General features: G+C 68.9%; 47 protein-coding genes and 2 pseudogenes (1 of these 49 running past the window's edge). 30 read left to right on the top strand and 19 right to left on the bottom strand.

Annotation, left to right across the window (positions count from 1 at the left end; all coding sequences use genetic code 11):
• The 9 genes from ACWEOI_RS16890 to ACWEOI_RS16850 all read left to right on the top strand — a co-directional run.
• Nucleotides 1-574, top strand: partial view of an FAD binding domain-containing protein gene (locus tag ACWEOI_RS16890; RefSeq protein WP_452360196.1) — the 3' portion only. 299 nt of this gene lie to the left of the window's left edge; only the last 574 of its 873 coding nucleotides appear in the window; the start codon falls outside the window, past its left edge; it ends in the stop codon at nt 572-574.
• On the top strand, nt 574-1,047 hold the full coding sequence (locus ACWEOI_RS16885; RefSeq protein WP_452360195.1) for a (2Fe-2S)-binding protein: 474 nt from the start codon (nt 574-576) through the stop codon (nt 1,045-1,047). The genes ACWEOI_RS16890 and ACWEOI_RS16885 overlap by 1 nt, the downstream gene beginning before the upstream one ends.
• The gene (locus ACWEOI_RS16880) at nt 1,044-2,396 is read left to right on the top strand and encodes an 8-oxoguanine deaminase (protein ID WP_452360194.1); all 1,353 of its coding nucleotides are present in this window, start codon (nt 1,044-1,046) and stop codon (nt 2,394-2,396) included. Before ACWEOI_RS16885 ends, ACWEOI_RS16880 begins: the two co-directional genes overlap by 4 nt.
• Nucleotides 2,393-4,726 carry a xanthine dehydrogenase family protein molybdopterin-binding subunit gene (locus tag ACWEOI_RS16875; RefSeq protein WP_452360193.1) on the top strand — a complete coding sequence of 778 codons (2,334 nt, stop codon included), beginning with the start codon at nt 2,393-2,395 and terminating at the stop codon, nt 4,724-4,726. The genes ACWEOI_RS16880 and ACWEOI_RS16875 overlap by 4 nt, the downstream gene beginning before the upstream one ends.
• Nucleotides 4,727-4,855: 129 nt before the next feature.
• The gene (locus tag ACWEOI_RS16870) at nt 4,856-6,292 is read left to right on the top strand and encodes an NCS2 family permease (protein WP_452360192.1); all 1,437 of its coding nucleotides are present in this window, start codon (nt 4,856-4,858) and stop codon (nt 6,290-6,292) included.
• Between the two features lie 2 nt (nt 6,293-6,294).
• On the top strand, nt 6,295-7,410 hold the full coding sequence (locus ACWEOI_RS16865; protein WP_452360191.1) for an XdhC family protein: 1,116 nt from the start codon (nt 6,295-6,297) through the stop codon (nt 7,408-7,410).
• Between the two features lie 34 nt (nt 7,411-7,444).
• Nucleotides 7,445-7,828 carry an allophanate hydrolase-related protein gene (locus ACWEOI_RS16860; RefSeq protein ID WP_452360190.1) on the top strand — a complete coding sequence of 128 codons (384 nt, stop codon included), beginning with the start codon at nt 7,445-7,447 and terminating at the stop codon, nt 7,826-7,828.
• Complete coding sequence (locus ACWEOI_RS16855) at nt 7,816-8,622, top strand: hydroxypyruvate isomerase family protein (protein ID WP_452360640.1); 807 nt, start codon at nt 7,816-7,818, stop codon at nt 8,620-8,622. The genes ACWEOI_RS16860 and ACWEOI_RS16855 overlap by 13 nt, the downstream gene beginning before the upstream one ends.
• Nucleotides 8,619-8,765: a hypothetical protein gene (locus ACWEOI_RS16850; RefSeq protein ID WP_452360189.1), complete on the top strand. Its 147-nt coding sequence runs from the start codon at nt 8,619-8,621 to the stop codon at nt 8,763-8,765. Before ACWEOI_RS16855 ends, ACWEOI_RS16850 begins: the two co-directional genes overlap by 4 nt.
• Nucleotides 8,766-9,052: 287 nt before the next feature.
• Here the strand turns inward: ACWEOI_RS16850 and ACWEOI_RS16845 are convergent, their stop codons facing one another.
• Together ACWEOI_RS16845 and ACWEOI_RS16840 are read right to left on the bottom strand one after the other, a co-directional pair.
• Nucleotides 9,053-9,472: a nuclear transport factor 2 family protein gene (locus ACWEOI_RS16845; RefSeq protein WP_433672923.1), complete on the bottom strand. Its 420-nt coding sequence runs from the start codon at nt 9,470-9,472 to the stop codon at nt 9,053-9,055.
• Nucleotides 9,473-9,495: 23 nt separating this feature from the next.
• Entirely contained in the window at nt 9,496-10,266 is a 771-nt protein-coding gene (locus ACWEOI_RS16840; RefSeq protein WP_433672924.1) for an SDR family oxidoreductase, read from the bottom strand.
• A 99-nt stretch (nt 10,267-10,365) separates the two neighbouring features.
• Between ACWEOI_RS16840 and ACWEOI_RS16835 the strand changes: the two genes are divergently transcribed.
• Nucleotides 10,366-11,118 (top strand): DUF1295 domain-containing protein, encoded by a 753-nt coding sequence (locus ACWEOI_RS16835; RefSeq protein ID WP_433672925.1) that lies wholly within the window; start codon nt 10,366-10,368, stop codon nt 11,116-11,118.
• Nucleotide 11,119: 1 nt separating this feature from the next.
• Here ACWEOI_RS16835 and ACWEOI_RS16830 read toward each other — a convergent pair whose 3' ends face one another.
• Entirely contained in the window at nt 11,120-12,226 is a 1,107-nt protein-coding gene (locus tag ACWEOI_RS16830; protein ID WP_452360188.1) for a lycopene cyclase family protein, read from the bottom strand.
• 93 nt (nt 12,227-12,319) lie between these two features.
• On the opposite strand from ACWEOI_RS16830, the gene ACWEOI_RS16825 reads away from it, so the two are divergent.
• Nucleotides 12,320-13,330, top strand: a complete 1,011-nt coding sequence (locus tag ACWEOI_RS16825; RefSeq protein WP_433672927.1) for a hypothetical protein — start codon at nt 12,320-12,322, stop codon at nt 13,328-13,330.
• Between the two features lie 75 nt (nt 13,331-13,405).
• Here ACWEOI_RS16825 and ACWEOI_RS16820 read toward each other — a convergent pair whose 3' ends face one another.
• On the bottom strand, nt 13,406-14,170 hold the full coding sequence (locus tag ACWEOI_RS16820) for an SDR family oxidoreductase (RefSeq protein WP_433672928.1): 765 nt from the start codon (nt 14,168-14,170) through the stop codon (nt 13,406-13,408).
• Nucleotides 14,171-14,331: 161 nt separating this feature from the next.
• Between ACWEOI_RS16820 and ACWEOI_RS16815 the strand changes: the two genes are divergently transcribed.
• The 4 genes from ACWEOI_RS16815 to ACWEOI_RS16800 all read left to right on the top strand — a co-directional run bounded on the left by ACWEOI_RS16815 (nt 14,332) and on the right by ACWEOI_RS16800 (nt 19,179).
• A complete protein-coding gene (locus ACWEOI_RS16815; RefSeq protein ID WP_452360187.1) occupies nt 14,332-15,441 on the top strand; it encodes a baeRF11 domain-containing protein in 1,110 nt (369 codons plus the stop codon).
• A 48-nt stretch (nt 15,442-15,489) separates the two neighbouring features.
• Nucleotides 15,490-16,740 (top strand): PucR family transcriptional regulator, encoded by a 1,251-nt coding sequence (locus ACWEOI_RS16810; RefSeq protein WP_452360186.1) that lies wholly within the window; start codon nt 15,490-15,492, stop codon nt 16,738-16,740.
• A 161-nt stretch (nt 16,741-16,901) separates the two neighbouring features.
• Nucleotides 16,902-17,762 carry an alpha/beta hydrolase family protein gene (locus ACWEOI_RS16805; RefSeq protein ID WP_452360185.1) on the top strand — a complete coding sequence of 287 codons (861 nt, stop codon included), beginning with the start codon at nt 16,902-16,904 and terminating at the stop codon, nt 17,760-17,762.
• Nucleotides 17,763-17,973: 211 nt separating this feature from the next.
• Nucleotides 17,974-19,179: a cytochrome P450 gene (locus ACWEOI_RS16800; protein ID WP_452360184.1), complete on the top strand. Its 1,206-nt coding sequence runs from the start codon at nt 17,974-17,976 to the stop codon at nt 19,177-19,179.
• Between the two features lie 66 nt (nt 19,180-19,245).
• Here the strand turns inward: ACWEOI_RS16800 and ACWEOI_RS16795 are convergent, their stop codons facing one another.
• Entirely contained in the window at nt 19,246-21,060 is a 1,815-nt protein-coding gene (locus ACWEOI_RS16795) for an acyl-CoA dehydrogenase family protein (protein WP_452360183.1), read from the bottom strand.
• A gap of 785 nt (nt 21,061-21,845) precedes the next feature.
• On the opposite strand from ACWEOI_RS16795, the gene ACWEOI_RS16790 reads away from it, so the two are divergent.
• Nucleotides 21,846-23,024 carry a cytochrome P450 gene (locus ACWEOI_RS16790; protein ID WP_452360182.1) on the top strand — a complete coding sequence of 393 codons (1,179 nt, stop codon included), beginning with the start codon at nt 21,846-21,848 and terminating at the stop codon, nt 23,022-23,024.
• Between the two features lie 21 nt (nt 23,025-23,045).
• Here the strand turns inward: ACWEOI_RS16790 and ahpF are convergent, their stop codons facing one another.
• Both ahpF and ahpC read right to left on the bottom strand, forming a co-directional pair.
• Nucleotides 23,046-24,626: an alkyl hydroperoxide reductase subunit F gene (gene ahpF / locus ACWEOI_RS16785; protein ID WP_452360181.1), complete on the bottom strand. Its 1,581-nt coding sequence runs from the start codon at nt 24,624-24,626 to the stop codon at nt 23,046-23,048.
• 50 nt (nt 24,627-24,676) lie between these two features.
• The gene (ahpC, locus tag ACWEOI_RS16780; RefSeq protein ID WP_433672936.1) at nt 24,677-25,240 is read right to left on the bottom strand and encodes an alkyl hydroperoxide reductase subunit C; all 564 of its coding nucleotides are present in this window, start codon (nt 25,238-25,240) and stop codon (nt 24,677-24,679) included.
• A 500-nt stretch (nt 25,241-25,740) separates the two neighbouring features.
• Here ahpC and ACWEOI_RS16775 point away from each other — a divergent pair, with 500 nt between their 5' ends.
• The 4 genes and pseudogenes from ACWEOI_RS16775 to ACWEOI_RS16760 all read left to right on the top strand — a co-directional run bounded on the left by ACWEOI_RS16775 (nt 25,741) and on the right by ACWEOI_RS16760 (nt 30,417).
• Nucleotides 25,741-27,336 carry an amidohydrolase gene (locus ACWEOI_RS16775; protein WP_452360639.1) on the top strand — a complete coding sequence of 532 codons (1,596 nt, stop codon included), beginning with the start codon at nt 25,741-25,743 and terminating at the stop codon, nt 27,334-27,336.
• Nucleotides 27,337-27,486: 150 nt separating this feature from the next.
• Entirely contained in the window at nt 27,487-28,590 is a 1,104-nt protein-coding gene (locus tag ACWEOI_RS16770) for an agmatine deiminase family protein (protein ID WP_452360180.1), read from the top strand.
• Between the two features lie 72 nt (nt 28,591-28,662).
• Nucleotides 28,663-29,767, top strand: a pseudogene (locus tag ACWEOI_RS16765) (agmatine deiminase family protein); the annotation flags it as partial.
• 77 nt (nt 29,768-29,844) lie between these two features.
• A complete protein-coding gene (locus ACWEOI_RS16760) occupies nt 29,845-30,417 on the top strand; it encodes a TetR/AcrR family transcriptional regulator (protein ID WP_452360179.1) in 573 nt (190 codons plus the stop codon).
• Nucleotides 30,418-30,423: 6 nt separating this feature from the next.
• On the opposite strand, the gene ACWEOI_RS16755 is transcribed toward ACWEOI_RS16760, so the two are convergent.
• Entirely contained in the window at nt 30,424-30,999 is a 576-nt protein-coding gene (locus ACWEOI_RS16755; protein ID WP_433672939.1) for a TetR family transcriptional regulator, read from the bottom strand.
• A 4-nt stretch (nt 31,000-31,003) separates the two neighbouring features.
• The gene (locus ACWEOI_RS16750) at nt 31,004-32,134 is read right to left on the bottom strand and encodes an agmatine deiminase family protein (RefSeq protein ID WP_452360178.1); all 1,131 of its coding nucleotides are present in this window, start codon (nt 32,132-32,134) and stop codon (nt 31,004-31,006) included.
• Nucleotides 32,135-32,398: 264 nt separating this feature from the next.
• Here ACWEOI_RS16750 and ACWEOI_RS16745 point away from each other — a divergent pair, with 264 nt between their 5' ends.
• The 9 genes and pseudogenes from ACWEOI_RS16745 to ACWEOI_RS16705 all read left to right on the top strand — a co-directional run.
• A complete protein-coding gene (locus ACWEOI_RS16745) occupies nt 32,399-33,109 on the top strand; it encodes a hypothetical protein (RefSeq protein ID WP_452360177.1) in 711 nt (236 codons plus the stop codon).
• A 122-nt stretch (nt 33,110-33,231) separates the two neighbouring features.
• On the top strand, nt 33,232-34,272 hold the full coding sequence (locus ACWEOI_RS16740) for an agmatine deiminase family protein (RefSeq protein ID WP_452360176.1): 1,041 nt from the start codon (nt 33,232-33,234) through the stop codon (nt 34,270-34,272).
• A complete protein-coding gene (locus ACWEOI_RS16735) occupies nt 34,269-35,246 on the top strand; it encodes a nitrilase-related carbon-nitrogen hydrolase (protein WP_433672943.1) in 978 nt (325 codons plus the stop codon). Before ACWEOI_RS16740 ends, ACWEOI_RS16735 begins: the two co-directional genes overlap by 4 nt.
• 75 nt (nt 35,247-35,321) lie before the next feature.
• Nucleotides 35,322-36,962 (top strand): ABC transporter substrate-binding protein, encoded by a 1,641-nt coding sequence (locus tag ACWEOI_RS16730; protein ID WP_452360175.1) that lies wholly within the window; start codon nt 35,322-35,324, stop codon nt 36,960-36,962.
• A gap of 1 nt (nt 36,963) precedes the next feature.
• The gene (locus tag ACWEOI_RS16725; RefSeq protein ID WP_433672945.1) at nt 36,964-37,911 is read left to right on the top strand and encodes an ABC transporter permease subunit; all 948 of its coding nucleotides are present in this window, start codon (nt 36,964-36,966) and stop codon (nt 37,909-37,911) included.
• Nucleotides 37,908-38,795 carry an ABC transporter permease subunit gene (locus ACWEOI_RS16720; protein WP_433672946.1) on the top strand — a complete coding sequence of 296 codons (888 nt, stop codon included), beginning with the start codon at nt 37,908-37,910 and terminating at the stop codon, nt 38,793-38,795. The genes ACWEOI_RS16725 and ACWEOI_RS16720 overlap by 4 nt, the downstream gene beginning before the upstream one ends.
• Entirely contained in the window at nt 38,792-39,835 is a 1,044-nt protein-coding gene (locus ACWEOI_RS16715; RefSeq protein WP_433672947.1) for an oligopeptide/dipeptide ABC transporter ATP-binding protein, read from the top strand. Before ACWEOI_RS16720 ends, ACWEOI_RS16715 begins: the two co-directional genes overlap by 4 nt.
• Complete coding sequence (locus tag ACWEOI_RS16710) at nt 39,832-40,632, top strand: ATP-binding cassette domain-containing protein (RefSeq protein WP_433672948.1); 801 nt, start codon at nt 39,832-39,834, stop codon at nt 40,630-40,632. Before ACWEOI_RS16715 ends, ACWEOI_RS16710 begins: the two co-directional genes overlap by 4 nt.
• Before the next feature lie 86 nt (nt 40,633-40,718).
• Nucleotides 40,719-41,018: pseudogene (locus ACWEOI_RS16705) on the top strand (pyruvate kinase alpha/beta domain-containing protein); the annotation flags it as partial.
• Between the two features lie 4 nt (nt 41,019-41,022).
• Here ACWEOI_RS16705 and ACWEOI_RS16700 read toward each other — a convergent pair.
• The 8 genes from ACWEOI_RS16700 to ACWEOI_RS16665 all read right to left on the bottom strand — a co-directional run bounded on the left by ACWEOI_RS16700 (nt 41,023) and on the right by ACWEOI_RS16665 (nt 51,833).
• Nucleotides 41,023-42,150, bottom strand: a complete 1,128-nt coding sequence (locus ACWEOI_RS16700; protein ID WP_452360174.1) for a serine/threonine-protein kinase — start codon at nt 42,148-42,150, stop codon at nt 41,023-41,025.
• A 95-nt stretch (nt 42,151-42,245) separates the two neighbouring features.
• Complete coding sequence (locus ACWEOI_RS16695; protein ID WP_452360173.1) at nt 42,246-43,610, bottom strand: flavin monoamine oxidase family protein; 1,365 nt, start codon at nt 43,608-43,610, stop codon at nt 42,246-42,248.
• A gap of 166 nt (nt 43,611-43,776) precedes the next feature.
• Nucleotides 43,777-44,811 (bottom strand): agmatine deiminase family protein, encoded by a 1,035-nt coding sequence (locus tag ACWEOI_RS16690; RefSeq protein WP_433672951.1) that lies wholly within the window; start codon nt 44,809-44,811, stop codon nt 43,777-43,779.
• The gene (locus ACWEOI_RS16685; protein ID WP_433594279.1) at nt 44,811-45,776 is read right to left on the bottom strand and encodes a nitrilase-related carbon-nitrogen hydrolase; all 966 of its coding nucleotides are present in this window, start codon (nt 45,774-45,776) and stop codon (nt 44,811-44,813) included. The genes ACWEOI_RS16690 and ACWEOI_RS16685 overlap by 1 nt, the downstream gene beginning before the upstream one ends.
• A gap of 33 nt (nt 45,777-45,809) precedes the next feature.
• Nucleotides 45,810-47,387 (bottom strand): APC family permease, encoded by a 1,578-nt coding sequence (locus ACWEOI_RS16680; protein WP_452360172.1) that lies wholly within the window; start codon nt 47,385-47,387, stop codon nt 45,810-45,812.
• Nucleotides 47,388-47,535: 148 nt separating this feature from the next.
• A complete protein-coding gene (locus ACWEOI_RS16675) occupies nt 47,536-48,993 on the bottom strand; it encodes an NAD-dependent succinate-semialdehyde dehydrogenase (RefSeq protein ID WP_452360171.1) in 1,458 nt (485 codons plus the stop codon).
• A gap of 15 nt (nt 48,994-49,008) precedes the next feature.
• Nucleotides 49,009-50,352, bottom strand: a complete 1,344-nt coding sequence (gabT, locus tag ACWEOI_RS16670; protein WP_433672955.1) for a 4-aminobutyrate--2-oxoglutarate transaminase — start codon at nt 50,350-50,352, stop codon at nt 49,009-49,011.
• Between the two features lie 50 nt (nt 50,353-50,402).
• Nucleotides 50,403-51,833, bottom strand: coding sequence for an aminobutyraldehyde dehydrogenase (locus ACWEOI_RS16665; RefSeq protein ID WP_433672956.1), 1,431 nt, complete (start codon nt 51,831-51,833; stop codon nt 50,403-50,405).
• 143 nt (nt 51,834-51,976) lie between these two features.
• On the opposite strand from ACWEOI_RS16665, the gene ACWEOI_RS16660 reads away from it, so the two are divergent.
• Nucleotides 51,977-53,503, top strand: a complete 1,527-nt coding sequence (locus tag ACWEOI_RS16660; protein ID WP_452360170.1) for a PucR family transcriptional regulator — start codon at nt 51,977-51,979, stop codon at nt 53,501-53,503.
• A gap of 95 nt (nt 53,504-53,598) precedes the next feature.
• On the opposite strand, the gene ACWEOI_RS16655 is transcribed toward ACWEOI_RS16660, so the two are convergent.
• Together ACWEOI_RS16655 and ACWEOI_RS16650 are read right to left on the bottom strand one after the other, a co-directional pair.
• Nucleotides 53,599-56,691 carry an NAD-glutamate dehydrogenase domain-containing protein gene (locus ACWEOI_RS16655; protein ID WP_452360169.1) on the bottom strand — a complete coding sequence of 1,031 codons (3,093 nt, stop codon included), beginning with the start codon at nt 56,689-56,691 and terminating at the stop codon, nt 53,599-53,601.
• A 659-nt stretch (nt 56,692-57,350) separates the two neighbouring features.
• Nucleotides 57,351-57,671 (bottom strand): AMP-binding enzyme (locus ACWEOI_RS16650; RefSeq protein ID WP_452360168.1); only part of this gene is annotated, 321 nt, incomplete at its 5' end.

Here is a 57,671-nt window from a genome sequence, read left to right as displayed (position 1 = left end):
CAATCGCGGCACCGTGGGCGGGAATCTGGGCGGCGCGTCGCCCGCCGGTGACGCCCATCCGGCGCTGCTGGCCGCGAACGCCGTGGTCGAGGTCGAGTCGGCCGCCCGCGGCACCCGCATGATCGACATCGACGACTTCTACGTCTGGGTCAAGAAGAACTCCCTCGAGCCCGACGAGCTGATCCGCGCGGTGTGGCTGCGGCCCGCCTCCGGTCCGCAGTACTTCTCGAAGGTCGGCACCCGCAACGCGATGGTGATCGCGGTCTGCTCGTTCTCGGTTGCCCTGCACGCGGATTCGCGTACCGCCGGTGCGGGCATCGGTTCGGCCGGTCCGACCCCGATCCGCCCGACCGAGGCGCAGGACTTCCTGGCCGCGAACCTGGACTGGGACAACGGCGGCGCGTTGAGCGATGAGCTGGCCCACGAATTCGGCCGCCTGGTCGGTGCGGCCGCCAAGCCCATCGACGATGTGCGCGGCACCGCCGACTACCGCCGGCACGCGCTGTCGGTGATGGCCCGCCGGACCCTCGGCTGGGCCTGGAACGACTACACCGTGGAGAGGAGGGCGGCCTGATGCGTATCGACTTCACCGTCAATGGATCCCAGGAAACCGCCGACGACGTCTGGGAAGGCGAGAGCCTGCTGTACGTGCTGCGGGAGCGGGTCGGCCTGCCCGGCGCGAAGAACGCCTGCGAGCAGGGCGAATGTGGTTCCTGCACCGTCTATCTGGATGGCACCCCGGTGTGCTCGTGCCTGGTGGCCGCCGGTCAGGTGCAGGGCCGTTCGGTCCGCACCGTCGAAGGGCTGGCCGAGGGCGACAAGCTCGACCCGATGCAGCAGGCGTTCGTCGAGGCGGGCGCGGTGCAGTGCGGTTTCTGCACGCCGGGTCTGATCGTGCAGGCGCACGACCTGATCGAGCGCGTCCCCAACCCGTCCGATGTCGAGATCCGTGAGGCTCTCGCCGGAAACCTGTGCCGCTGTACGGGTTACGAGAAGATTCTGGATGCCGTGCGCATGGCGGCCGAGCGGAAGGCGGCGGCGAAATGACCAAGCTCGTCATCGAGAACGCCTATATCGCGCCGGTCGTCGGTGCGGAGATCCCCAATGGCTATCTGATCGTCGGCGACGACGGCCGGATCGAAGCTCTCGGCGCAGGACCTGCGCCGATGGTGGTGGGTGCTGAACGCCTCTCCGGCACCGGCTGCCTGGTGACCCCGGGCCTGGTGAATACCCACCACCACCTCTACCAGTGGGCCACCCAGGGCCTGTTCCAGGACGCGACGCTCTTCGAGTGGCTGACCGGCCTGTACCGCCTGTGGGCCACCATGGACGCCGAGATCGTCTATGGCGCGGCCTCGGCCGGTCTGGGCTGGCTCGCGCTGACCGGCACCACCACCTCCACCGATCACCACTACGTGTTCCCCCAGGGCCGTGGCGATCTGTTCGACGCCGAGGTGCGCGCCGCCCGCGAGCTGGGCATCCGCTTCCACCCGTGCCGCGGTTCCATGGACCGCGGCCAGTCGCACGGCGGTCTGCCGCCGGACGAGGTGGTCGAGAACCGCGAGGAGATCCTCCTCAACACCGAGGAGATCATCAACAAGTACCACGACGCGTCGTTCGACTCGATGCTGCGCGTGGCCGTCGCCCCCTGCTCGCCGTTCTCGGTGTCCGAGGGCCTGATGGTGGAATCCGCCGCCCTGGCCCGTCAGCACGGCGTCCGCCTGCACACCCACCTCGCCGAGACCCTCGACGAGGAGGAGCACTGCATCGAGCAGATGGGTTGCACCCCGGTCGAATACATGGAGAAGCTGGGCTGGCTCGGCGACGACGTGTGGTTCGCGCACGCGGTGCACCTGCACGACAAGGACATCGCGGCCTTCGCGAAGACCGGCACCGGTTCCGCGCACTGCCCGACCTCCAACGCGCGTCTGGGCGCGGGCATCGCGCGAGTGATGGACCTGCTCGCCGCCGGCGCACCGGTCGGTCTGGGCGTGGACGGCGCGGCCTCCTCCGAACTCACCTCGATGGCGGGGGAGATGCGGCAGGCCATGCTGTTCCAGCGCGCCGTGCACGGCCCCCGCGCCATGACCGCCCGCCAGGCCCTCGAGGTCGGCACCCTCGGCGGTGCGCGGAACCTGGGCCGGCAGAACGAGATCGGCTCCCTCGAGGTCGGCAAGCTCGCCGATATCGCGGTCTGGAAGGTGGATGGCTTCCGCGCCGCCATCGAGGACCCGGTGTGCTCGCTGGTGTTCGGCCCGCAGCCGCCGCTGGCGCGTCTGCTCGTGGGCGGCCACACCGTCGTCGAGAACGACGAGCTCAAGACCATGCCGCACGATCAGGTCGGGCAGAACGGCGTGGCGGCGCGCAAGCGAATCATGAAGCAGGAGAACCGATGACCATCGCACGCACCACTCGGTTCCCCGAGGATGTCGCGATCCCGGGCGCCGGCGGCATCGGTGAGAGCCCGCTGCGTCCCGACGGCGCCCTCAAGGTGAAGGGCGAGTTCGCCTACTCCTCGGACCTGTGGATCGACGGCATGCTGTGGGGCGCGACCCTGCGCAGTCCGCACGCCCGCGCCAAGCTGATCGGCATCGACACCGCCAAGGCGCTGGCCATGCCCGGCGTCCACGCCGTGCTCACCCACGAGGACGTGCCCGGCCGCAAGGTCTACGGCCTCGACCACACCTGGGACCAGCCGGTGCTGGCCTTCGGCGAGGTGCGCCACCACGGTGAGGCGATCGCCCTGGTCGCCGCCGACCACCCCGAGATCGCGCGCCGCGCCGTGGCCGCCATCGAGGTGGAATACGAAGTGCTGGAACCGATCACCGACCCGATGGCCGTGATCGAGGACCCGGTCGGGCTGGCCGTGCAGGAGCGCGGCGGCATCGCCCGCTACCAGCCGGTGCGCGCCGGCGACATCGAGATCGGCAAGACCCTGGCCGCCGTCGTGGTGAGCGAGGATTTCGAGGTCGGCATGCAGGACCAGGCCTTCCTGGGGCCGGAGTCCGGCATGGTCATCCCCAACGAGGACGGCTCCCTCGACTTCTACGTCGCGACCCAGTGGCTGCATTGGGATCTCACCCAGATCGGCCCCTGCCTCGGGTTGAACGAGGACCAGATCCGGATGACCATGTCCGGCGTCGGCGGCGCGTTCGGCGGCCGCGAGGACCTGTCCATGCAGATCCACGCGGGCATGCTGGCCATGCGCACCGGCAAGCCGGTCAAGATGATGTACAACCGCCAGGAGTCGTTCTTCGGCCACGTGCACCGGCATCCGGCGCGCATGCGCTACGAGTACGGCGCCACCGCGACCGGAAAGATCACCTACGCCAAGGTTCTCATCGTCCTCGACGGCGGCGCGTACACCTCGGCCACCCAGAACGTGATCGGCAACGCCGCCTCCCTGGCGCTGGGCCCTTACGAGGTCCCGCACCTGGAGATCGACGCCTACGGCGTGTACACCAACAACCCGGTGTGCGGCGCGATGCGCGGATTCGGCGTCGTGCAGGCGTGTTTCGCACACGAGTCGATGATGGACAAGCTCGCCGAGGCCCTCGACATGGACCCGGTGACCGTTCGCCAGGTGAACGTCGTATCCCAGGGCTCGAAGCTGGCCACCGGTCAGATCGTGCACGCGCCGACTCCGCTGGTGGAGATGCTCGACAGCCTGCGCGAGATGGAACTGCCGGAATCCGTGGATACCTCGGATATCCGCAACCTGCCCGGCGGCGCGTCCCAGACCACCCACGGCGAGGGCGTGTACCGCGGCGTCGGCTACGGCGTCGGCATCAAGAACATCTGCTTCTCCGAGGGTTTCGACGACTACTCGACCGCCCGCGTGCGCCTGGAAGTGATCGGCGGCGAGCCGGTCGCGCTCGTGCACACCGCCGGCGCGGAGGTCGGTCAGGGTCTGATCACCCTCGAGGCGCAGATCGCGCGCACCGAACTGACCGTCGACCGCGTGGTCAGCCACCCGTCGGACAACAATGTCGGCAGCTCCGGTTCGTCGTCCGCCTCGCGCCAGTCGTACATGACCGGCGGCGCGGTGATGACCGCCTGCCGCGCGGTCGCCGACGAACTGTTCGTGCTGGCGCGCAAGAAGTTCGACGTCCACGGCTTCATGCACCTCGACGGCGGCAAGGTCGTCAAGAACAACGGAGAGGTGGTCGCGTCGATCGAGGACGTCCTCGGCGACGACGTGATCGACCTGACCCGCGAATACCACCACCAGCCCACCACCGGTATGGACAAGATCACCGGTCAGGGCTCGAGCCACACCCAGCTCGCGGTCTGCGTGCACCGGGCAGTGGTCGATGTGGACACCGAACTCGGGCTCGTGAAAGTCGTTGCCCTGGACGCCGTCCAGGACGTCGGCAAGATCATGAACCGGCTCTCGCTGGAAGGCCAGATCCACGGCGGCTCCATTCAGGGCCTCGGTCTGGCGGTTATGGAGGAAATTCAGGTCACCAACGGCAAGGTGCGGAACCCGTCCTTCACGGACTACTTGATTCCCACCATTCTCGATACACCTCCGCAGAAGCTGGAGATTCTGGAGAACCCGGACCCGCACGCCCCCTACGGCTTGCGCGGCGCGGGCGAACCGCCGACTCTCTCCTCCACGCCCGCGATCGCCGCAGCGATTCGCGACGCCTGCCGCAAGCGGGGCGGCACCGGAAACATCAACCGCGTGCCCGTGCGTCCGGAAGACATCATCCGGAACAGTTGACTAACAGGGGCAGACCGCGCCTCCCACAACAGTGGAGCGCGGTAGGGACCCCACAACACCGAATCCGCGGCCCGGGGATTACCCAGCACCCCCGGGCCGTTGGTCGGCTACGCCCATAGGAGGGCAGCCATGACCCAGACTCAATCACCGATCACCACCCCGGAAACCGGGGGGTCCGCGCTCGAAAAGTTCTTCAGGCTATCGGAGCGCAAGACCACCATAACCCGTGAAATCCGTGGCGGCATCACCACATTCGTCGCTATGGCGTATGTCATATTGCTGGTCCCGCTAATTCTCGGCAGCGTCGCCGACTCGCACGGGGACAAGCTGAGTATCGCTCAGCTGACCACCACGACCGCCTTCTCGGCCGGTCTGACCACCGTCCTCATGGGCCTGGTCGGCAATGTGCCCCTCGCGCTCGCCGCCGGTCTCGGACTGGTCCCCGTCGTCGCCTATCAGGCCGCGCCGCACATGACCTGGCCGCAGGCCATGGGCCTGGTGGTGCTGATGGGCATCGTCATCGTCATCCTGGCCGCGACCGGCCTGCGGACGATGATCATCAACGCCATTCCGCTGGCCATGAAGAACGCCATCGGCGTCGGCATCGGCATGTTCATCGCCATGATCGGCCTGGTCTCCTCCGGGGTCGTCGGGCACGGCGCGCCGGGCGGTCCGCCGGTGACGCTCGGCGTGGACGGGCATCTGGCGGGTTGGCCCACCGTGATCTTCGCGGTTGGCCTGCTGGTGATGCTCGCGCTGTTCATCCGCAAGGTGCCCGGCGCGATCCTGATCAGCATCGCCATCTCGACGCTGCTGGCCATCGCGGTCAACGCCATGGCGAAGATCGACCCGAAGGCGTGGGGGACCGTGGTCCCCGAGAAGCCGAAATCGCTGTTCGCCACCCCGGATTTCGGTCTGATCGGCCACATCGACCTGTTCGGCGGCTTCGCCACCGCGGGCGCGGTGACCGCCACCGTGGTGCTGTTCACACTGGTGCTGACCGGCTTCTTCGACGCCATGGGAACGGTTTTCGGCGTCTGCGATGAGGCCGGTCTGACCGATGAGAAGGGTGAGGTGCCCGGTATGGGCAAGATCCTCACCACCGACGGTGTCGCCCAGATCGTGGGCGGGCTGTCCGGCGGCGCCGGATCCACGGTGTACGTCGAGTCCGCGACGGGTGTCGGTGAGGGCGCTCGTACCGGTCTGGCGAGCGTGATCACCGGCGGATTGTTCTGCGCCGCCATCTTCTTCACGCCGATCGCGGCCGTGGTGCCGATCCAGGCCGCGGCTCCGGCCCTGGTGCTGGTGGGCGCGCTCATGATGACGCAGGCCCGCAAGATCGACTGGAACGATCTCGAGGTCGCGGTGCCGGCCTTCATCACGATCGTGCTCATGCCGTTCACCTACTCGATCACCAACGGTGTCGGCGCGGGCCTGATCGCTTACACCGTGATCAAGCTCGCTCGCGGGAAGTACCGCGAAATCCATTGGCTGGTGGCCGTGGTCAGCGTCGTCTTCGTCGCCTACTTCGGTATCAACGGCATCGAATTGGCCCTGGGAGGCTAGCCATGCGCGACATCGCGGCACAACTACTGGAATGGCATGCGGCGGGCAAGGACTACGCCGTGGCCTCCATCATCGGGATCGGCGGCTCCGCGCCGCGGCCGATCGGTGCGGCCCTGGCCGTGGACGCCGACGGCACCGTCGTCGGGAGCATTTCCGGCGGCTGCGTCGAGGGCGCGGTCTACGAGTTGTGCCGCGAGTCGCTGGCCACCGGCGCCACCATCCGGGAGACCTTCGGCTACAGCGACACCGACGCCTTCGCCGTCGGATTGACCTGTGGCGGAACGATTCAGGTGTTCGTCCAGTCGGTGACCGACGCCAACCGCGACGCGGTGGAACAGGTCCTGCGAGCTGAGGGGGAGGCCGTGGCCATGGTCCGCGACCTCGACAGCGGCGCCGTGATGGCGCTGGGCACCTGGTGGAGTTCCGGCCACGAGTTCGACGATCGAGTGATCGCCGAAGCCCAGGCCATGCTCGACGCCGGCGCGACCGCGGTGCGAACCATCGGTTGCGGCGACGAGGAGATCACGGTCTTCGTGGAATCGCATGTGCCGCCGCCGCGGATGATCGTCTTCGGGGCGATCGACTTCGCGGCCGCGGTGGCCCGGATCGGCAAATTCCTCGGCTACCACGTCACGGTGTGTGACGCACGGGCGGTCTTCGCGACCCCCGCGCGCTTCCCCGACGCCGACGAGGTGGTCGTGGAATGGCCGGACAAATATCTGGCCCGGACCCGGGTGGACGCCCGGACCGTGGTCTGTGTACTCACCCACGACGCCAAATTCGATGTGCCGCTGTTGCGAGTGGCGCTTCGCCTGCCGGTGGCGTTCGTGGGTGCGATGGGATCCCGGCGCACGCACGAGGACCGCCTCCAGCGGCTGCTCGCGGTCGGGATGACGAATGCCGAACTGGCGCGGCTGAAGTCGCCCATCGGGCTGGATCTCGGCGGCCGCACTCCCGAGGAGACGGCCGTCTCCATCGCCGCCGAGATCGTGGCGGTCCGCCGTGGGGGCACCGGGATATCCCTGGGCGCCTACGGCGGACCGATCCACCGCGACGCGGTCGCGGTGCCGGAGGTGATCGTGCCGGACTCCCCGGACGCCCTGCGGCTCTCCGTCTGACCCGCCCTGCCGACCCGATGAGGAGCCCACGGCCATGCCTTTGATCTTCCTGAACGGCGGTGCCATGCGCGGCGAACCCCTGCACTACCTGCTCGAGGGCGCGCCCTGCGCCGGGGAGGTCACCACCGCGCCGCAGTACCGGTTCTATTCGGTCGGCGACCGCTTCCCCGGCCTGCACCCCGTCGCCTACGGCGGCGCGCCGATCACGGGTGAACTGTTCGACGTGCCGATGGAGGTGCTGCGCAACCGCCTGCTCCCGGCCGAGCCCCCGGAACTGGAACTCGGTGTGATTGCCTTGGACGACAACCGCTCGGTGCTGTCCATGCTGCTGCGGCGACCGGTCATCTCCGACCCGCGGCTCATCGACATCACCGATTACGGCAGCTGGCACACCTACCGGGAGGAATCGACACGATGAAATACACCGCCGACGGAGCTCTCCGGAAATTCGACGCGCACTGCTCGATCCTGTTCGCCGATCTGCCGTTGCTGGAACGTCCGGCCGCGGCGAAGGCGGCTGGGTTCGACGCCGTCGAATTCTGGTGGCCGTTCGGCGAGAACCCGGTGCCGGGGGACAAGGACGTCGACGCGTTCGTCTCCGCTGTCTCCGACGCCGGTGTGCAGCTCATCGGTCTCAACTTCATCGACCTGGTGCCCGTGGGCCGCGGCCTGGTCTCGGTGCCCGGGCGGGAATCCGAGTTCCGGGACAATATCGACGTCACCGTCGGCATCGCCGAACAGCTGGGCTGCCGGTCCCTGAACGCCCTGTACGGCAACCGGATTGCGGGTGTGGATCCGCGAGTGCAGGACGAGCTGGCTCTCGAGAACCTTCGCCTCGCCGCCGAGGCCGCAGCGCGCATCGACGCTCAGGTTGTGCTCGAGGCGCTGAATTCGATCGAGTCGCCCGACTATCCGATCGTCTCCGCCGCCCACGCGATCCGGGTCATCGACGAGGTCGGCGCGCCGAACCTCCGATTCCTCTGCGACCTCTACCATCTCGCCCGCATGGGTCAGGACCTGTTCGCCGTGATCGCCACCCACGCCGATCGTTTCGGGCACGTCCAGATCGCGGACGCTCCCGCGCGTAGCCGCCCCGGCACCGGGACCCTCGACTTCGAAGCCCTCTTCGCCGCCCTCGACACCGCGGGCTACGACGGCTGGATCGGCCTGGAATACCGAGACCCCGACCATGATTGGAGCTGGATCGCATGACCACCGCCCTGCCGTGGACCCCGCACGGGCACCGCGGCTCCGCGCTGCCCGCCGGATGGGTGATCGAGCGCTTCACCGTCCAGCTCCCGGTCCTGGACCCCACCGTGACCATCCACCCCGCGCGGGGAGCCGCTGACCGATGAGGGGTCAGCGGTTCCCGCGCTCAATCTCGAGGCAGTCGCCGCGGTGGTCTGCCCATCCGCACCAGAAACGTCTTGGCCTGTAACTTGGCCGGGCACACGGTGATCGGGCAATCCGCATGCTCCCGTAACGCCCGATTCGCCGCATCCTCACTTATTACCGCCAGGGCACTGTGCCCGGTCGCTGGAAGTCCGAACATCGGTGGAACCTCCCGTCATACGGGGTACTGGACTGGATCCAGGAAACCACTGGCGAACGCGCGGAACATGCGATTTGGACGGTTTGGGTGTCAGCCGTTGGTGATCGAGCGGACCGAGACGCGCCAGCGGCCGTCGACCAGGACCAGGGTGTCGTGGTATCTGCCCATGCCGACCAGGCGGGGCGCGGTCGTGGTGTCGGCGAAGAACTGCCAAACGGACTCCGCCCGTGCGGAATCCGGTCCCAGCAGCGTGATGGCCGTGCAGCTCGTCACGTGCCGGGTCCTGGTTCCCGGACCGGCGATGCCCGCGTCGCGCCGGGCCTGCGCGCTGGCGGCGATCTCCGTTGCGCCACGGAAGATCTGCGGTGCGATGCCGGACTGCGGGTCGCCCGCGCGCTCCCAGACGGCGTCCGGCGTGTAGTGCTCGAAATAGTCGGCGATGGGCCCTTCGTCGGCGAGATGGGACAGGTGGGCGAGCAGTGATCGGATCTGCTCGGCGTGATCGGTCATGGGGTTGTCCTCGTCCTGGGCGGCTAGACGCCGTATCCGCCGTCGATGTCCAGCTTCTGGCCGCTGATGAAGTCGGCGCGGTCCGAGGCGAGGAAGCAGACCGCCTCGGCGATGTCCTGGGCGTCGCCGAAGCGGCGCAGCGGGATGTTGTTCCTGGTGACTTCGAGAGCGTGGTCGTCCAGGTCGCCGGAGGCGATGAGGCGGTCGGCCATGCCGTCGGTGGTCATGCCCGGGCCGACACAGTTGGCGCGCACACCGAATCTGCCCTCCTCGGCGGCGATTCCACGCACCAGAGCCTCGACCGCGCCCTTGGGGGCGATGGACATGCCGTCCCGCACAGGGAATCGCGCGGTTCCGGCGGTGGTGATGGCGACGATGCTGCCCTTGCTCGCTCGCAGGTGGGGGAGGACCGCGTGGACGGCGTTGAAGAAGCCGGACACGTCGTCGAGGATCTGGCTGCGGAAGTCGGCCGGTTCGATCCTGCTGAGGTGGCGCATCGGCACGTGCGGGCCCGCGGCGTAGATCAGCGTGTGGATGCCGCCGAGTTGCTCGGCCGCCTGCGCGACCACCTCTCCGGTGCGGGTGGAGTCGGCGAGGTCGAGTTGCCAGGTGGCGGCGCGGCGTCCGCCGGCTTCCGCGGCGGACCGGAGTCCGTCGAGTGCGCCGGGGGACCGGTAGTAGGTCAGGGCGAGGTCGCTGCCGCGTTCGAGGAGCATCCGCGCGCACGCTCCACCGAGCCCGCCGCTAGCGCCGAGCACCAGCGCGGCGCCCGCCCGATGACTGAAGTCGTCCACGATTCCTCCTCGGTTGCTTCTCACTGTTCATAGCGAACGAGCTCATACCAAGCAAGTGCTTGATTGTTTACCGGGACGAAGGAGGGTATGCACTACGTCATGCGGGATGCTCTTCACTTCGTGCTCGGGTTTCTGATCGTCCTCACGGTGATCACGTTCGCGAGCGGGTTCGGCTACACCAACCCTTACGGGCGGTTCGCCAAGGACGGTGAGCGATTCGCGGTGCGGGGGCCGTGGGCGTGGCTGTTGTTCGAGAATCCGCAATGGTGGGCCTTCACCGTCACGTTCTGGTTGGTCGTGAAGGATCCGCAGCCCCCGGCGGTGGTGCTCTACGTGCTGTGGCAGGTGCACTACCTCTATCGCGGGCTGATCTATCCGCTGCTGCGAGCGTCCAGCAAGGGATTCCCCGTGTACGGGATCGCGTTCGGAATGGTGTTCAACGCGGCCAATGGATTCGTCAACGGATACGCCGTCGCCGACGCGCAGCATCTGCGGGACTCCGGATGGTTCACCGACCCGCGCTTCCTCGTCGGGCTGGTCGTGGCCGTGGCGGGGTGGGCGATCAACTTCCATGCCGACCGCGCGCTGATCGCCTTGCGTAGTGACGGATTCACCGGCTACCGCATCCCCTACGGCGGCGCGTTCCGCTGGGTGTCGAGCGCGAACTACTTCGGCGAGCTGGTGCTGTGGGTGGGGTGGGCGCTCATGTCGTGGACGTGGGCGGGACTGGTGTTCGTGTTGTTCACCGTGGCCAACCTGCTGCCGCGGGCGGTGTCCACACATCGGTGGTACCGCGAGCGGTTCGAGGACTATCCGAGCGACCGCAAGGCGATGATTCCCTACCTGATCTGAGCTATCGGGTCGGGAGAGCTACCCCTGCCGCGAGGACGCGGCGCAGCCGCCAGGGCAGCGCCGCGAACAGTGCCGCCATGGCCGCCGCGGTGCCGCGAAGATCGTCGCGGCCGGACAGATAGGCCCGCTGGGCGGGGACCGGCAGTGCGAAGAAGGCGTCGAAGAAGAGTGGCAGCTCGGCGGGCGGAAGCGCCAGCAGGGCGTGTAATCCCGCCTGGCGCAACAGGTGTACGGCTCGGGCCGAGGCGGGCCAGGCTGATTCGCCGATGAGGACGGTGTCGGCCAGGCGCAGTGACGTGGCGACGCTGTATCCGGTCGCGGGGTGGGTGAAGGCTCCCGCCGCGCCGAACGTGGACCGATGCGGCTTGCCGCCCTGGACGGGGAAACGGACGCGTTCGACGGGTTCGGCGCCGGTGAGAGTGATTCCGCGGGAACGCAATCGATGGGTCAGGCGGGCCTCGAGCGTGTGCTGGTCGAGGGCCGGGCGTCCGGCGAGGCAGGTCTCTTCCAGGAGGATGCGGTCGTCGTCCAGGGGAACCGCGTAGAGAAACGAGCGCGGGTCGGTCGGGGCCGCACCGTTGTCGTCACGCCAGTCCATGAACAAGGAGTCCCGGTCGGGGTAGTGGGCGCGGTCGATGATCACGCCGTACGCCGTCTGCTCGGCCAGGGCGGGGGAGCGGGGGATGCCGCGCGCGTCGACGACCCGGCCCGCGGGGAGGGTGTGGCCGGAGGCGAGTCGCACCGAGGGGAGGTCCAGTCCGTCGTGGCGGTGGCGGGCCGCGATGTCGATGGCGGTGACGGAGTCCTGGATCAGGCGTGCGCCGGAGATGTCGAGCGAATCCTGAAGTGCCGCAGTGTCGAACACGAGATAGGATCGATCGATCTCGATGCGGCGGGTCGTCCAGGCGACGGGCCCTTCGATCCGCGTCGCGATCGCCGCGTCGGCGACCCAGGCGGGCAGCTCGTCCGCCCACGCCGCATAGGTGGCAGCCCACCGTCGGCGCGGGTGCGGATCGACCACGGTGACCGTCAGCCCGTGCGCCAGGGCGCGGTGGGCGAGGGCTCGTCCTGCCGGGCCCGCGCCGCAGATGAGCAGATCGTCGGTCACCCCGTGATTGGATCATGCCGGATCGCCCGCATACGCTTCGGGAATCGAATGCCGAGCCGGGGAGGGCTCGGGCCGTCCGCGAAAGGTGATCAGATGACGTATCCACCAGCCGGATCCGGGGGCGATCCCACTGTCCACCGGCAGCCGCGACCCGGCGAGTCGGATGCCGCGTGGTGGGATCAGCCCGCCCAGGGGACCGGTGGACACCAGGTGCAGCAGCCCGGATGGCAGGGGCAGCAGCCGGTCGACCAGGGCTGGCAGCCGACACAGACGAATTGGCCCGCGCAGCAGGGATATCCGCAGGCGGGACAACCGCAGGACGCCGGGTACGCGCAGCCGCCGGGGTTCGCGCAGAGCTTGGCGTACGGCCAGCAGCAGCCGTTCGGGCCGGGCTCCCCGCCCGCGCCCGGTTTCCCGCAGCAGCCGGGTTATCCGCCGCAGCAGCCGAAGTCGAACACCGGGCTGATCATCGGCGTGGTGCTGGGCGCGGTCGTGCTGCTGGCGGTGGCGGTCGGCGCGATCGTGCTCGTCTCCGGCGGCGACGACGCCACCCAGGCCGGCGCCACCTCCACCACCGAGAGCCCGACCCTGGTGCCCGCCACCTCGGCCCCGCCCCGCACCACCGCGACCACCTCCAAGGCCGCGCCCGGCGGCAGCCGCTTCAGCTACACCGAGTACGGCAAGGACTGGAACTTCAAGCTCGGTGACGTCGCCCTGCACGCCACCTACGTGACCGGCCAGGATTTCGACTCCTGCGCCCCGATCGAGAAGGCCGGGAAGATGACCGGCCTGGGCTGCAAGCGCGCCTCGTCCATGGCGTGGAAGGCCGAGGGCGGCGGGCTCATGCTCACCCAGCTGGTCCTCACCATGTCCGACGACGGCAAGGCGTCCGCCGCGCACAACCAGTTCGAGGACACCGACCTGGAGCTGCCCGACGGCAGCTACATCGCCGACTTCGAGACCGGCAAGTGGCGCGACGGCAGCCAGAGCAAGTTCGTCGTCGTCACCGTCGCCACCGCCACCGCGGCGGTCGACGAGGCCACCGTCAGCAAGTACCTCCAGTACCGCAACAGCGACACCCTCGGCGCCCTCGCCTTCCGGTGATCGGCGGCGTTCTCCCGGCATGACCGTGCCCGGCACCGAATCCCGGTGCCGGGCACGTCCTTTCGATTCCGGCGCTCAGATGCCGCCGGTGGCCAGCAGGCCGCCGTCCACGCGGATCGTCGTCCCGGTGATCCACGCCGACTCGTCGGACGCGAGGAACCCGATCAGCTGCGCCACATCCTCCGGCGACCCGAGCCGCTTCATCGGGTAGACGGCCGCGGCCGCCTCCTCGTCCGCCGAGTACAGCGCGTCCGCGAACTTGGTCTTGATCACGCCCGGCGCCACCGCGTTCACCCGGATCTTCGGCCCCAACTGCCACGACAGTTCCTCGGTGAGCCGAATGAGCGCCGCCTTCGACGCCCCGTACGCGGCGATCACGCCGGTCGACCGCAGCCCGGCGACGCTGGCCACGTTCACCACCGCACCGCCGTGCTCACCCATCCACGCCTTGTACGCCTCCTGCACATACCCCAGCGCCGCAACGACATTCACGTCGAAGATCTTGCGGACCGCCTCGAGGTCGGCCTCCATGAGCGACCCGTACACCGGATTGATGCCGGTGTTGTTGATCAGCACGTCCAGCGACCCGAACTGCGCCACCGCGGTAGCGACCTGTTCGGCCCGGGCCGCCGCGTCCCCGGAGTTCCCGGCGACCGCCACCACCTTCCCCGCATGACCCAGCCCCCGCAGCCGCTCGGCCGCCTCCTCGAGCGGTTCGGCCTTCCGGGCGGAGATCACCACATTGGCCCCCCGGGCCAACAGCTCCGCCGCCACCGCGAACCCGATACCCCGGCTCGCCCCGGTGACCAGTGCACTCTTACCCGCCAAGTTCTCACTCATGTGATGGCACGTTACTTCAGTCCCTGCCGTCTGTCGGCGGCGAGGTTCGGCGGTAAAAATTGCTGACTAGTTGCCGGAGGGTTCGATTCGGTATGGTCGACACGGGAGAAGCGCGATACATCAGGGAACACGCCGGCTCGACGCATGACGCAGGAGGCCAGATGTTGCACACCGATGTTCCGACACGAGGCGAGATCAAAGCGCTGGCCGCCGAGGCCGAACCGTGGAGTGTCGCGATATACACCCCGACCGTGGCCGACACCGCGGCGCCGGATCAGAACCGCATCGCATTCTCGAACCATGTGCGCGAGGCGCTGGGCGGGATCGATGATCGCCAGGCTCGTGCGTCGCTACAGGAAGAGTTCGACGATCTGGTCGACGACGAGGACTTCTGGCGATTCCAGTCCAATACGTTGGTGGCCCTGGCCACTCCGGAACGGGTGCGGACCTATCGCCTCCCGAATCGCTTGCGGGAAGGCGTCTTCGTAGGATCCAGATTCCACCTCAAACCACTGCTGCGGGCGACCACGTTTCCCCAGGCGGCCTTCGTGCTCGCCCTGTCGGAGGGCGCTGTCCGCCTGATCGAGGTCAGCTCGGACGGTGGCGCCGAGGAGACGCGGATACCGGGCCTTCCGGTGAGCGCCGCCGATCATGCCCGCAAGGCGTCGCTGAGCGGCCGCGCGCCCAAGGGCCGGATTCAGGGGACCGAGGGGCGCAAAGTGCGAGTGCGGCAATACGCCAGGGCCGTGGACCAAGGGCTGAGGGATCTGCTGACAGGGCGGGAAGTGCCGTTGATTCTCGCGGCGGCCGAGCCGATCGAATCGCTGTACCGGTCCGTCAACAGCTACCCGGACCTGCTGGCGGAGTCCATTCCGGGCAATCCCGAGCAGCTGTCCGCGGCCGAACTCGGCGCCCGGGCCCGGATCATTCTCGACACCCACTACGCGAGCCAACTGGCAGACCTGCACGCCTTGTTCGACAAGCGCCGCGCAGAAGGGCGAGCGACCACCGACATCGCAGATATCGCCCGCGCCGCGACCCTCGGCATGATCGACACCTTGCTGGTCGACATCGACGTGACCGTGCCCGGAGCCGTCGCCCCGGACGACGGAGCGGTGACCCTGGAGACCGAATCGGATTCCGACGCACCAGGTGTCGTCGACGAGATCAGCAGACGAGTCCTCCTGTCCGACGGCCGGGTGCTGGCGGTTCGCACCGAGGACATGCCCGACGGCGCACCCGCCGCCGCGATCCTGCGATACAGGTTCTGAGTTCCACAGGGTAGAAACACGAACGAGCGGTTCGGGCACGGGGCTACAGTGCTGGTCCCGCACCGGTGCGCGGCGGCGGGATCGTTCGTGGAGAAGGGCGGCGGCCGGGTGCTGGACCGTGGCAAGACATCGCACATCCTGACCGCCGTGGCCGAGCCGCTCTCGGATCGGTTGCCCGGCATCGCCGGTGGACTGTCCGAGCGGATCCTCGCCGAGGACGCCGCGTACGCGGCGCTGATCGCGCCCGGGGAGCTGCGGGACACCATTCTGCGCAACCTGCGGCAGACGGTGGCCTCGATGCTGGACCGGTCCGAGGACCGGCCGGTCGATCTGTCCGACGCGACCTGGACCGGGCGGACCCGGGCAACGCAAGGGCTGCCGCTGTCCTCGCTGCAGGACGCGTACCGGCGCGGGTGCCGGCTGCTGTGGGAGGCGATGATCGAGACGGTGGCGGAACGGGATCCGGCCTCGCTGCCCGATCTGCTGCCGTGCGTGGGTGATCTGTGGGACATCGTCGACCTCCTCATCGGCGCGGTCACCGACGCCTACCAGGCGATGGAATCGGAGCGCTTGGCACGCGACGGCGAGCGGCGGAACGCGGTGCTCGACGTACTGCTGGGCGGTCCGGGGGCGGCCTTTCCCGCGGGCGGGGGAGCGGGTCTGGTCGCGCAGGCGTCGGCGGTCCTCGGCCTGCCCGAGCGGGCCCGGTACGCGGTGGCCGCGGTGCGGTCGGTCGGCGGCGCGAGTCTGCCCCGCGACCGCGGGCACCCGGCGACCGACGGCTTCCACATCCTGTGGCGGATCCGGGCCGATCACGAGGTCGGGCTGATCGCGCTCGGCGGCGACCCGTTGACCGAGCCGGCGCGGCTGCTGCGCGAGCAGGGAGTCGCGGCCGGGATCAGTCCCGTCGTGGGCTCGCTGGCCGAATTGGCCAGGGCCCGTTGGCTGGCCGAGATCGCGTTGCAGACCGGCGCACCCGACACTCGGGTGGTGGTGCTGGATCAGCGCCTGCCCGCCGCACTGGTCGCCGCGCAGTCCGAACTCGCCGAGCGACTCCGGACCGTGGTGCTCGGCCCGGTGCTCGGACTGCCCGCGGCCGAACGCGACGTCCTGCTCGCCACCGTGACCGCGTGGCTCGACGCGGGCGGCTCGGCGGCGGGCGCGGCCGCGGCGTTGTACTGCCACCGCAATACCGTGCTGAACCGGTTGCGGCGGATCGAGGAACTCACCGGCCGGTCCATCGCCGAACCGCGCGCCATGATCGAGCTCGCCCTGGCCGTGGAGGCGGCCCGCCGATAACCGGTCTGGGCAGGCGAGACAATCTCGCGGTCGCCGTAATGTGCTCGGGCACAAGAATTGCGCCGGGGCGAGAATTCCGGCCGCACACCTCAGGCACGCGCAATAGCTTTCCCGCCAGGCAAATGGCCGAGTCATCAATCGAAAGGGAAGGTGTTTCGCGCATGCGCATTCGCACTTCCAACCTCCGCACCACACTGGCGGCGGTCCTCACCGCCGCGGTCACCGCGCTGACTCTCACCGCCGTCGCGGTCCCCGCCCACGCGGACGGCATCCCGAGCGTCGGCCGGAATTGGGCTGCGGCGGGGCCCTATTCGCCCGAGGTCAGCATCGGCGTCGTGCACACGCTCTACTACCCGCAGACCATGGGCGCGCACGGGGAGAAACACCCGGTGATCATCTGGGGCAACGGCACCGGCGTGCTGCCCGGGGCGTACACCCTGCTGTTGCGGCACTACGCCAGTCACGGCTTCATCGTGGTGGCCGCCAATACGCCGGTGAGCAACTTCGCCATCACCATGCGCAGCGGCATCGACCTCATCGAGAAGCTCAACGCCGACCCGTCCAGCGTCTTCTACGGCAAGGTCAACCTCGACCGGATCGGCTCCGCGGGCCACTCCCAGGGCGGATCGGGCGCGATCAACGCCGCCGTCGACCCCCGGGTCGACGTGGTCACGGCGATCCAGCCCGGACCGCTCAACGACGTCAGCCAGCTCCACAAGCCGGTCCTGTTCCTCGCCGGCCAATTCGACGCCATCGTATGGCCGGCCCTGGTGAAGGCCATGTACAACAATGCCGACCAGGTCCCCGCCGAATACGCCGAACTCCGCGGCGCCACCCATTTCGGCACCGGCATCACGGGCGGCGACATGCGCGGCCCCTCCACCGCCTGGCTCCGCTACTGGCTGATGGACGACGCGAACGCCCGCACCGAATTCTTCGGCCCCAACTGCGGCTTCTGCACCGACTCCCAACAGTTCTCGGACTTCCGGCGAAACGACTTGGCGAACCAGATTCCGGGCTGACGCTCAATGCGCAAGGTGCGCGCCCGAATTCGGCGACAGGGCGCGCACCGACCGAGTACCGTGCATCCCCGGGTGCACGTGTCCTTCCGCATGGTCTGGTTTCCATCGCCACCATCGACTGTATTGGCGTGTAGTGGAGCATGATTGGGGCGGCTGGTGCGCCGAGACGTTGCAGCGCAACAACACACAGCCATGGGTATGATCTGGCGACATGCAGCCCGCTGGGGATTCTAGCCCCAACCTCCTCGATCGAAGCCCGGTGCCGCTGTACGCACCCGAGTTCGCCGCCGACCCGCACTCCTTCTACGCCGCCATGCGCGAGAAGTTCGGTTCCCTCGCCCCGGTGGAACTTTCGCCCGGCATCCCCGCCACCCTGGTGATCGGCTATCGCTACGCGGTCGCGATCAACAATGACGCGGATCGCTTCCCGGCCGATCCTCGTGTCTGGGAGCAGGACATTCCCGTCGACTGCCCGATCCTGCCCATGTTGCAGTACCGGCCGAACGCGCTGCGCAGCGCGGGCCACGAGCACGCGCGGTATCGAAAGGCCAGTGTCGACGGCATCGACGCGATCAACCTGTACCAGGTCGACGATGTGATCGAAGGGATCGTGATCCCGCAGGTCAACACCTTCTGTACCGACGGGCAGGCCGACTTGATCAGCCAGTACGCCTTCCCTGTCACCTTCGCCTATCTCAACGTCATGGTCGGGTGCCCCGCGGATATCGGCCAGCAGGTCGCGCAGGGCATGGCGATGATGTTCGAGGGCAACTCGGCCGAAGAGGGCAACGCGCTGTTCGTGGCGGCGCTCGGCAAGCTGGTGAGCCTCAAGAGGAGGCAGCCGGGCGATGACGTCACCACGCGGCTGCTGGTCCATGCGGCGGATCTCACCGACGAGGAGTTGGTGCACCAGCTGGTGACGATCTATGGCGCCGGCATCGAGCCGCTGACCAACCTGATCGCCAATACCTTGCTGCTGATGCTCACCGACGAACGGTTCTCCGGAGTGGCCGCGCTGACGACCCGGGATGCGATGAACGAGTTGCTGTTCACCGACCCGCCGCTCGCGAACTTCGGCATCACCTACCCGGTCCGGCCGACCATGGTCGACAACACGTGGCTGCCCGCCAATCAGCCGGTGGTCACCAGCATGGCGGCCTGCAACAACGACCCCGCCATCGTGGGCCGCTACACCGGCAACAACGCGCATATCGCCTGGGGCACCGGACCGCATACCTGCCCCGCGCAGGACGTCGCGTACCTGGTCGCGCAGAACGCCATCGATCAGCTCTTCGACCACCTACCCGAACTTCGGCTGGCTTGCCCCGTCGACCAACTCGTGTGGCGGCCAGGACCTTTCCACCGATCGCTGGCGAACCTGCCGGTGGTGTTCCCGCCCGCGCGTACCCTGTTCTGACCACACCTCGGGATGCCGGGGTGACCGGCATCCCGAGGGCCTGTCAGCCGTGTGCTGTGCGTGTCGTCAGCCCAGCCGGAGCGCCGTCGCGCACTGCTCGATATAGCTGTCGGAGTTGTACACCGTGCGCAAGGAACCGGTTTCGAGCTCGAAGGCCCCGACCAGCTCGGTGAGGTGCGGCGCCAGCATCTCGTGCAGCTGGACACGCATGTCGCGCAACGGTTCACGCGTCTTGGGCAGCGGGCCGTCCGGCAGCAGGTCCGCGCCGTGCGCGAGGAACTGCCGCACCGCGAAGAGCGTGAGGACGTTCTCCATCACCCGTCGAGGACCGGACGGCAGCTCGGCGGCACGTTCGGCCAGTCGCTGCGCGGCTCGGTGGGCGGTGTGCGCGTCGGCGGCGGCCAGCGCGAGGTCGTAGACCCGGTCCCACCGTGCCTGCCGGTCGCCGGTGGTGTTCGCGTAGGCCTCGAGCGCGCGGTGCTGCAGGAACAGGGCGCGGGCGCCCATCCATTTCACCCAGCTGTCCGGAGTGTCGAGGTCACAGGGCTCGAGTTCGTCCCAGCATTCCTGGGTCCACTGGTCGGGCCCGAACAGCCGGCGGTAGCCCGCGAGCAGGGCGATCACGTAGCTGTCGCCTTCGGCGGTGGCCGCGGCATCCCGCAGCGCCCGGTACTCGACGATCTTGTTGTGGGCGAAGACGCCCTGGGCGCCGAGCCGGTCGCGCACCTCGCCGCACACCCGCAGCGCGGTGGACGTGGCGAAGTACTTGGTCAGCGACACCAGATCGGTCAGCGCCGGACCCTGCTCGTCGTCCGCCGCATCGATCACATCGGCGAAGCCGTCGACGGCGATCTCCACCGCGGAGGTGGCGAGATAGGTGTCGACCACGGCCTCGAGCAGCGGCGCGTAGTGCGCCGGCACCTGCATGAGCGGCACCCGCCCGCCCGACATGCTCGCGATATCGCGCTGCGCGGACTGCCGGACGGCGATCGACACCGCGGCCCGCGACACCGCCGCCGCCATGCCCGAGATGCATAGTCGGCCCACGCGCACCCGGCTGATGGCGCGCCACACCTGGTTGTCCCGCGGGATCGGCGAGATCAGCTCACCATTGTCGTCGATGCGGGTTCCGGTGTGCGACAACAGGCATTCGCGCGACACCCGGACGTTGTCGAAGCGGGTCATGGCGTTGTCCATGCCCAGGCCCGGTTTCTCCGGCATGCGGCGGATGGTGAGACCGGGTCGTACCTGTCCATCGGCGTCACACATCCACACCAGGAACGGGTACACACCGTGCGCGGTGTCGCCGATGATCAACCGCGCGAACACGATTCCGAACCGCGCGATGCCCTCGACCGGCGGCGCGGCGGTCGTCGGCATGAACTTGATCGCCGAATCGGTCGGCGTGTTCAGGACGAAGCCGCCACCGTCGGCGGGGTCGTACACCGCGGTCGTCTCGAGGTTGTTCAGGTCACTGCCGTGGCCGACCTCGGTGAGCACGTAGGCGCCGACCGCGCGGCCCGCGAGCAGTTCCGTCAACGCGGTGTCGACTTCCCCTGTGCGTGAATGCTGTTCGAGCAGGGTGCCCAGCACCAGGTTCACCTGCACGGTCAGCAGAGCACCCAGATGCGGATCGACGACGGTGGACTGCTCGTGCAGGGTCAGGCACTCGCGCAGATCCGACACCGTCTCCACCGCCGACAGGCTCGGCAACATGCGCAGATACCGCTCGTAGGCCCGGGCCCCGGGATCCTTGGTCGCGGCCCACCAATCCTGGTCGAATCCTTCTTCACCGAACAGCTTGTTGTACCGCTGCGCTGCTGCACGACGGCCGCCGAACAACAGATCCGCGAAACTGTTCACGTTTTCCTGAGAGACCATGACTTCGCCTTCTCTTCCACTCATTACCGAATCCAAGCGACATGTCCTGCGTCACTTGGCATCACGCATGGCTCGGTGGCCGGGGTGTGTGGCTACCGAAAACCAGCGGAAGCTGTCGATCGATCGGGAATCAGCGGCCCGATGGAATGACCTGTCGAGAGTTCAACCCATCGCCCACCTTCGGGCGATCTCGCCTGTCGACCGGTCGTCGAGGAAAGTCGTTCGCGCCATCACCTCATGCTGCGGCTCCGAGGGAGCCGCAGTGTTGCGGTAGGGCAAACGAGACACGAAACGTATTGTTGCACAGTGTGCTTCAAATCGAGTCGTCTAATGCGAGGATCCTCGGCCGAGGCGCCTTCGATTCGGGGCCCGATCGGCCGTGGACCTGGACAAATGATCAGCTAACCTCTGACAATTTTCGAGCAACCCGGCGAGGCGGGCCCGTCCGTCCCCCTTGATTCGGGATGCGCGCGATGGTAGCTGCGGGTAGCATCCGAGGAGTGAGCGAAACCTGTTACAGCGGAGCATGTTTAATGGGCAGCCCCGAACGCAGGCGTATCACGGTCGTTCCGCCACGTCGGTAGCATCGCCGCGGGCCGGACTGCCGGATCCGTGAACCTCCGGATGGCGATGTGGCACAGCGCCGATCGCATCCCTACAGCAATCACCGACTGACGTCGTTGTTTTCGAGCTCTTCTCACCGGTCATGTTCCACTCGCTCATGGGAGTTGCACCTTGAAGATGTTCGCGTTGCCGATGCCGAACCATGGCGCGAGGCCGCACGAGTGAAGCTGCACTCGCCGGAATTCGCGGCCGACCCGCACCGCGCCTACGAGGACCTCCGCCGCCGGTACGGCCCCGTGGCGCCCATCGAACTGGCCGCGGGAGTCCCGGCGACGCTGGTCCTCGGCTACCGCGAAGCGTTACGGATTCTCGGTGACCCCCAGCACTTTCCGGCCGATTCCCGCGCCTGGGAACCGACCATTCCGGAGCGCTGCCCGGTCATGCCCATCATGGAGTGGGGCCCTGCGGAGTCCGCCGACACGGGGCGATCGACACACCGCGCGGCCTATCTCGCCGCCATGGCCGACGTGGATCAGTACCGGCTGCGTGGCACCGTCGAATCCGCTGCCCTGCCTCTGATCAACAGTTTCTGCGGCATCGGGTACGCCGATCTGCTCGCCGACTACGCCCGTCCCCTCACCCTGCGAGTCCTCGACGACCTGATCGGCCTGCCGCCCGCGCTCGGCGCCGAAGCCGGTGCCGCACTGATGGATCTGATCGAGGCCGCAGACCCGGCCGCCGCCGACCTCGCCGAGCGCCGATTCCGCGCCGCCCTGGCCGAATTGGTGGCCATGCGGCGCCGCGCCCCGGACCGCGACGTCGTCTCGACCCTGATCGGCCACGCCGTCGGCTTCGACGACGCCGAGATCGTGGAACAACTGGCCAAGCTCTACGCCATGGGCGCGGAACCGACCTGGAATCTCATCGTCAGCGCCTTGGTCCTGATGGCCGACGACGCCAGCTTCCATGACGACTTGCTGGCCGGCTCCCTCCAACTGCGCGATGCCATCGACAAGGTCCTGTTCACCGACCCGCCACTCGCCAACGCGTGCCCCCGCTTCCCGCGGCAACCCCAGGTGGTCGGCAACACCTGGCTCCCGGTGAACCAGCCGGTGCTGATCAGCATCACGGCCTGCAACAATGACCCCGCCGTCTCCGGCGATCACACCGGCAACCGCTCCCACCTCGCCTGGGGCTCGGGCGCGCACACCTGCCCGGCCCAGCCGATAGCCTCCATCATCGCCCGTGAGGCGTTGGATCAACTTCTCGATGCCCTCCCCGACATCAAACTCGCGGTTCCCCTGGCCGAACTGCCGTGGCGCACCAGCACTTTCCATCGTGCCCCGGTCAGGGTGCCGGTCACCTTCCCGCCCTCGCTCCCTCTGGTGCCCCGATCGTGAGAACACCCCGTATCAGCTGAGCTATCGCGCACCGGTTTCGAGGGCCGGGCTGGTGCGGATCAGGTGGTCGAACGCGCCGAGGGCGGCCGTCGCTCCGGCGCCGGCGGCGACGATGATCTGCTTGAACGGGGCCGTGGTGCAGTCGCCGGCCGCGTAGACGCCGGGAACGGACGTGTGGCCGTGATCGTCGATGACGATCTCGCCGCGCGGGGTGAGATCGACAGTGCCGGAGAGCCATTCGGTATTGGGTAGCAGTCCGATCTGGACGAAGACGCCGTCCACGTCGATCGAATGCCACGCTTCGGTGGTGCGATCGGCGTAGGTCAGGCCGGTGACCTTGGCGCCGTCGCCGACCACCTCGGTCGTCTGCGCGCTGAGCAGGATGTCGACATTGGAGAGGCTGCGGAGCTTGCGCTGCAGGACCTCGTCGGCTCGCAGCTCGGCGTCGAATTCGACCAGCGTGACGTGCGCGACGATCCCGGCCAGATCGATGGCGGCCTCGACACCGGAGTTGCCGCCGCCGATCACCGCCACGCGCTTGCCCTTGAACAAGGGGCCGTCACAGTGCGGGCAGTAGGTGACGCCCTTGTTCCGGTATTCGGTCTCGCCGGGAACGTTCATCGACCGCCACCGCGCCCCGGTGGAGAGGATCACGCTGCGCGCCAGCAGCCGCGCACCGCTCCCGAGTTCCACCTCGACCAGGCCCTGCTCCGTGACCGCGGGGGTCAGCGCCGTCGCGTGCTGCGCGTTCATGATGTCGACGTCGTACCGGCGAACGTGGTCGTCCAGCGCGGCGGCGAGCTTCGGGCCCTCGGTGTAGGGCACCGAGGCGAAATTCTCGATGCCGACCGTGTCGAGCACCTGACCGCCGAAGCGTTCCGCCACGACTCCGGTCCGAATTCCCTTCCGCGCCGCGTAGATCGCCGCGGTGGCCCCGGCCGGTCCGCCGCCCACGACGAGCACGTCGAACGGGTCCTTCTCGGAGATCGCGGCGGCGGTGCGCGCCGCGGCCCCGACATCGAGCCGGCCGACGATCTGCTCGAGGCTCATCCGGCCCGACCCGAACGGTTCACCGTTGAGGAACACGCTCGGCACCGCCAGCACCTGGCGATTGTCGACCTCGTCCGGGAACAGTGCCCCGTCGATCGCGGCGTGCGTGATGTTCGGGTTCAGCACGCACATCAGGTTCAGTGCCTGCACCACATCGGGACAGTTCTGGCAGGACAGGGAGAAGTAGGTCTCGAAGTGGAACTCGCCCTCGAGATCACGTACCTGCGCGAGCAGCTCCGCGGCCTCCTTGGAGGGGTGGCCGCCGACCTGCAGCAGCGCGAGGACCAAGGACGAGAACTCGTGTCCGAGTGGGATTCCGGCGAACCCGACCTCGATGCCGGTGCCCACGCGGCGGATCACGAACGACGGCCGGCGCGGGTCGTCGCCGGTGCGCGTGTGGGTGACCAGATCCGACAGGCCCGCGATCTCGTCGAGGAGTTCGGCGAGTTCCGCGGATTTGGGGCGGTCATCGAGGGTGGACACCAGCTCGATCGGCCGAGTCACCTTCTCCAGCAGTGTCTTCAGTTGGTGGGCGAGCGAGGCGTCGAGCATGCGGGTCTCCTCCGATGAGTCGGGAACGGGTGCGGGCAGGCGTCGGCGGATCAGATCTTGCCGACGAGCTCCAGGGACGGGGCCAGGGTCTCCTCGCCCTCTTCCCACTTGGCCGGGCAGACCTCGCCCGGGTGCGAGCGAACGTACTGGGCGGCCTTGACCTTGCGCAGCAGCTCGGATGCGTTGCGGCCGATGCCTTCCGCGGTGACCTCGGTGAACTGGACGACGCCGTCCGGGTCGACCAGGAAGGTGCCGCGGTCGGCCAGGCCCTCGTCCTCGCGGAGCACCCCGAAGTCGGTGCTGATCCGCAGCGCGGGGTCGCCGATCATGGCGTACTTGATCTTGCCGATGGTGTCGGAGGACGCGTGCCACGCCTTGTGCGTGAAGTGGGTGTCGGTGGAGACGGAGAAGACCTCGACGCCCAGGCGCTGCAGCTCGTCGTAGTGGTCGGCGAGGTCGCCGAGCTCGGTCGGGCACACGAACGTGAAGTCGGCCGGGTAGAAGAAGAAGACCGCCCACTTGCCCTGGATGTCCGCGTCCGACACGGTCACGAAGGAGCCGTCCTTGAACGCCTCCGCCGAGAAGGACTTGATCCGCTTGTTGATCAGCGACATGAATTGGCCTCATTCCGAAAGGTGATGGGATCTCCTTTTCGAAACTAGCGAGCCCGAATTGATAGAACCAATCAGAAATCACTCTTTGATTGATAGTGCTAGGCAATAAAGGCAGGGCAGCGTTTCTATCGAGATCCGAGTGGCGATCAGGAGTGTGACCGATGCCTCACCGAAGGCCGACTGTGTGGGTGTCGACGCGGGCTGCAGTTCGGCCGAGGCCTTCGATGTACTCGCAGGTAGAGGGCATGAAAGCGGCGGATGGATGCGCCGGTCTCGCACGCAAATCGGCCGCTCGATGCCAATGTACGTTTTGGCGCGGACCTGTTGTCAAGTTTCGCCGACAAGGCGGTTTGCGTATTCCCGAATTCCCCGCATAATGACTTCAGTTCATGTGACTCACATTGCGAATGCTGTGCAAGAGCAAGGAGCGTCATTTGCGTGCCGATGGCCCCCGGAAGCGCTACGCATTGTTCATCGGTGGGTCGATCTGGTCGCCGGAAATGCCCGAATGCGAGGCGCTCGGAATCGCGGACGGCTGCGTCGTAGCGGTCGGCGCGGACGCCCTGCGTTGGTCCCGAACCGTGCCGGCCGGTGATCTGCGGACCGTCGATCTGCGCGGAGGCTTCCTGATGCCCGCGTTCGGCGAGGGCCACGCGCATCCCGTCTTCGCCGGACTCGAGGACGTCGGACCCCAGGTGCGAACCTGCACAAGCGTTTCCGAGATCGCCGAGGTGCTGCGTCGATGGGCCGGGCGGCATCCCGGCCCCGGCTGGATCGTCGGCGCGGGCTACGACAGCAGTCTCGCCCCCGACGGGCTCTTCGACGCCGCCTGGCTCGACGCCGCGGTCCCGGACCGCCCGGTCATGTTGCGGGCCTGGGACTATCACACGGTCTGGTGCAATTCGGCGGCGCTCGAACTGGCCGGCATCACCGCCGGCACACCCGAGCCGGTGCTCGGCGAGATCCCGAGGCGACCGGACGGGAGCCCCCTCGGCACGCTGCGCGAGGCCGGGGCGGTGGACCTGCTCCTGGCCGCCGCACCCGCGAGCGAGACCACCGCGCGGGTCGACGCCCTGCGCCGCGCCACCGCGCGGTACGCCCGGCACGGCGTCACCTGGATACAAGACGCCTGGGTGGAGGCGTCCGACGTCGCCGTCTACCTGGAGGCCGCTCGTTCCGGCGCGCTGTCGACCCGCGTGAACCTGGCGCTGCTGGCCGACCCTCGCCGGTTCGCCGAGGACCTGCCCATCCTGCTCGCCTCCCGCGACCGGGTCCGGACCCTCGATCACCCACTGCTGACCGCGAATTCGGTCAAGTTCTTCGCCGACGGCATCATCGAGAACGAGACCGCGGCGCTGCTCGAACCGTATTGCACGCACCGCCATTCGCACGGCATGCGCACCTGGGAGCCCACGGCGCTGGCCGACGCCGCCGCGGCCGTCGACGCGGCCGGGTTCCAGCTGCACATCCATGCCATCGGCGATGCGGCGGTCCGGTCGGCACTCGACGCGGTCGCGGCCTGCGCCGACCGCAACGGGCCGCGGGACCGGCGACCGGTGATCGCCCACGCGCAACTGATCAGCCCCGACGACATTCCACGCTTCGCCGAACTCGGCGTGGTGGCGAATGTGCAGCCGCTGTGGGCGCAACTCGACCGGGTCATGGTGGATCTGACCATGCCCCGGCTCGGCGCGCGGCGCTCCGCACGCCAATACCCCTTCCGGAGCCTGGTCGAAGGCGGCGCCCGTCTGGCGTTCGGCTCCGATTGGCCGGTGTCGTCGGCGGTTCCGCTCGACGGCATCGCGACAGCGGTGACCCGCCGCACCGCCGAGGGCGAACCGAGCGGCGGCTGGATTCCCGCCGAGCTCCTCGACATCGCCACCGCCCTGGACGCCTACACCGCCGGCGTCGCCCACCAGGCCTTCGCCGATCTCCGCGATGCCCCGTGGGGGACTCTGACCCTCGGCTCCGGCGCGGATCTGGTGTGGTTGGACACCGACCCGAGATCTGCTGCCCCGCAGGCGATCCCGGATATCCAGGTGGTGGAGACCTGGCTGGCCGGACACACCACCTACCGCCGTGCCGCGGCGTCCTGACCCGCGGATTCTGTCGGCCCCGCCCCGCTGACCCTGACGCACCGACCTGTTCGCGACGGCCGGTGACTCCCGTCGCCAATCCTTGACCAAATTTTTAGTCAGGGATACCGTGGCAGCCTTCGAGCAGGACCGGATCTTTGGGAGATTTGTATGCAGCGTCGTCGGTTCGTTCAGACGGGTATCGGCGTGGTCGGCGGGGTGCTCCTCGCCGCCAAGGCCGCCTCGGCCATGCCCGCCACCGGCAGTGGGGGCGGCGACCGGCCGTGGTCGATGCCGGAGGAGGGGGAGCCGCACAAGCGCACCTGGATGGCGTTCGGCGCGAGCGCCGCCTACGGTGACGTGCTGCCCGAGGCCCGGCGCAACCTGGCCTCGATCGCGCAGGCCGTCGCGCGGTTCGAGCCGGTGTCGATGCTGGTGCGTCCCGAGGAGATGGATATCGCGCGCGGGTTGATCGGCGGCGCGAACGTCGAACTGGTGCCCGCCGCGCTGGACGATCTGTGGATGCGCGACACCGGGCCGGTGTTCGTGAAAGGCGGCGGCAAGGCCGCGGTCGACTTCAACTTCAATGGCTGGGGCAACAAGCAGGCGCACGGGCAGGATGCGCGGGTGGCGAGCCTGGTCGCCGGTCGTGCGGGGGTGCGGACCGTGTCGACCGAGCTGGTGCTCGAAGGTGGAGGGATCGAGGTCGACGGCGAGGGCACGGCCATCATCACCGAGAGCTGTGTGCTCAACGCCAATCGCAATCCCGGCTGGAGCAAGGCGGATGTCGAGGCCGAACTGGACACATTGCTGGGGCTGAAGAAGATCATCTGGCTGCCCGGCATCGCGGGGCAGGACATCACCGACGGGCACACCGACTTCTATGCCCGCTTCGCCCGGCCCGGGGTGGTGGTGGCCGCGCTCGACACCGACCCGAAGTCCTACGACCACGACGTCACCAAGCGCCACCTCGAGATCCTGAAGACGGCCACCGATGCGCGCGGCCGCCAGGTGCAGGTGGAGGTCATCAAGGCGCCGACCCAGGTCCGGCCCGAGTACAAGACCAAGGACTTCGCCGCCGGCTACATCAACTTCTATGTCTGCAACGGCGCGGTCATCGCCCCGGAATTCGGTGACGCCGAAGCGGATTCGGCCGCCAAGGCCACCCTGGCCCGGCTGTTCCCGAACCGGCAGATCGTGCAGGTGAACATCGACGGCATCGCCTGGGGTGGTGGCGGAATCCACTGCACCACGCAGCAGGAACCGGTGGACTAGACCACCTGCGGGATCACTGAGGCCGCCCCGCGTGCCGTGTTGGCTGAATTTTCAGTCAAGATTAGAGTCGGTGTGCGGGGCTTTCGGAAATTACGGGAGAGAAAGCATGGGTATAGGCCGATTCGCGAGCGGTGCGCTGAGCCGCCTGCTGGGAGATTCGCGCGACTTCGAGGACGACGGCCGCCGCTGGTCGATGCCGGAGGAAGGCGATCCGCACCGGCGGACCTGGATGGCCTTCGGCGCGAACGAGGCGGTGTGGGGGAGACGTCTGCTGCCGCAGGTCCAGCACGATCTGGCGCGGATCGCGCTGACGATCGCGCGATTCGAACCGGTCTCGGTGGTGGTCCGCCCCGAGGACCTCGAGCTGGCCCGCCGCCTGCTCACCGATCCCCGTGTCGACCTGATCCCCGCGTCGCTCGACGACATCTGGATGCGTGACACCGGACCGGTCTTCGTACACGGCGAGAACGGCATGGCCGCGGTCGATTTCAACTTCAACGGCTGGGGCGGGAAACAGAAGGCCCGGCAGGATCGCAAGGTGGCCGACTTCGTCACCCGCACGGCGGGGGTGGAGTCCCTGCCGGCCGAATTGGTGCTCGAGGGCGGTGGGATCGAGGTCGACGGTCAGGGCACCGCCATCATCACCGAAAGCTGTGTGCTCAACAACAATCGGAACCCGGGCTGGAAGAAGAAGGACGTCGAGGACGAGCTGCGCTACCTGCTCGGACTCGAGAAGATCATCTGGCTGCCGGGCATCGCCGGCTACGACATCACCGACGGGCACACCGACTTCTACGCCCGCTTCGCCCGGCCGGGTGTGGTCGTGGCGGGGCTGGACACCGACCCCGACTCCTTCGACTACGACGTCACCCACACACATCTCGAGATCCTGCGCTCGGCCACCGACGCCCTGGGCCGGCCCTTGCGGGTCGAGGTGATCGAGGGGCCGTCGCGGGTCCGCCCGCAGTTCGACGGCGAGGACTTCGCGGCGGGCTACATCAACTTCTACGTCTGCAACGGCGCGGTGATCGCCCCCGAATTCGGTGACCCCCGAGCGGATTCGGCGGCACATGCCACCCTGTGCCGCCTGTTCCCGGACCGCTACGTCGCGCAGATCCCGATCGACGGCATCGCCGCGGGCGGCGGCGGCATCCACTGCACCACCCAGCAGGAACCCGCGAACCCGAGCACTCGACCCACACCTCGGGACCCGTATACGTCCGATCATCCGGCACATCCGTAAAGTGAGGTTCCGTGTCCGACCGTCAGACTCAGATCCTGGAAGCAGCCATTCGCGTCATCGCCCAGGACGGCGTGCGCGGGCTGCGTATCGAGAAGCTCGCCGCCGAAGCCGGAGTCTCCACGGCGCTGATCTACTACCACTTCAAGGATCGGTCGGGCGTGCTCGACGCCGCGCTGGGATTCATCAACGAGCAGGCGCAGCGCTACACCGACTCGGCGTTCGCGGTCGCCAATCCCCGTGCCGCGCTGGAACATATGCTGCTGCTGGAGATCCAGGACATTCCCGAGGTGCGCAACAACAGCATCGCCTGGGGTGAACTGCGGGCCAGCGCGGTCTTCTCCGAGGATCTGCGCGAACAGCTGCGCACCACGACCGAGAGCTGGGTCGAGGAAACCGCCACCCTCATCGAGCGGGCCCGCGAGGCGGGACTCGCGGTCCGCGACGTCAACCCGACCGCTGCGGCCGAACGCCTCACCGCCCTCGTGGAGGGCCTCAGTGAGCGCTGGCTCAGCGGCTCCCTGGACCTGGCCCGCGCCCGCGAACTGCTCGCGGGCGCGGTCGTCGCCGAACTGGGCCGGGTCTGACACCGATCAGATCGCGGCGAGCTCGGCGGCGATTGCGCCGGAAAGCAATTCACGGGTCCGCTCGATGGTGCAGGACCCGCTGAGCCACCGTTTGCTCAAGCCTTCCACCAGGGTCGTGAGGCGTTCGGCCGCGCCGGTCAGGTCGGGCGCGGGGGTACCGTGCGCGGTCTCGACCGCCTCCCGCATCACCTCCGCGACATGGTCGACCCATTCACCGGTGGTCGACCGCAATGTCTCCCGCAGATCCGGGGCGAACACGGCGCTGGCCCGCAATTCACCCCATGCGATGCAGTGCATGCGCACGTCGAGCGCGCTCTGCAGTTCCACCAGCAGCATCTGGTCGAGAGCGGCGCGCGGGCCCAGGTCCGCGGGCACCGCCTCCTCGATGTGCGCCGCCGCCCGCAGATCCAGGTATTCGAGGGCATGGCGCAGCACGCCCGCCCGGTCCTCGAAGTAGTGGTAGATCAGTGCGGTCGAGACGCGGGCCTCGGCGGCGACCTTGCCGATGCGCACTCCCTGCACCCCGTCCTCGGCGATCACCCGGACCGCCGCCTCCAGGATGTGCCGTTCGCGTTCCCGCACCGCGCTAGCCGACCGGCTGCTGCTGGGTGGTGCAGTGGATCCCGCCACCGCCCGCGGCGATGCCGTCGATATCGATCTGCACGACCTCGCGGTCCGGGAACAGACGCTCGAGGGTGTCCTTGGCGGCCGCGTCGCCGTCCGGATCGCCGAACTGCGGCGCGATGACACCACCGTTGCAGACGTAGAAGTTGATGTACCCGGCTGCGAAGTCCTTCTCGTTCCGGTACTGCGGGCGGACCTGTGCCGGACCTTCGATCACCTCCACCTGCAACGGATTGCCGCGCACATCCGTTGCGCCCCTGAGTATTTCGAGGTGACGCTCGGTGACGTCGCGATCGTGGGACTCGGGGTCGGTGTCGAGGCCCGCCACGACGACACCCGGGCGGGCGAAGCGGGCGTAGAAGTCGGTGTGCCCGTCGGTGATGTCAAGCCCCTTGATGCCGGGCAGCCGGATGATCTTCTCGAGTCCGAGCAGGTAGCGCAGCTCGTCCTCGACGTCCTTCTTCTTCCAGCCCGGGTTCCGATTGTTGTTGAGCACACAGCTTTCGGTGATGATGGCGGTGCCCTGACCGTCGACCTCGATCCCGCCGCCCTCGAGCACCAGACCGGTGTGCAGCGTTTCGACCCCGGCCCGGCCGGTGACGATCTGCGCGACCTTCACATCCTGGGCGTGCGCCTGTTTCCCGCCCCAGCCGTTGAAGTTGAAGTCGACCCCCGCGAGCGCCCCGCCGCCTTTCACGAACACCGGCCCGGTGTCGCGCATCCACAGATCGTCCAGCGCGGCGGGCACCAGTTCGACGTTCGCGCCGCCGATCAACCCGCGCGCGATATCCATCTCCTCGGGACGCACCAGCATCGACACCGGCTCGAACCGCGCGACGGCCTGCGCGATCGAGGCCAGGTTGTGGCGGACCACCGGGAGCAGTTCCGCGCCCCAGACCCGTTCGCTCGCGCCGAACGCCATCCAGGTCCGGGTGTGCGGATCGCCCTCCTCGGGCATCAGCCAGGTGCGGTCGTCGTGCGGAACCCGGCTGGGCGGAGTGTCATTGGTCTCCGAGCCGGTGTCGTCGCACGCGGCCAGTAGCAGGCCGCCCGCCATCGCCACGCTCACCTGAAAGAATCGCCGCCGCCGCATCGCGCCACTCCTCGTTGTCCGGTCCATTGATCGTTCCGATCGCATGAGCGATCGCAGGGCTACCGCGATGATAGCCCTGACTGAAAATTCAATCGAGAGCGCCCGTACTGGCGCGTCTTGCACTTGTAGTGCGGAATCCGTCGCACATCCAGTGGACGGGACGGCGAATACTGACTGAAAATTTAGACACACTGGCATGACTATCGGGGGAGTGATGCGGCGCACACTGTTCCCCATCGAACATCCCCAACCGGAGAGATCAGGATGAAGTTTCGCTCGATCACCACGACCGCCGCCCTGGCCGCGGCCGCCCTCGCAACCACCTCGATGACCGCGAATGTCGCTGGTGCGCAGCCGGATTCACCGACCTCGGCGCCCGGCATCCAGTACCGGGCCACCCTGGTCGACCGCTCGGTCGTGGTGACCACCGACGCCGGTTCGCTGGCCGCCCGGGACGGCCGGTTCGAGGTGCTCGACCGCAGTGGCGCACCGGTCGCGGTGCTGCCGCTGAGCTATCAGCGAGAGGGCCTGGTCTGGCCGATCGCGGCCCGCATCGACGGCAATACCGCCACCTTGACCCCCGGCACCGATCCGGCCGCGGCGGTGCCGGTTCCGGCGGGAACGCCCACTCTGACCTCGATCGACGCGACCGCCAATCCCAACTACAACCAGGCGCTGGCCAACTTCTCCAGTGCCGCCACCATCGGCGCGGCGGTCGGCACCCTGATCGGGACCGCGATCGGCGCGGCCGTGGGCTGCGTCGCGGGCGGTGCGCTGCTGGGCGCCGGCGCGGGCATCCCGACCCTGGGCACGCTGGCGATCCCGGGCGCGATCGGCGGCTGTCTGGTCACCGCCGCCGCCACCGCACCGCTGGGCGCGGCCGTCGGTCTGATCGCCGTCGGCGGCCCGATCACGGCGGTGGCCCTGTTCCAGTTCTTCGCCGACCTGGCCACCCCGCCCGCTCCGGTGAACTGACCGCAACCCGCTGACCGGCAGGTATCGCAGCAGGTCCAGCCCGGTCAGCGCCATTGACTAACAATTTGGTCAGTGTGAAGATGCCCCTACGTTTCGACGTCCGAACGAACGGAAGAACGCAAATGGAAAGCAGTACGACCACGACCTGGCGAATGCCGGCCGAGTGGGCGCCCCACGAGCGCTGCCTCATGGCGTGGCCGACCCGCGAAAGCCTGTGGGGCCCTTACTTCGAGGAAGCGAAAGCGGAGTACGCCGCGACCGCGAACGCCATCGGCGACTTCGAGCCGGTGCTCATGATCGCCAATCCCGGTCAGGCCGACGAGGTGCGCAAGGCGTGCGGCCGGGCGGTCGATGTCGTCGAAATGCCGATCGACGATTCCTGGATCCGGGATTCCGGGCCGCTGATCGTGCACGATCGGGACGGCCGGCGCGCGGGCGTCGACTTCCGCTTCAACTCGTGGGGTGAACGATTCCTGCCCTACGACAAGGACGACGCGCTCGCGGGGCGGGTGCTCCAGGCCCTCGGTTTCGATCGCCACGCGTCGGGCATGGTGCTCGAGGGCGGTTCGATCACCGTCGACGGCGAGGGCACCCTCATCACCACCGAGCAGTGCCTGCTCAACCCGAATCGCAACCCGTCGATGTCGCGGGAGGAGATCGAGGACGAGCTGCGGCTGCGACTGGGCATCACCACCGTGATCTGGCTGCCCTACGGGCATTTCGACGACACCCACACCGACGGACACGTCGACGGCGTCTGCACGTTCGTGCGGCCGGGCGCGGTGGTCGCCCAGACCTGTACGAATCCCGACCTGCCCGACTACGAGCGCATGGCCGCCAACCTCGAGGTCCTGCGGTCCTCGACCGACGCCGCGGGCCGGCCGTTCGAGATCTACGAACTGCCCGAATTCCCGGTCACCACCCTGCCGGACGGCACCGACACCATGGTCGCCTACGCCAACTTCTATGTCGCCAATGGTGCGGTGATCACCCCGACCGCCGGACACGAACTCGACGAGCCCGCGCTGGACACCCTGCGCAAGGCCTTCCCCGATCGGGAAGTCGTCGGCGTACCGGGCAATATCGTCGCCTTCGGCGGCGGTGGCGTCCACTGCATCACCCAGCAGATCCCGGCCGCGACCAGCACGGAGGCGAACCTGTGAGCGACCTCGATTCCCACGGACCCGACTACACCGATGACGGCACCTTCGTCACCGTCACGGCGATCGGCACGCCGGCTTCCTCACCGGCTCGCGTCGATCCGCCGACGCGGACCCCGATCCGGGTCGGCGCGGTGCAGACCCGCTGGCACGCCGATCCGGACGAACATCGCGCGGTCCTCTCCGCGGGCGTCGCCCGCGCGGCGCTGCTCGGCGCACAGGTGGTGTGCCTGCAGGAACTGACCCTGAGCCCGTACTTCGCGACCGTGCCCGACAATGCCGAGGCCGCGGCGCACCGGGAGGCCATTCCCGACGGTCCCACCACCACGTTCGCGCGGGAACTGGCCGCCCGCCACGGCATTCTGGTGCACGCCTCGCTCTACGAGCACAGCGACACCGGCCGCGGGTACAACACCGCGATCCTGGTCGCGCCCGGTGGCGAGGTGCTGGCCCGCACCCGCAAACTGCACATTCCCCAGTTCCCCGGCTATCACGAGGACCGCTACTTCGATTCCGATGACAGCGGATTCCCGGTGATCGACGCGGCGGGCAGCCGATTCGGCTTCCCCACCTGCTGGGATCAGTGGTTCCCGGAACTGGCTCGCGTGTATTCGCTGCGCGGCGCGGAGATCCTGGTCTATCCGACCGCGATCGGCAGTGATCCCGAATTGAAGGAGTTCGACACCCTGCCGATGTGGCATCAGATGATCGCGGCCAATGGCCTGGCGAATGCCACCTTCATGGTCGCGGTGAATCGGATCGGGCACGAGGACGGCATCACCTTCTACGGATCGTCGTTCATTTCCGATCCGTACGGGCGGACGATTGTGCGGGCACCGCGGGACCGGGACACCGTCCTGGTCGCGGACCTGGATCTGGACCAGCGTCGGGACTGGCTCACCTTCGGCATGTTCGATACCCGCCGCCCGGCCAGTTACGGCGCTCTCACCGCCGAATCCGCCGCCGTCGAGGCATAACGGCACCACCCCTCCCGTGCCCGGCGGCTCGCCCGCGGCACACCGAGACAGGCCCACGACATTCCGAGGGACGAAATGCGCATCACCACAATGAAAACGGTCGCCCTGGCCACCTGTGCGACAGCTCTGCTGGCCGGGTGTGGCGGACGGCCGGAAACCTCCGCCACCGCCATCTCCAGCTCGAACTTCCTGGGCCTCCCCTCGATGACCGCCGCGGCGGCCGGGCCCGCGGACAGCGCCACCTGGGCGCTGTATCGCGACCCCACCACGATCGATCCGGCCACCGCGTTCGACTACCCGGAGAACACCGTGGTCTCGACGCTGTGCGAATCGCTGCTGCGGCAGCAGCCCGACGGTTCGCTCGCGCCCGGGCTGGCCAGCGAATACCACTTCGCCACCCCGACCACGCTGGTCCTGAAACTGCGTGCGGGAGTGCGCTTCTGGGACGGTCAACCGCTGACATCGGCCGATGTCGTGTTCAGCCTGCAACGCAATATGGACACCCAGACCGGCGGCTTCTACAGCACGGTCCTCAACCGCATCACCAAGATCTCCGTCGATGGTCCCGACACCGTCACGCTCACCCTCAGCAGCCCGGATTACTGGCTGCCCGGGGAACTCTCGTCGATGGCGGGCGTGGTCATCGAGGAACGGTATGCCCGCAGTCAGGGGCAACGCTATGGCACGCCCGACGGGGGCGCGATGTGCACGGGGCCGTACAAACTGGCCGAGTGGACAGCCGGGAAAACACTGACGGTGGCGGCCAATCCGGGTTACTGGGATCCGTCGCTGAAACCGATGACCAACCGGATCGACTTCCGCGGAGTCTCCAACGCGGCCACCCTCACCACCGGCCTGTCGACCGGCGAGATCAGCGGCACCTATCTGACTGACACCTCCACATTCCGGGAGCTCGAGCAGATCAAGAATGTCGAGATCCACAAGGGACCCTCGAGCGAGACCGAATTCCTGATCCCCGCCAATCTCACCGGCGTACTCGGCGACCTGCGGGTCCGGCAGGCGCTGTCACTGGCCTTCGACCGCAACGCCTTCAGCGCCGCGGTGTATGGCGGCAACGCGGTCGGGCCGCGCATGTCCACCAATCCGGGCACCTGGGGGTACGGGAAGGACGCCTTCACCGCGGCCTGGAACGCGGCGCCCGATCCCGCGCCCGATCTCGAGCGGGCCAAGCAGCTCATCCGCGAGGCCGGAGCCGCCGGGAAACCGTTCGTCATCGCCACCTCCACCGGACTGTCCACGGTCAACACCGCCGCCAACGCGTGGCTGGAGGCGGCCGACTCGATCGGTCTGAACGCCAGCCTGTCCAACGTCTCCCCGCAGAACTACATCAATCTGTTCACCGACCCCAAGGCCCGCGAGGGCGTCGACGCGTTCAGCACCACCACCTACGGTGACTACGCCGATCCCGCGGCATTGATCGCCAGCTACACCGAACCCAAAGGCGCGCAGAACTATTCGGGATACGACAATCCGCAACTGCACGCCGCGCTCGAACGCGCCCGCACCCAGGCCGACCCGGACCAGCGGGCCGCGGCCATGATCGAGGCCGACCGGCTGGTCATGGCCGACCTGCCCTGGATCCCGATGGTCCATCCCGCGCTGTTCCTGATCCTGGACAAGAAGCTCATCGGCGCGCCCTCCTCGTTCGCCTACATGCAGGCGCCGTGGCTGGCCAAGCTCGGACGGGGGCGATGACATGCGCGGTTTTCTCCTGCGCCGCGGCGCCCTGCTGCTCGCGACCCTGTTCATCTCCAGCATCGCCGTCTACGCCGCGATGTACCTCGCGCCGGGCGACCCCATCGCGGTGCTGACCGGCGGGCGGCAGATCACCCCGGAGTACCGCGCGGTGCTGACCGAGCGGTATCACCTCGGTGACCCACTGCCGGTGCGCTATTGGTACTGGCTGACCTCGGCGCTGCACGGCGACCTCGGCTACTCCATCGGCACCCGGCAGGACGTGTCGACGCTCGTCGCGCAACGGGCGCCGACCACGTTGCTGCTGGTGGCCTACACCTCGCTGATCATCGTGGTGGTCGGCATCGGCATCGGCATTCTCAGCGCCCTCAAGCCCGGCATTCTCGACACCGCGGCGCTGCTGACCACCACCGTGCTCGCCGCGCTCCCGTCCTTCGTCGCCGCACTGGCACTGATCAGCCTGTTCGCCGTGAAGCTGCACTGGTTCCCGGCCCTGGGCGACGGCGTCGGATTCGGCGACCAGATCAGACATCTCACGCTGCCGGCGATCGCGCTGGCGTGCTCGTCGCTGGCGCTGGTCGCCCGCATCACCCGGGCGTCGGTGCGGACCGAATCCGCCCGCGAGCACGTCCAGACCGCCATCAGCCGCGGCCTGCCGGCACACCACATCCTGCGCCGCCACATTCTGCGCAATGCCGCGATCCCCATCACCACCGTCACCGGCCTGGCCCTGGCGTCGCTGATCGTGCTGGTGTCGATCGTGGAGCAGGCGTTCAACCTCAACGGGCTGGGATCGAGTCTGGTCACGGCCGCACAGAACAAGGATTTCGCAGTGGTGCAAGCCATTTCGCTGCTCATGGTGGTGGCGTTCGTGATCGTCAACAGCGTCGTGGACTTCCTCTACGCGCTGCTCGACCCGCGGGTGAGCCTCGGAACGGCGGCGGCATGACCATCGTCTCCGGGCCTGTGCCCGCCTCGGATGCCACCCTCCCGACGAGCCGCCGGTGGCGAGTTCCCGGGCTGAACGGCGTCGGCTGGATCGGTTACGCGAGCGCGGCGATCATCGTGCTGGCGATCATCGTCGCCGTGTTCGGGCCGCTGCTGGCCCCGTTCCCGCCGAACGAGAGCAACCTGTCGCACGCGTTCGTCGGCGCCACCGGCTCGCACCCGCTGGGCTTCGACTCCCAGGGCCGTGACCTGCTCTCGCGCCTGCTCGTCGGGGCGCGCTCGTCCATGCTGGGCGCGTTCATCGTCACCGCGGTGGCGATCCTCGCGGGGACCGCGCTCGCGGTGGTCGCGGCGTGGCGGCGCGGCTGGACCGACAGTGTCATCTCCTCGGGATCCGATCTCGTATTCGCCTTCCCGGGACTGCTGCTCGCGGTCATCGGCGCGGCGGTCTTCGGGCCCAGCCAGTGGTCGGCGGCGCTCGCGCTGGCGGTCGCCTATACCCCTTACGTGGCCCGGATCGTGCGCGGCGCGGCCCTGCGCGAACGCTCGCTGCCCTACATCGAGGCGCTCGAGGTGCAAGGGAGTGGCGCCTGGTCCATCGCGATTCGGCACCTGATCCCCAATATCGCGCCGCTGCTCGTCGCGCAGGCCACGATCCTGTTCGGCTGGGCCGCACTGGATCTCGCGGCGGTCTCCTTCCTCGGACTGGGCGTCCAGCCGCCGCAGGCCGACTGGGGCGTCATGGTCTCCGAGGGCGAAACCGGTGTGCTGCAAGGATTCCCCGCCGAATCGTTCATCGCGGGCACCGCGCTGGTCCTGGTCATCGTCTCCTTCAACATCCTCGGTGAACGCCTCAACGACAAGCAGGGCAGGGAACGCTCATGACTACCGCCACCCCCCATGCCGTCCCCGGGGCGCGGGGTCCCGCGTCCGCCGCCGCGCCCCTGGTCGCGATCGAGGGACTGAACCTGACCCTGGACGTCGGCGGCCGCAAACGCCAAGTCCTGCGCGATATCTCGCTGACCATCGAGCGGGGCGAAGCGCTCGGGCTGGTCGGCGAATCCGGGGCCGGGAAGTCCATGACCCTGCGGACGCTGGCCCGGCTGCTGCCGGAGCGGGCCGAGACCACCGGAACCATCCGCTTCGACGGCCAGGACCTGCTAGCCCTGCGCGGTGACGCCCTGCGCCGCAAACGCGGCGATCTGGCGGTGATCTTCCAGGATCCCCGCGCCTACATCAATCCGGTGCGGCGCATCGGCGACTTCCTGACCGAGCAGCTGCGCACGGTCGGCCGGACCGACCGGCACGAGGCGACCCGGCGCGCGCAGCGCATGCTCTCCGAGGTCGGCATCACCGATACCGCCCGCCGGATGCGGCAGTACCCGGGCGACCTGTCCGGCGGCATGCTGCAACGGGTCATGATCGCCGCCGCCCTGCTCGGCGAACCCAAGCTCATTCTCGCCGACGAGCCCACCACCGCCCTCGACGTGACCACCCAGTCGGAGGTGATGGCGATTCTCGACGAGATGCGCCACGACGCCGGGGTCTCGCTGCTGTTCATCACCCACGACCTGGATCTGGCCGCCGCCGTCTGCGACCGCACCGCCGTCATGTACGCGGGCCAGATCGTCGAATCGCAGGAATCCGAAGCGCTGCACCACGATCCGCGGCATCCCTACACCGCGGCCCTGGCGGGCGCCCGACCCGACCTCGACCGGCCCCGGACGCGGTTGGCGGCCATCCCCGGACGCCCGATCGGGGCGTGGGAGGCGGAACCGACCTGCGCGTTCGCCGCCCGCTGCCCCTTCCACCTGCCCAGCTGCACCGAATCGGGCCCGGTGCCACTGACCCACGAATCCGGCGTCGCCGTGCGATGCCTGCGCGCCGACGAACTCGGACCGCGGTTGCGAGGAGACACCGAATGAACGAACCGGCACTGCGAGTCTCCGGACTGTGCAAGAACTTCGGCGCCTTCGCCGCGGTCAGCGACGTGTCCTTCGAACTGGCCGTCGGGTCCTCGATCGGCATCGTCGGCGAATCGGGCTCGGGCAAGACGACCGTCGCCCGCATGATCATCGGGCTGGAACAGCCCAGCGCCGGCAGTATCGTCTGCTGCGGCGGCGACCGATCCCGGCCGTCGCGGTCCACGCGTGCGCGCCGCGCACGGGCCAGGGAGGCGCAAATGGTGTTCCAGGACCCGTACACCAGCCTCGATCCCCAGCGCACGGTCCGCCAGACGCTCACCGAGGCGGTGCGCCTGCATTGCGAGCACGCCGCCACCGCCGAGCGGGTGCGGCAACTCGCCGACATGGTCGCGCTCGACGCGCGCCTGCTCGCGTCCTTGCCCGCGCATCTGTCGGGTGGGCAGCGTCAACGTGTCGCCATCGCCCGCGCGCTCGCCGCCGATCCTCGGGTGCTGGTACTGGACGAAGCCGTTGCCGCCCTGGATGTCTCGATCCAGGCGCAGACCCTCAACCTGCTCGACGACATCCGGGAGTCCACCGGCATCTCGTATGTGTTCATCACCCACGACCTGGCGGTCGTCCGCCAGATCACCGAGCACTGCATCGTCATGCAGACCGGCCGCATCGTCGAAGCCGGGCCGACCGACGAGCTGCTCCGCGACCCTGGACACCCGTACACCCGCGCGCTGCTCGACAGCGTCCCGCGGCCGGGATGGCGTCCCCGGCGTCGCCCGGTCCCTGCCGACACCAACCCCTGAGCTGTACACGACCATCGATCAGCGCACCGACATCCGCCAGGGTGATGCTCCCGCATCCCCTGGCGGATCGGTTTGCGCTCTCGGCCACAGAAGGCACCGAATTGACAACGCTCGCACCACGATCCGCGACCCCGCTGCCCGTGCTGGCCTTCACCCCGGACGCGGAAGTTCGCGACCAACTGGCCCTGACCTTGGGGGACGGAGACCTTCATCGTGCCCGAGGTGCGGTCCACCGACGCCATGATCACCCGGATCGACGATGTCCTGCTGGCCATGAACCGTTATCGCAGAGGCGATCTGGTGGTCATCGTCGCGGGCACCCCGCCGGGTACGGTCGGCTCGACCAACGCCATCACGTCCATCGGATCGGCAAACGGGACTACTGAGTTCCTATTCGCCGGGGACGGGGGAGCCGGCGTCGGACGGGTAGCCGGTGGTCTCGACCGAGTACCCGGTCCGGTAGTCCGGCTCATCCTCCGCGGCGGGCGGTAGCAGGAAGTAGGTGATCGCGCCGATCAGCGCCGCCAGGATCGCCACGCTCGAGACGACACCGAGGACTCCGCGACGCCCTCGGGGCGGTGGGACCGGCAGCGGGACCGGCTGGGGAGGCGGGGCGGGCGGACCGAGTCGCGGCGGGGGCGGGAGGATCCGGGTGGCGGGTTGCCGTGCGCCGCTGCCGGATTCGATGGGCGCGGCGGTGCGGGGAGCGGACTCGATCGCCCGCTTCGCGGCTGCCGCCAGTGCCCCGGCGGTGGGGTAGCGGTGGTCGGGATTCTTCGCGAGTCCGCGCGCGATCACCTCGTCGAAGGCGACGGGAATGCCGGGCCGGGCCAGACTGGGTCGCGGCGGCGGGGTGTTCAGATGCCCGGCCAGTTGCTGTTCCAAACTGTCGCCCGGATAGGGCCGGGTACCGGTGAGGCACTCGTAGAGGACGCACGCCAGCGCGTAGACGTCGGAGCGGGCGTCGGCATGGCCGGTGGTGAACCGTTCGGGGGCCATGTAGGTGAAGGTGCCGATCGCATTGCCGACACCGGTGAGGCCGACCGTTCCGGAGTGGGCGATGCCGAAGTCGATCAGATAGACGAAGTCGCGGCCGTTGATCAGCAGGTTGGACGGCTTGACGTCGCGGTGCACCAGTCCTTCGGCGTGCGCGGCGTCGAGCGCGGCGGCGGCCTGGTCGATGAACGACACCGCGAGCTGGGCCGGCATCGCACCGCGCTGGGACAGCAGCGTGTGCAGATCGGTGCCGTCGATGAGCCGCATGTCGAGATACAGGCGGCCGTCGATCTCGCCGAAGTGGTGGATCGGGACGATGTGGGGTTCGCGCAGCCGCGCGGTGGAGTGGGCCTCGCGACGGAAACGCTCCCGGTACTCCGGGTCCGTCGCGAGGCGCTCGTGCAGGACCTTCACCGCGACGACCCGGTCGGTTTCCGTGTCGTAGGCGCGGTAGACCCGTCCCATGCCGCCTTCACCGATGAGCGATTGCAGGTCGTAGCGGCCGAACGCCGATGTATCCATGCGCCCTACCTCCGTTGACACCGGGCCACGATTTCGACTGAAATTTCAGTCAGTGGCCCAGTGTAGCGGTCCGCCCGCTCGCCCATCGCGGTGCGTCAGACCAGGCTGTGCTGCGCCACGATGGCGGCGGCCGCCGCCTTGCCCATCCGGACCGCGCCGTCGACATGCTGGAAGCCGTGGCCTGCCAGGTCCGAGCAGGCGAAGTGCATGGGCCCGATCGGGTCCCGGTGATCGTGGCCGTAGCGGGTCATGCCGCCGAGGTCGAAGCTGACGCCGTAGGCGCCGCGCGTCCATTCCTCGGAGCCCCAATCGGATTCGTAGAAGACGACCGGTTCGGCGGCTTCGGGGCCCAGGTAGCGCACCAGGCAGTCGAGCGCGGCCCGCTTGCGTTCGGCCGGACCCATCGCGAAGTACGCGTCGGCCTGTTCGTGGGCGATGAAGCCGACCATGGCGCCGTTGTCCATGCCGTGGTTGGTGTTGTCGTACACCTCCGAGACCATGTCGGTGTCGCTGAAACCGGTGCCGGACAAGCCCTTCGCGCGCCAGAACGGGGTCTCGTACACCGCGTGCACCTTGACCACGAAGCCGAACGACATGTGCTGGTACATCTGATGGCGGCGGCGCGGCAGCGGGGGATCGAAGCTGATGCCCGCGTACAGGTTCGGCGGCACCGCCAGCACCAGGCGGCTCGCGCGCACCTCGAGATCGCCGTCGGCGAAGGCCGTCACTCCGGCCTCGGACCACTGGATCCGGCGCACCGGCGCACCCAGGTGCAGATCCTCGCCGAGGGTGGCGGCCAGACGCTGCGACACCTGCTGCATGCCGCCGATGACGCGCTTGTCGAGCATGAAGGTGTCGGTGGCCAGCGAGGTGTAAGAGCCCTGAGCGGCGGCCATGTGCAGGGCCTGGAGGGTGGAGAAGGTGTGCGCGGGCTTGGTCAGCATGGCCCCGGCGACGTAGAACGACACCGTCTCGCGGGCGTACTCGTTGTCGGACTGGCGTTCGAGCCAGATGCTGAACGGCACCGAATCCAGTTCCGCCGCTTGCGGATGCGTCCACGGGGCCTCGGCGCCGACCTCGGCCGCCAGTTCGTCGAGCAGCTTGATCAGCCGGTCGATCTCGGCGGCGGTCTCGGGGGCCGCGGGGAAGACGTCGCCGACGAATTGCTGGCGGGTGCCGTCGGCGGCCAGGTAGACCGACTCGCCGTCGCGGTAGCGGGAGAAGGTCTCCAGCCCGAGTTCCTGGACGAGCGCCAGCGCGGCGGTGTGGTGCGGCGACAGCCACTGGCCGCCGATCTCGATCGTGGCGCCGTCGATGTCGCCGGTCCAGGTGCGCCCGCCGACCCGATCGCGGGCCTCCAGGGCCGCCACCGTCAGGCCGGCCTTCCGTAATTCCGCCGCAGCGGTGAGGCCGGAGGGTCCGGCACCCACGATCACGACGTCACGAGTGATGACAGCCACGAGAGCTCCTTAACCGGTAATTCGGGGGACCTCCGGATAGCCCGGAGATTGCTATTTTCAGTATGTGGGCGCGGTCACGATCATGCCCGCGCCGATTCGGCGCACCGGACCGCCCCTCATTCGCCGGAGTGGCGTGACGGTCCGGTGTCCGTGCGGGGTGAGCCCGCTACCGCCCGGCAGGGACCGGCAGCGGTTCGTTCTGGGTGATGCAGTGGATGCCGCCGCCGCGCGCGAAGATCGGCCGCGCGTCGACGGTGACGATGGTCCGGCCGGGATAGACCTCGGCCAGTACGGCCGCGGCCTCGGCGTCGTTCGGGTCGTCGAACCCGCACAGGATGACCGCGCCGTTGCAGACGTAGTGATTGATGTAGCTGTAGTCGACGAACCCCTCCGCGTCGCGCAGCGTGCGCGGCGCGGGCAGCGGGACCACCGTGAAAGGCTTTCCGGCGGAGGTCGTCTCGTTCGCGAACTGCTTCATCAGCTCGAGGCTGAGCGCGTGGTCGGGGTGCTCGCCGTCGCGCTGGTCGTGCACCAGCACCACCCCGGGCGCGGGGAGCGCGGCCACGATGTCGGAGTGCCCGCGGGTGCCGAAGCGCTGCGAATCGCGCCACAGCCCGCGCGGCAGCCAGATCGCGGTGTCGATGCCGATGGTGCGCCGCAGTTCGGCCTCGACCTCGGCCTTGGACAGGCCCGGATTGCGGAACGGGTCCAGCTGCACGGTGTCGGTGAGGATGACCGTGCCCGCGCCGTCGACCTGGATGCCGCCGCCCTCGTTCACCAGCGCCGACTCGACGACCGGGATCCCGGCCGCCGTCGCGACCGCCCGGCCGATCTCGCGGTCGTTGTCCCAGGCGGCCCAATCCTGTTGTCCCCAGCCGTTGAACACCCAGTTCACGGCCGCCACCGAGCCGTCGGCGGCGTGCACGAAGGTCGGTCCGATATCGCGCATCCAGGCGTCGTCGAGCGGCGCCACCACGATGTCTATCGCCGCGGACAGGGTGCGCCGGGCCGCGCCGACGTCGGCCGGATCGACGACCATGGTCACCGGTTCGAACTCGGCCACCGCGTGCGCGACCGCGGTCCAGGCGGTGCGGGCCTCGTCGGTCGCCTCGGGGGTCGCGGTGATCTCCGAACCCTCGGGCGGGAACGCCATCCAGGTGCGGCGGTGCGGCCCGTGTTCGGCGGGCATACGCCAGGTCATCAGGCCCGCCCGAAGGGGTGCTCGGTGTCGACCGGCGCGGTGAGCCGGGCGTAGGTGTCGGGGCGGCGGGTGTCCAGGAACGGGAACAGCGTCAGCCAGTCGCTGCGCTGATCCAGATCCAGATCGGCCACCAGCACGGCGGATTCGTCGCGCGGGGCCTGCACGAGCACCCGGCCGTATGGGTCGGAGATGAAGGAGGAACCGTAGAAGGTGATCTCGCCTTCGTCGCCGTAGCGGTTGGGCACCACCATGAAAGTGCCCGCGGTGATGCCGTTTCCGACGATCACGTGCTGCCACAGCGGCTGGGTGTCGAACGCCGGGAAGGTGGGCTCGGAGCCGATGGCGGTCGGGTAGACGATGATGTCGGCGCCCGCGAGCGAGTACATGCGGGCGACCTCGGGGAACCACTCGTCCCAGCAGGTCGGCATGCCGATGCGCGCCGGGCCGAGATCGGGGTGGCTGTGCGGCTGGTACGCCTCGTCGGTGGCCGGTCCGGCCCGGAAGTAGGTGTCCTCGTAGTAGCCGGCCGACACCGGAATGTGCAGCTTGCGGGTGCGGCCGACCAGTTCGCCGGTGGGGGACACCAGGATCGCGGTGTTGAAGCCGAGCCCGTCGCCCTCGTCGGCGCGCTCGTACAGCGACGCGTGCACGAACACGCCGTGCTCGATGGCCGCCTTGGCCGCGAAGGTGAAGGTCGGGCCCGTGGTCAGGTCCTCGGCGTCGGCGCCCGGATTCTCGCCGCCGCGCACGAAGGCCGGGTACTTGCTCAAGGTGACCTCGGGCAGGAAGACCGCCTTGGCGCCCAGCTCGGCGGCGCGTCCGATGCCCTCGTTCAGCTCGGCGATCATGGCCTCGCCGTCGGCCTGCCAGCGGTGCTGGACCAGCGCGACCCGCAGCGGCGGGCGGACCGGATCCTGTACTCGCGCATGCGAAACGGGCGGTTCGAAACAAGTGATGACGTGCATGACTACTCCTGATCGTCGAAAGTGTGCGGCGCGCTAGTGCCCGCTGAAATGGGGCGCCACCGGTTCGGGCATCGGATCGCCCGACACCGCGCGCGGCAAGGTCTTGCCCTGGAAGTACTCCGGCTGACGCCAGCGCTGGATCAGCATGAGCACCGCGCCCAGCGCCAGGATCCCGAAGCCGAGATAAAACACCAGTCCGATGCCGAGAATCGAAGCGCCGCTGCCGACTTCGGGCTTCAGGCTCTCGCGGACCGAGATGGCGAACACCACCAGCAGCATGGCCCCGCCCAGTAGCGGGAACACGAGCTTGAACACGGTGTCGCGCGCCGAGGCGAACCACCGCTTGCGGAAGTACCAGACCGAGGCGAACGCGGTGATGCCGTAGTACCAGCAGATCATGATGCCGAGGGCGGCGATGGTGTCCAGCAGCACGTGCTCGGACAGCAGCGCGGTGATCGCGTACAGACCGCCCGCCACCACCGCGGCGACCGCGGCGCCGAACCGCGGCACCTGGTACACCGGGTGCACCGACGCGAACCGCTCGGGCAGCGCCTTGAACGTGCCCATGGCGAGCATGGCGCGCGCGGCGGGCAGGAAGGTGGCCTGCAGGCTGGCGATGGTGGAGACCAGGACGGCCAGGAACAGCAGCAGTTCGCCCGCGCTGCCCATCACCGGTTCGGCGAGCGTGCCGAAGACATTGTTGCGGGCCTTCTCCCCGCCCAGGCCGATGCCGGTGTCGCCGACCCCCGCGTACCACATGAGCGCGACCGCCAGCAGCAGATAGGTGCCCAGCACGGTCAGGATCGACAGCAGTCCGGCGCGGCCGGGCGTGCGCTGGGGGTCCTTGCACTCCTCGCCCAGGGTGAGCGCGGTGTCCCAGCCCCAGTACATGAACACCGAGCCGATCAGTCCGATCGCGAAGGCGCCCAGGGTGAGTCCGGTCAGCGGGTTGAACCAGTCGAGGCTGAAGCTCAGCCCCGACGGCGTATCGCCGCTGAGGGCCTTGGCGAGGGCGATGCCCGCGAACAGCAGCAGCACGGTCAGCTGGAATCCGACGAGCACGTACTGCACGCGCTCGCTGGAGCTGATGCCGCGACTGGCCGCCCATCCGGCCGCGGCCAGGAAGACGAGCGTGGTGGCGATATTGATCAGCTTGTTCTCGCCCAGTGCCGCAATGTATTCCGAGTGCGTTATCCGGCCGATGACCAGATAGAGGAACTCCGCCCCCACCGCGGCGATATTGGCGAGCACGATGACCACCGCGATCACCGAACCCCAGCCGGCCATCCAGCCGACGTAGGGTCCCAGCGAGCGCGCTGACCAGGTGAAGGAGGCCCCGCAGTCCGGTGTCTCGGCGCTGAACTCGCGATAGGCGAAGGCCGCCAGGAACATCGGAACGAACCCGGCGATCAGCAGGGCGGGCATCTTCAGACCGACCGCCGCGACGATCAGGCCGACGCTGGCCGTGGTGGTGTAGGCGGGGGCGATGGAGGCGATACTCAGGACCGCGCCGGCCAGGGTGCCGACCTTGTCGGTGGCCAATCCCTTACCGCTGGAAGCGGTGTCGTCCTGAGCGGGCTCTGCCGTCTCGGAAGCGTTCTGTATGAGCATTCAAGCTCCTGGTACGGGGTGTGGCGTGGTCGAAGGCCGGGGCCCTCGACCACACCGCGCCGCGGTGGCGAACCGATCGGCGGCGTCGTTGCCGGAGACCGGGTTGGCACCGGATCCGGCGCAGGGGCCGGGGTGCCGGGGGATGACGTCAGCGGGTCAGCGCGACGTATTTGGTGTCGAGGTACTCGTGGATCCCTTCGGATCCGCCCTCACTGCCCAGACCGGACTGCTTCACTCCGCCGAACGGGGCCGCCGGGTCGGAGATGACGCCGCGGTTCACGCCGACCATGCCGGCCTCGAGCGCGGCGGACACGCGCAGCGCGCGATCCAGGTCCTGCGTGTAGAAGTAGGCGGCCAAGCCGTATTCGGTGTCATTGGCCAGGGCCACGACCTCCTCCTCGGTGTCGAAGCCGTAGACGGCGGCGACCGGGCCGAAGATCTCCTCGCGGTGCATGCGCGCGGTGCGCGGCACCTCGTCGAGCACGGTGGGCTGGAAGAACCAGCCCGGCCCGTCGATGATCTGACCGCCGGTGCGGACCACCGCGCCGGCGGCGACGGCGTCGTCCACCAGTGCCGCAACGGATTTGCGCTGCCGCTCGTTGATCAGCGGGCCGGTGTCGACGCCCGGTGCGTACCCGGGGCCGACGCGCAGCGCGCCAATCTTCTCGGCCAGGCGCGAGGCGAATTCCGCGCGAATCGAGTTGTGCACGTAGATGCGGTTGGCCGCGGTGCACGCCTCGCCGCCATTGCGCATCTTCGCCGCCATCGCCCCGGCCAGCGCCTGCTCCAGGTCGGCGTCCTCGAACACGATGAACGGGGCGTTGCCGCCCAGCTCCATCGAGGTCCGCAGGACATTGTCGGCGGCCTGGCGCAGCAGCAGTTTGCCCACCCGGGTCGAACCGGTGAAGGTCACCTTGCGCAGGCGCGGGTCCGCCAGCAGCGGCGCGGTGATGGCCGCGGCGTCACTGCCCGGCAGCACCGACAGCACGCCCGCGGGCAGACCGGCCTCGGCGAAGATCCGCGCCAGGGCCAGGGTGGTCAGCGGGGTGTCCTCGGCGGGCTTCACGATGACGGTGCAGCCCGCGGCCAGCGCCGGGGCGATCTTGCGAGCGCCCATGGCCAGCGGGAAGTTCCACGGCGTGATCGCCAGGCAGGGGCCGACCGGCTGCTGGGTGACCAGGATGCGCCCGGTTCCGGCGGGGGATTCGGTGTACCGGCCGCCGACGCGCACGGCCTCCTCGCTGAACCAGCGCAGGAATTCGCCGCCGTAGGCGACCTCGCCGCGCGCTTCGGCGAGGGTCTTGCCCATTTCCAGGGTCATCAGCAGCGCGATGTCCTCGGTGTGTGCGAGCAGGATCTCCCAGGCGCGGCGCAGGATCATCGAGCGTTCCCGCGGAGACGTTGCGGCCCAAGCGGATTGGGCGCGCCTGGCCGAGTCGAGGGCGCGCAGGGCGTCCTCGCCGTTCGCGTCGGCGACCTCGGTGAGGAGCTCACCACCGGCGGGATCGTGGACCGCGAAGGTGCGGCCGTCGGCGGCCGGGACGGACGCTCCATCGATCCACATCCCGGTGGGGACGAGGGCGCTGATCTTGTCGTATTCCAACATTGTTCTCCCAGCCCTCTATCGGCCCGCGAGCTCGCCGATGGCGGTGCACAGCACCGTCAGCGCCTCGTCGAGCAGCTCGTCGCTGATCACCAGCGGCGGCAGCAGTCGGATGACATTGCCGTAGGTGCCGCAGGTCAGGGTGAGCACACCCTGCTCCAGACAGCGCTTGGCGACGGCGGCGGTCAGCGCGGCATCGGGTTCGGTGGTGCCGGGGCGGACGAACTCGAGCGCCAGCATGGCGCCGCGGCCGCGCACGTCGCCGACGGCCGGAACTTCCTGCGCCAGTGCGTGGAAGCGCGTCAGCGCCGTCTCGCCGATGTGGCGGGCGCGGGCGGGCAGATCGTGATCGCGAATGGCCTCGATGGCGGCCAGCGCCGCGGCGCACGCGACGGGGTTGCCGCCGTAGGTGCCGCCCAGGCCGCCCGCGTGCACGGCGTCGAGCAGCTCGGCGCGGCCGGTGATGGCCGAGAGCGGCATACCGCCCGCGATGCCCTTGGCCATGGTGATGATGTCGGGGACCACGCCCTCGTGATCGCAGGCGAACCACTCGCCGGTGCGCGCGAAACCGGTCTGCACCTCGTCGGCGATGAACACCACGCCGTTCGCGCGCGCCCACTCCACCAGCGTCGGCAGGAAACCGGCCGCGGGCACGATGAATCCGCCCTCGCCCTGGATCGGCTCGATGATGATCGCCGCCACCGAATCCGCGCCGATCTGCTTCTCGATCCGGGTGATCGCCTCACGGGCGGCGGCCACACCGTCCTGCCCGCCGTCGCGGAACGGGTAGGACATCGGCATCCGGTACACCTCGGGGGCGAACGGGCCGAAATGCGACTTGTACGGCATGGATTTCGCGGTGAGCGCCATGGTCAGGTTGGTGCGGCCGTGATAGGCGTGGTCGAAGGCGACCACCGCGGTCCGGCCGGTGGCCAGGCGCGCCACCTTGACCGCGTTCTCCACCGCCTCCGCGCCGGAGTTGAACAGGACGCTGCGCTTCTCGTGATCGCCGGGGGTGAGCGCCGAGAGCTGCTCGCACACCTCGATGTACGCCTCGTACGGGGTGACCATGAAGCAGGAGTGCGTGAACCGCTCGACCTGCTCCCGCACCGCCGCGACCACCTTGGGATGCGAGGCGCCGACATTGGTCACCGCGATTCCGGCGGCCAGGTCGATCAGCGAATTGCCGTCGACGTCGACGATGACGCCGCCGTCGGCATCGGCCGCGTACACCGGCGCGGTGGAACCCACCCCGGCCGCGACGGCGGCCTTGCGGCGGGCGGCCAGCTCCTGCGAGCGCGGGCCCGGTAGAGCGGTGGTCAGCACCCGCTGCTGCGGGAGCCGGTAGGTGATCTCGGTCATCGAAAGTCTTTCTGCGGAAAGGGGTTACGGGTCGGGTGGCGGCGGTGCGCTCAGTCGTGCGCGCTCATCACGTGCTTGACGCGGGTGTAGTCCTCCACGCCGTAGGCGGAGAGGTCCTTGCCGTAGCCGGAGCGCTTGAACCCGCCGTGCGGCATCTCCGCCACCAGCGGGATATGGCAGTTGACCCACACCGCGCCGAAGTCCAGCGCCGCCGAAACACGCTGCACCACACCGTGATCGCGGGTCCACACGCTCGAGGCCAGGCCGTAGACGACGTCGTTGGCGAGCTGCACGCCGGCGGCCTCGTCGGCGAAGGTCTGCACGGTGATGACCGGGCCGAAGATCTCCTCCTGCACGATCGGGTCGTCCTGGCGCACACCGGTGATGACGGTCGGGGCGAGGTAGAAGCCGCGCTCGCCGACCCGCTCGCCGCCGGTGACGACGGTGGCGTGCGCGGGCAGCTCCGCGATCTTGCCGACGACCGACTCGAAGTGCCGGATGTTGTTGAGCGGGCCGTAGGCGGCCTCGGGGTCGTCGGGCAGGCCCGGCTTCACCGTCCGCGCCTTCTTCACCAGCGCCTCGACGAAGTCGTCGTGCACCGACTCGTGCACCAGCACCCGGGTGGCGGCGGTGCAGTCCTGACCGGCGTTGAAGAAGGCCGCGTCACCGATGCGGTCGGCGGCCAGCGCCAGATCGGCGTCGCCGAAGATCACCACCGGCGCGTTGCCGCCGAGTTCGAGGTGCGCGCGCTTGACCTGCGCGGCGGCGGCCTCGGCCACCGCGATGCCCGCCCGCACCGAACCGGTGATCGCCACCATGTCCAGGCCGGGGTGGCTGACCAGGGTCGCGCCGGTGCTCGCGGTGCCCAGCACCACATTGAGCACGCCGTCGGGCAGGATGCCCTGCGACAGCTCTGCCAGCAGCAGGGTGCTGCCCGGGGTGGTGTCGCTGGGCTTGAGCACCACCGTGTTCCCGGTCGCCAGCGCCGGGCCGATCTTCCAGATGGCCATCATCAGCGGGTAGTTCCACGGGGTCACCTGGCCGATCACACCGATCGGCTCCCGGCGCACATACGAGGTGAACCCGGACATGTACTCGCCGGCGGACTTGCCCTCCAGCATGCGGGCGGCGCCCGCGAAGAAGCGCAGGTGATCGGCGCCGGCGGCGACCTCCTCGGAGGCGACCAGATGTTTGGGCTGGCCGGTCTCGCGGCACTGCGCCTCGACGAGCGCGTCGGAGTTGGCCTCGATGGCCTCGGCGAGCTTCAGCAGCGCGGCCTGCCGCTGACTCGGGGTGGCCGCCTTCCAGGCGGGGAGGGCGCGGGTAGCGGCGGCGACGGCGGCATCGATATCGGCCCGGCCGGAGATCGGGCTGAGGCCGGTCACCGCTTCGTCCACGGGGCTGATCAGTTCGAACGACTCCGACGTGGTGGCGGCCACCAGCCGGCCATCGATGTAGTTGCGGAGCAGCTCATTCGTCATGTGTGTGCCCGATCTCGTTCGAAAGTGCGTTCTGTGGGGTTGCCAGTTAGTGTGCTGCGCAACACACCCCTGCGTCACCTGCCGGATCGGCGTGGGAGAAGAATTCGGTTTCGACAGATCGTCCAGATTGCTAGGGGAGCGCTGTGAACGCGGGAATACCTGTCCGATGGGTCCTGTCCCAACCCGAGCTGGGCCTGGTGCTCAAGGGCGGTGCGAGCGGGCTCGGACGGGCCATCACCCTCGTCCTGACCTCGGAGCTGACCGAACCCCAGCAATGGCTGTCCGGGGGCGAGCTGGTGCTGACCACGGGCATGGGTTTGCCGCTCAGTCGCGCCGACCGGTTGCGGTACCTCGAGGACCTCGGCGCAGCCGGCGTCGCGGGCGTTGGATTCGGCATCGGGCTCTCGCACGAGACGGTGCCCGCGGATCTGGTCGAGGCCGCCGACCGGCTCGGGCTGCCGCTGTTCGAGGTGCCGTTGCCGACCCCGTTCGCGGCCATCACCAAGAAGGTCATGCAGCGGCTCGCCGAGCAGGAGTACGAGAAGGTGCTGCGCGCCTCGCGGGCGCAGCCGCGCATGACGCGGGCGGCCGTGCAGGGTGTGCGCGCGGTCATCAAGGAGCTGTCGGTGGCGTTGTCGGCGACGGTGCTCGTGGTCGGCGCCGACAGCGCCGTGACCGAGGCGCATCCGCGCTCACCCGCCGCGGAGACCCTCGACCGCATCGGGGAGTTCATCGCGGCGCACGGCGAGAGCGCGGGCAGCGGCGTCATCCAGGTGTCGTCGGGGCAGTACATCGTGCTGCAGGCCATCAGCGCCGGGCAGACCGTGCACGGGCACCTCGCGGTGGTCACCGCCACCGCGCTCGGTCCGGTCGATCAGGTGCTGCTCGGTCACGCCAGCTCGCTGCTCGCCCTCGACTTCGAGAAGCCCGCCCGGTTGCGAATGGCCCAGAACCACTTGAACTCTCAGGCCATCGCCATGCTGTTGCAACAGCCCGGCGACCCCGACAGCATGTGGCAGCACCTGACAGCGGCCGCCGACCGCACCGGCAGAATCCGCGCCCTCGTGTTGTGGTGCCCCGGGCCCGAGGCCGCGGCGGCCGCCCTCGACGCGATCGACGCGCGGCTGCGCCTGCTCAACCGGCAGCTGTTCGCGCACGTCACGGGTGACCACGCCGCGGTCCTGCTCCGTGGCTCCGACACCGACGAGGTCGCCGAGCAACTCCTGGCCGATCTGCCCGCCGACGCGCGGGCCACCGTGCGCGCGGGCCTGAGCTCCCCGCATCCGCTGCGCCGCTTCAGCGCGGCCGTGGACAATGCCGAGCTGGCCGCCTCGGCGGCGCCGCCCGGCGCCCGCCCGCTGGAGCTGGCCGCGCTCGCGGGCCATGCGCTACTGGCCTTTCCTGAGGCCCAGCGGGTGCTGAGCGCGGTGTCGGAAGCCATGCTGCAGCCGCTCATCGACTACGACGACCGGCACGGCACCGATCTCATCGGCTCGCTGCGCGCCTACCTCGAGGCCCACGGCCAGTGGGAGACCGCCGCCACCGCGCTCGGCGTGCACCGCCACACCCTGCGCAGCCGCGTGGCCAGAATCGAATCGATCCTGGGCTGCAAGCTCGATCAGGCGCTGGTCCGCGCCGAACTGCTGCTGGCTGTGGTTTCCCGCCGCTGATCGGCGCAGTGCCCGGCGCGTTCGTGCCGGGCCACACAATGCCGCGAGCGCCGTCGATCCCGATTCGATCGGCGGCGCTCGCGGTGGTGTGGGGACTATTCGTTGCCGAGGGCGGCGGTCGCCAGTTCGGCGTTGACGACGCAGAGCCGGGCGAGATCGACTGTGCCGGAACGGCGCAGGCGCGCGACCAACTCCACCAGCCGCAGCGCGGACGGCGTGGACTTCCAGGCGGCGATGTGGTCGCGGGCCGAATCGGCGGGAGAGGCCGAGGACAGGACCGCCGCCGCCAGCGCGTGCCAACGGGCTTGGAGTTCATCGGCCAGCACCGCGGCGGCCAGCGTCTCCCAGTGGTCGGAGGTGCGGGTGGCGGCGAACGTCGTGGCCAGCCAGTCCAGGCCGATCAGGTCGCCGAGCTCGCGATAGGTCTGGCTGACCAGCGCGACCGGCAGCCCGGTGCGGCGGGCGGTCGCGCTCAGCGGCAGGGCCTGGGCGAGCAGGCGCAGGTTGGCCAGATCCCGCCCGGGATGGCCGCCGGGGCGCGGCAGCACCGTCATCAGTTCGGCGACAACCATTGCGTGGCAGTCGATCTCGGCGGACCAGGTGGCCGCGCTGCGATGGGTGAGCAGCCAGGCGGTGGCCTGTTCCACCGCGTCCTGAATGCCCTTGAGGATGCCCATCCGAATCTGCGGGGAGACGCCCGGCAGCGCCAGCGCCTCCCGCCACCACCGGTCCACGTCCAGGACGGCGTCGACGACGGCGCAGGCCAGCACGATCTGCGGGGTGCCCGCCCCCAGCCGCTCCTCGAGCCGGTGGATCATGCCGGGGCCGACCCGATTGATCACCTGGTTGGCCGCGGCCACCGCGATGATCTCGCGGGCCACCGGATGCTCGCTCAACAGTCGCTCGCCCAGCAGATCCCGGATGCGGTCGGGGAAGTAGTTCGCCAGCGCGCCGGTCACCACCGGGTCGGTCGGCGCGTCCGAGGCCAGCAGTTCCTCGCGGACCAGGTTCTTGGCGGTGGCCAGCAGCACCGCGATCTCGGGGCGCACCAGGCCCTTGCCCGCGCGGCGGCGCGCCGCGAGATCGGCCGGGGTGGGCAGGAATTCGGCGGCGCGGTCGAGTTCGGTCGCGTGCTCGAGGTTCTCGATCAGGCGGCCGTGCCGGTCGATGAGGAAGGGGGCGTGCGTCTCGGCGAGGCTGATGGCCAGGGCCTGTCGATCGCAGTCGGCGAGCACGGCGCGGGCCACCGCGTCGGCCTCCGCCGCCAGCAGCCGATTGCGTTCGTCGATCGTCGACAGTCCCGCGGCCACCGCGGAATCCAATGCGATCTTGAGGTTCACCTCGCGGTCGGAGGTGGCCACGCCGGCGGCGTTGTCGATGAAGTCGGCGTTGACCTTGCCGCCGGCGACGGCGAATTCGATGCGAGCCTGCTGGGTGAGGCCCAGATTGCCGCCCTCGCCGATGACCCGGCAGCGCAGCCGATCCGCGGTGACCCGCACCTCGTCGTTGGACGGGTCGGCCACGTCGGCGTCCTGTTCGTCCCGGGCCCGGACATAGGTGCCGATGCCGCCGTTGAACAGCAGGTCCACCTCCGCGCCGAGCATGGCCCGGATCAGCTCGGGCGCGGGCAGTTCGGTGGCGGTGACGCCCAGCCGCGCGCGCACCTCGGGTGCGAGCGGCACCGATTTCGCGGTGCGCGGCCACACGCCGCCGCCCGCGGAGATCAGCGCCGGGTCGTAGTCGGCCCAGCTGCTGCGCTCCAATCCGGCCAGCCGGGTGCGTTCCTGGTGCGAGAGCACCGGATCCGGGTCGGGGTCCAGGAAGATGTGCCGGTGGTCGAAGGCGGCCACCAGGCGGATGCGATCGGTCTCGAGCATGCCGTTGCCGAAGACGTCGCCCGACATGTCGCCGATTCCGGTGACCGTGAAGGGCTCGGTGTCGGGATCGATGCCGAGTTCGGCGAAGTGCTGGCGAATCGACCGCCACGCGCCGCGCGCGGTGATGCCCAGCGCCTTGTGGTCGTAGCCGGTCGAGCCGCCCGAGGCGAAGGCGTCGCCGAGCCAGAAACCGCGGGCCACCGCAATGGAATTGGCCAGATCCGAGAAGCGGGCGGTGCCCTTGTCGGCGGCCACCACCAGGTACGAATCCGGGTCGTCGTAGACGACGGTGTGCGCGGGGGTGGTGATGACGCCGTCCACGATATTGTCGGTGACGTCGAGCAGGCCGCCGATGAACGCCGCGTACGCGTATTCCGCCGAGGCCGGATCGGTGCGGCCGCCGCGCACGACGAACGCGCCCTTGGCGCCCATCGGCACGATCACCGAGTTCTTCACCGTCTGGGTCTTCATCAGGCCCAGCACCTCGGTGCGGAAGTCGTCGACGCGATCGGACCAGCGCAGGCCGCCGCGCGCGATCACGCCGCCGCGCACGTGACTGCCCTCGACCCGGGTGGAATGCACGAAGATCTCGCGGTACGGCGTGATCGGCGTGGACAGCGACAATCGGGCGGGATCGATCTTGAACGCGGCGACCGCCCGGTCCGGCTGGAACCAGTTGGTGCGCACGACCGCGGTGCAGAAGGTGTACAGCCCGCGCAGCAGCTGATCCTCGGGCAGGGTGGTGGCCGACTCCAGGCGGTGCTTCGCCTCGAGGTCGGCGGCAGCCACCGCGGCGGCGCGATCCGGGTGCCCGGGATCGAAGCGCGCGTGGAACAGCGCGACGAACGCGCGCACGAAATCCGGATGGGCGGTGAGGATTTCGGCGATCCGGGGTTCGCTCATGCGCAGCCCGGCCTGCCGCAGATACCGGCAGGCGGCCCGCACCAGGATCGCGTCCCGCCAGGCCAGGCCCGCGGTGGCGATCAGACCGGTGAAACCGTCGATCTCCAGTTCGCCCGCGGTGGCGGCGGTGAACGCCTCCGCGAGCAGCCCGGCCGTCGGCTCGCTCAGCCCGAAGGCCGTGGGCCGGAAGGTGAATCGATGCTCGGTGCACAGCCCCTCGACGCTCACCTCGTGGGTGGTGACGTGCAGGCCCAGGGCCGAGAAGATCTCGATCAGCTCGGTCAGTGACGCCGGGGCGCCGGGCCAGGTCAGCCTCGCGCGGGGCGGCAGCGAGTCGGGATCGAAGTGGAGGCGGGGGGCGGCCTCCGTCCTATCCTCGTCCAGCGTGCCGACGGCTCCGAGATGCATCTGCTCAACTCCCTGCGCGTGACCTGTGATGTCGCAGTCAATCTGCCGCAAAGAGAGCCACGACACAGTCGACAATGCGGCGCGGTCGACGAGGCCTGGCACTCCGGTTCGTCCAGTGCCGGATCGACGGGCGCGTCCCGCACGCTCCCGGGCCGATCAGCGCGGATGCGCTGAACTCGACCCACCCGGTTCGAGCTCGGATCGGGGCCGGTTACGGCGTCTGCCGATGCCCGCATCGCGTCCCCGGCCGGTGACGCGCCGGGCAGCTTGACCCGATCCTGCGGATCGATGTGCGGTTCCGATTGCAGTTCGGCGTATTTGGCGCGGATCGCAGCGTCGACCCGTCGATGTCCTCACGCAGGTACTCGCGCAGCCTGCCTGGTTCTGTTGCATGATCACGATCTCGTTGATCGACGGAATCTGCGTGACCTCGTGGATCAGATCCTCGAGCTGCTCGTTCACCCGCGGTCACGCCACGAAGTCACCGCCATCGAAGGCGGCTCGGCCCGCTGCCTCCAGCCCCGCCGCCTCGCCCGCCTTGGTGGTCTGGGTCTTGGCGCTGGTCTCGAACTACGCCGCACGGTGATGACGGCCCGCTCGCCGCAGAGCTTGACGGTGATGTATCGGGCTTGCCACATACCGCCGAGCCCGGGTGGAATTCACTTTCCCAGAGTGAGGTCGCGGCGCAGCACCTTGCCGGTGGCGTTGCGCGGCAGCGGATCCGCGGTGACCAGCCAGCGGGCGGGCACCTTGAAGTAGGCCAGTTGCTTGGCCACGTGGTCGCGTAGTTCGTCCTCGGTCAGCGCCTCCGGATCGTCGATCACGACGATGGCGGCCACCTCCTGACCGAGATCCTCGTGCGGGACACCGATCACGGCCGACTCGCGCACCAGCGGGTGCTCGTCGAGGACGTTCTCGATCTCCTGCGGGTAGACGTTCTCGCCGCCGCGCAGGATGAGATCCGAACGGCGGCCGGAGAT

Source organism: Nocardia sp. NPDC004340 (genome assembly GCF_053602575.1).
The sequence above is the reverse complement of the archived record's forward strand: the minus strand, read 5'-3'. Positions and strand labels throughout refer to the sequence as shown.

What these genes read in the sequence shown, in the direction of transcription:
- ACWEOI_RS16875 (WP_452360193.1), top strand. Translation starts at nt 2,393, where the DNA reads ATGACCATCGCACGCACCACTCGGTTCCCCGAGGATGTCGCGATCCCG.
- gabT (WP_433672955.1), bottom strand. Translation starts at nt 50,352, where the DNA reads ATGACCGAGATCACCTACCGGCTCCCGCAGCAGCGGGTGCTGACCACC.
- ACWEOI_RS16710 (WP_433672948.1), top strand. Translation starts at nt 39,832, where the DNA reads ATGAACGAACCGGCACTGCGAGTCTCCGGACTGTGCAAGAACTTCGGC.
- ACWEOI_RS16720 (WP_433672946.1), top strand. Translation starts at nt 37,908, where the DNA reads ATGACCATCGTCTCCGGGCCTGTGCCCGCCTCGGATGCCACCCTCCCG.
- ACWEOI_RS16770 (WP_452360180.1), top strand. Translation starts at nt 27,487, where the DNA reads ATGCAGCGTCGTCGGTTCGTTCAGACGGGTATCGGCGTGGTCGGCGGG.
- ACWEOI_RS16815 (WP_452360187.1), top strand. Translation starts at nt 14,332, where the DNA reads ATGTTGCACACCGATGTTCCGACACGAGGCGAGATCAAAGCGCTGGCC.
- ACWEOI_RS16860 (WP_452360190.1), top strand. Translation starts at nt 7,445, where the DNA reads ATGCCTTTGATCTTCCTGAACGGCGGTGCCATGCGCGGCGAACCCCTG.
- ACWEOI_RS16775 (WP_452360639.1), top strand. Translation starts at nt 25,741, where the DNA reads ATGCCCGAATGCGAGGCGCTCGGAATCGCGGACGGCTGCGTCGTAGCG.
- ACWEOI_RS16885 (WP_452360195.1), top strand. Translation starts at nt 574, where the DNA reads ATGCGTATCGACTTCACCGTCAATGGATCCCAGGAAACCGCCGACGAC.
- ACWEOI_RS16800 (WP_452360184.1), top strand. Translation starts at nt 17,974, where the DNA reads ATGCAGCCCGCTGGGGATTCTAGCCCCAACCTCCTCGATCGAAGCCCG.
- ACWEOI_RS16870 (WP_452360192.1), top strand. Translation starts at nt 4,856, where the DNA reads ATGACCCAGACTCAATCACCGATCACCACCCCGGAAACCGGGGGGTCC.
- ahpC (WP_433672936.1), bottom strand. Translation starts at nt 25,240, where the DNA reads ATGTCGCTGATCAACAAGCGGATCAAGTCCTTCTCGGCGGAGGCGTTC.
- ACWEOI_RS16685 (WP_433594279.1), bottom strand. Translation starts at nt 45,776, where the DNA reads ATGCACGTCATCACTTGTTTCGAACCGCCCGTTTCGCATGCGCGAGTA.
- ACWEOI_RS16715 (WP_433672947.1), top strand. Translation starts at nt 38,792, where the DNA reads ATGACTACCGCCACCCCCCATGCCGTCCCCGGGGCGCGGGGTCCCGCG.
- ACWEOI_RS16845 (WP_433672923.1), bottom strand. Translation starts at nt 9,472, where the DNA reads ATGACCGATCACGCCGAGCAGATCCGATCACTGCTCGCCCACCTGTCC.
- ahpF (WP_452360181.1), bottom strand. Translation starts at nt 24,626, where the DNA reads ATGCTCGACGCCTCGCTCGCCCACCAACTGAAGACACTGCTGGAGAAG.
- ACWEOI_RS16745 (WP_452360177.1), top strand. Translation starts at nt 32,399, where the DNA reads ATGAAGTTTCGCTCGATCACCACGACCGCCGCCCTGGCCGCGGCCGCC.
- ACWEOI_RS16865 (WP_452360191.1), top strand. Translation starts at nt 6,295, where the DNA reads ATGCGCGACATCGCGGCACAACTACTGGAATGGCATGCGGCGGGCAAG.
- ACWEOI_RS16880 (WP_452360194.1), top strand. Translation starts at nt 1,044, where the DNA reads ATGACCAAGCTCGTCATCGAGAACGCCTATATCGCGCCGGTCGTCGGT.
- ACWEOI_RS16675 (WP_452360171.1), bottom strand. Translation starts at nt 48,993, where the DNA reads ATGTTGGAATACGACAAGATCAGCGCCCTCGTCCCCACCGGGATGTGG.
- ACWEOI_RS16690 (WP_433672951.1), bottom strand. Translation starts at nt 44,811, where the DNA reads ATGACCTGGCGTATGCCCGCCGAACACGGGCCGCACCGCCGCACCTGG.
- ACWEOI_RS16725 (WP_433672945.1), top strand. Translation starts at nt 36,964, where the DNA reads ATGCGCGGTTTTCTCCTGCGCCGCGGCGCCCTGCTGCTCGCGACCCTG.
- ACWEOI_RS16655 (WP_452360169.1), bottom strand. Translation starts at nt 56,691, where the DNA reads ATGCATCTCGGAGCCGTCGGCACGCTGGACGAGGATAGGACGGAGGCC.
- ACWEOI_RS16730 (WP_452360175.1), top strand. Translation starts at nt 35,322, where the DNA reads ATGCGCATCACCACAATGAAAACGGTCGCCCTGGCCACCTGTGCGACA.
- ACWEOI_RS16700 (WP_452360174.1), bottom strand. Translation starts at nt 42,150, where the DNA reads ATGGATACATCGGCGTTCGGCCGCTACGACCTGCAATCGCTCATCGGT.
- ACWEOI_RS16795 (WP_452360183.1), bottom strand. Translation starts at nt 21,060, where the DNA reads ATGGTCTCTCAGGAAAACGTGAACAGTTTCGCGGATCTGTTGTTCGGC.
- ACWEOI_RS16850 (WP_452360189.1), top strand. Translation starts at nt 8,619, where the DNA reads ATGACCACCGCCCTGCCGTGGACCCCGCACGGGCACCGCGGCTCCGCG.
- ACWEOI_RS16825 (WP_433672927.1), top strand. Translation starts at nt 12,320, where the DNA reads ATGACGTATCCACCAGCCGGATCCGGGGGCGATCCCACTGTCCACCGG.
- ACWEOI_RS16665 (WP_433672956.1), bottom strand. Translation starts at nt 51,833, where the DNA reads ATGACGAATGAGCTGCTCCGCAACTACATCGATGGCCGGCTGGTGGCC.
- ACWEOI_RS16835 (WP_433672925.1), top strand. Translation starts at nt 10,366, where the DNA reads ATGCGGGATGCTCTTCACTTCGTGCTCGGGTTTCTGATCGTCCTCACG.
- ACWEOI_RS16680 (WP_452360172.1), bottom strand. Translation starts at nt 47,387, where the DNA reads ATGCTCATACAGAACGCTTCCGAGACGGCAGAGCCCGCTCAGGACGAC.
- ACWEOI_RS16805 (WP_452360185.1), top strand. Translation starts at nt 16,902, where the DNA reads ATGCGCATTCGCACTTCCAACCTCCGCACCACACTGGCGGCGGTCCTC.
- ACWEOI_RS16750 (WP_452360178.1), bottom strand. Translation starts at nt 32,134, where the DNA reads ATGCGGCGGCGGCGATTCTTTCAGGTGAGCGTGGCGATGGCGGGCGGC.
- ACWEOI_RS16740 (WP_452360176.1), top strand. Translation starts at nt 33,232, where the DNA reads ATGGAAAGCAGTACGACCACGACCTGGCGAATGCCGGCCGAGTGGGCG.
- ACWEOI_RS16820 (WP_433672928.1), bottom strand. Translation starts at nt 14,170, where the DNA reads ATGAGTGAGAACTTGGCGGGTAAGAGTGCACTGGTCACCGGGGCGAGC.